The following is a 57671-nucleotide window of genomic DNA, read 5'->3' as shown; positions in this document are numbered from 1 at the left end:
TAAAGTCGCTTCTACAGGAATATTGTATGTCTTCATAAAAAAACTCCTTTGATGAATTTAGATTACAGTTGTGAGCCTACATCCGTTGCAATACTAAAATTATTTCTTTTTAGTACCTATAACACTTTAAAGTGTGTACTATTTATTGTGCTAAATATCGGTCATAATAACCGATGTAAGAGAGAAATAAGCAGAATGGCACTTGAAAATGCATATGTTACTTTTTAGTACCTATAACACTTTAAAGTACGTACTTTTTATTAGGATGAATATAATCCATAATAGCACTTGTAAGCAAGAAATGCGTGAAATGTGCTTTGAAGGAGCCATCATGCTATGGGGAATTTTACATGAGAATAATTTGTTGTGTTATTAAAATTAATCCAAGACTTAACAGTTGATTAATTGAACTGTAAAGTTTAAAATTACAGTAAGATTTTTAAAAGTGAGTTGTTAACGTCTGTAAAATGTGGCATGAATAATAGAGATAAATGAAACATTGCTGAATAATTAACATTATGTGAATTTGATTCTAAACTGTAATTTTTTTTAATACATTTCAATAAGCGATATTTAAAATGTACGTTTAATAACATTAAAGGAGTGAGTTAAATATGGTAATTCTATATACAACAGCAAGCTGTGCTTCATGCCGAAAAGCGAAAGCATGGCTTGAAGAGCATCAAATTGATTATATTGAAAAAAACATCGTATCAAATTCTATGACAGTTGATGAGCTTAAATCGATTCTTCGTTTAACTGAAGAGGGGGCTACTGAAATTATTTCAACTAGATCCAAAACTTTTCAGGACTTAAATATAAATATTGATGAGCTCTCGCTAAATGAATTTTATACATTAATAATTGAGCATCCACTAATGTTGCGTCGCCCGATTATGCTGGATGAAAAAAGATTGCAAATTGGTTTTAACGAAGAAGAAATTCGCAAATTTTTACCACGTAGTGTCCGAACATTTTTAAACATTGAACTGCAAAAGTTGGCTAATTAATAAGTAATAGTATGAAAGAGAAATTTTTTGAAAGGAGGAAACTGAAGGTGATAGAAGTATGCGTTACAGTTAATTATAAAGACAGAAACTATCAAACAAATGTCATTGTGAACAAAGATACGATTTGGACAAAAATTGAACAGTTGGCAGAAGAACAAGTGAAGAAACAGTGGGGTTTTTAAACTTAATTATTTAAACAAATGAAGTTATATGCTAGAGATTATAACTAAATTCAAAATTTTTCAGGTATTAAATATAAATAAGAAATTTTCTTGAAAGGAGGAAGCAGAAGATGATTGAAGTATGTGTTACAGTTAATTATAATGATAGAAATTATCAAACAAATGTTATTGTGAGTAAAGATACGATTTGGAAAAAAATTGAACAGTTGGCAGAAGAACAAGTGAAGAAACAGTGGAGTGTTTAATTTTCTTTTTAACTTAAAAAGCTAAATGAAGTTATCAGATATAGGTGGGACGGGATAGAATATAAGGGAATTAATTTTTTATGGCAAGAAGCATTCCACATGTTTTAACGTTCTAACCAATCTGTAATATTTATGGCTACAGTATGTTAATATATGAGAAACAATATTTTTAATCGTAGGAGGAAAATCATGAACAGCGACTTTACCTTGGCCATTCACAGTTTAACTTATTTAGCTTTACAGCCAGACCGGATGTCAACAAGTAATGCTATTTCAGAAAGTGCAGGTGTTCATCCAGTACGCATTCGCAAAGTACTAAGTTTGTTAAAAAAACATAAGTTTATACAATCGAAGGAGGGGACTGGTGGCGGTTTTATTTTCGCTCGCGATTTAGATGAAATTAATCTTTGGCATATTTATCAGATAACCTCTGAAGGTGCTTTGCAGCCGAAGTGTCCGGAATCAAACAATCAGTGTGTTGTAGGTTCGAACATGCGAAAAGTTCTTTTCGCTATTTTCTTAGGTGCTGAAGAACATCTAGGTGAATACTTAAAGAATTATACAATGAAAGAAGTTGTTGACCTTATCAATCAAGAGCGTTAAGCGGCTTAATTATTATATAGCCGTGAGTTCTTAATACTTAAATGTAATGAAAAATATTACAGTATAATTTGTTTTTATATCTTTTTTATCGTCACAAAAAATATTTATAGGAAGGTGAAACGGTATGATGTCAAATAATAATCATGTTTTAAAAGTAGGAGATTGGGTTCGTGGAATATCAAATGAAGGTGAATTAATAGTTGGTTATATTGTATCACTTGATGATGTAGAGGATATAGTTACAGTTAGTATTGTGAAACGTGACGGCCAGTACACAATAAACGAAGCGATTTTACTCTTTAGTAAACACGTTAACAAACTCCCTGAATCAAAGGTAATAAATAAGGAACAAATCCTTTATCTTATAGATCTTGCATTATTAACAGGGGATGAAGAATGGTTTATCGAGCTTTCTTCAAAATTAAACTCGATAAACGAGCTAGTTAATGGGGGAGTTTAATTTTTTAGCTTATGCCCTAATCAATAATATCCTCTCTTTTGTTGCATCTTAATAAAAGAGAGGATTGATGTTATGAAAATAAGATTAACAATGGTTAGCATCATATGTCTGTTTAGTTTTTTATTACCATGCATTTCTGCTCAAGCAATTGTAGAAAAGGAAAATGATATAAACAGAAATTTTGGCATAGATTTAACCGGTTATGAACTTTATTCGTTTGGAGACTTTAACCAATTAGATTATAAGATAACGCCACTTACTCAGTTGTTTTTAGGGATAGTGCAAACAGAAGGTGAGTGGATTAATGAACCACGATTATATATTAAGGGAAATAAAGGTTATTTTCATCTTTTGAAAGCGGACGGTACGAATGTTCTTTATACCGTTGAAAAGAGCGGGGATTTTTGGAGGATTATAGATGTAAAAAGAAAGAAAATCAACAGAATACCTGTACCCAAAAAACTTTTAAAAGAAGTAGTAATTGAGCTCTTATTGGAGCCGATAAGCAAAGAGGTTGAAAACTATTATAAGGAACCAAAACTTTGGTATCGAGGTTCTGAAAAAATACTTGAAATAAGAAAAGATACAACAAACTATACTTTTTATGTAACTGTTCAAATTCAAACTTTTGAGGGTGCACACAATCCGCCTTATGGAGAGGACACAATTACTTTTCGCATAAAAGGAAATGATCTAAAAACGATTCATTACAAACATAGAGATATCTCTGAAGAAGAGTCGAACAAACTAGAATTAAAATGACATTGAAGTGATTTGTTTGTGAATCCTTGATAACGATAATTATGTAAATGAGCTGTCCATATGGGGCAGTTTTTTTGTTTTTTGCTCAGTGTATTTTTTAAAAAATGTATATGAATTCAATATTGATAATATATATCCTAAAAATTGGTTTTTGTATTTTGTGAATCTCTTCTTTTTGTCTACATTAATTATTTATTAGAATATCTTTTGTGTTTAAAATAATTTTTTTTGATAAAAGGGGATATAAGTATTTTTAGAATGAGTCACCTAGAAGGACAATATATAATTGTATATTTTTACTAACTAATTCAGCTTTACGCGATAAAAACAATGGCTACATGCTAACTGTAAAATATTATCCATATAAAATTATTCTGCTTTAATATTTCTGAAAATATAAAAATATTAATTTTATAAATATACACGTTATAATGAGGGCGTCGAGAGAAATTTTATTATCTCTGGAGAAAATATAAAAAATGCGATTCTTAGTAAGAAAGGTGTGTGATTAGAGGCGAAATGTATGTAATGTGCTTCAGTGGCTTGTGTAAGCAATATCATCAGTGCTACCGAAGTTATGAAAGTAATGTATAGAATTGAGAAAGAAATGCCTCGCAAATGAAGAGAGGCCGGTTTAGCTAAAATTACTGTTAAAAGTAAAAAAGAGAAACCATTAAAGTAATACACTGTTATTAGAAATGTTGCAACGTATTTATGAAGTCTATTCTATATTGTTCTCTTAAGGGGTCTTTATATAAAGAGCGGATACTTTGAGTAAACTTTTTTGTGAACGCTAACAATTATATTAGGACGCTAACTAGCGAATGTTTCAATTTGGATTCATTATGATGAAGGACATACAATGTGGGGCAACTTGTAAGGAATTCATTTTCCGAAAAGGGAATATTTGTTAGATGCAAAGAGGGATGTAGGAATAGATACAAGGGGGAGTTATTATATGAACGGGAATACTGCAAAGAAAATAGAAGTTCAAGCTGAAAATACCGCACTAAAAAATGAGCAATATGCAGATCCGAAAAAGTGGCATAAGCAGGATACTACATGGGCACTCAGTCTATTTGGAACTGCAATTGGAGCAGGGGTGCTCTTTTTACCGATTAATGCAGGTTCAGGTGGTTTATTATCTTTACTACTAATTACATTGCTTGCATATCCAGTTATGTACTACTCACATAGGGCACTTGCTAAAATGATATACGCTTCTAATTCTGCTGATGAGGGGATCACAGGTACAATTAGAGAGTATTTCGGAAATAAAGCGAGTATCATTTTTAACATCGTATATTTCGGTTCAATTTATACAATCGTACTAATGTATTCGGTTGCGCTTACAAATACTGCAAGTAGTTTTATCGTGCATCAATTGCACATGGCAGAACCTCCAAGGGCTATTTTATCACTTGTATTAGTTCTTGGTCTTATCGCTATACTAAATTTTGGTCAAGATATTACTGTAAAGGTAATGAGTATGTTAGTGTATCCTTTCATAGTTTCTCTACTTTTTATCGCAATATCTTTAATTCCACAGTGGAATACGTCAATGCTTAGTTTTTCAGCTGTTTCAACTGCTTCAACAGGAACAGGCTATTTTGGGACGATATTGATGATTCTACCAATCATCGTATTCTCATTTAATCATTCACCTATGATTTCATCATTTGTTGTGAAACAGAGAGCTACGTATGGAATCGAAGCCACTGATGCTAAATGTGCGCAAATACAAAAGGTTTGTTATATCATGACATTCGCTGTTGTTATGTTCTTCGTTTGGAGTAGCGCATTGAGCTTGACTCCAGATGATATAAAAATGGCAAAAGAACAAAACTTATCAATCCTTTCATATCTTGCTAATGAGCTTAATTCGCCTGTAATCACTATTGCAGCTCCAATTATTGCTTTTGTGGCTATTACAAAGTCTTTCCTTGGCCATTATATAGGAGCATTCGAAGTAATGCGTGACATGATTATTAAGTTCGGTAAATCACGTGGAAAAGATATTGAAGAAAAAACAATTAAGACAATAATCCTTACTTTTGTTGTATTATCATGCTGGTTTGTTGCTTATACAAATCCGAGTATTCTTGGACTTATTGATTCTCTAAGCGGTCCTTTAGTTGCTGCTATCTTATGTCTATTACCGATGTATGCGATTCAAAAAGTACCAGTACTAGCTAAATACAAAGGGAAAATGAGTAACGTATTTGTTATTATTGTAGGTATACTTACAGTTTTAGCAAGTATTAAGTCATTATTCTAATTCACTACTGTTGGTTTTAGTATCAAAATAGTTGGATCTGAGAAAATAAGGAGCAAGTTTTGAATAGTTTTTTTCAAAACTTGCTCTTAAAATATTCTAAGGAATTAATTTTACAAATAAGTTTATTCATATTAGTCATCTAGCGTTTTGGTCATATACTCATCCAATATTATCAAGACCTAAAACAAAAAAATTTAAATATCAAGCGCCTAACGTATTATATATTCCTAATATGTTAGGCGCTTTTATTTTGGATAATAAATTTTGAACCTAAATTTGAATAGTATATTTCTCTATTTGATGCTTATTTAATATTGTAAAATTTGTATTGAAAATTCGAGGTTTTAAAAGTATCATATACATATTCAAACATTTGAAGGTGTATATGATACTTTTTGAAATTGAGGAAAAGTAACGGAGGGATTTCAATGGGAAACGAAATGCAACAATTTAAAGCAGATTTCTTTAAAGCCTTAGCACACCCTTTGCGAATAGGTATCTTAGAATTATTGTCAGAAGGTGAAAAAAGCGTAAACGAAATTCAAGATATTCTAAATAAGGAAGGTTCAGCTGTTTCTCAGCAATTAAGTGTACTACGTTCAAAAAATATTGTTGTTGGTAGGAAAGATGGAAAAAGAGTTTTATATTCTTTACGAGACCCTATTATTGTGGATTTATTGGTGGTTGCACGGAAGATTTTTAACAACCATTTAATCGATACGATTTCAATGTTAGAAGAGCTAGATGGAGCAGAAAGTGAAATGATGGCTAAGGAGGGATAGGTTGAGTATTGAGGTTAAGAAAGAAGATATCATCCAACATGGAATTGAAACATTTCGCTCATTAGGAGCTCATTACGTTTGTGAAGTTTGTATAAAAAGTGGAAATTCTTGTTGTTTTTCATGCCAACATTTACAAGATGGAGTTGGATGTCGAAAAAGAAATACTGCTTGTACAGCTTGGTTATGTGGAATTCAAGGTTTTTTATTTGATCAAATAGGATTACTGGATGAATGGAATCGTTTTTGGAGTGAAATTCCAGGACAAATGTTTCGTAGAGATATTACTCCAGATAAGGTAAGGATTAGATCGTTTATTGATACAAAGAAGCTAGATAGTCGAGCCGGAGAACGTTTAGCAGAAAGATTGAAATCCTATGTACAACAAGGTGGAGATATAGGTGAATTGGAGTGTCATTTAAGTAAAACATATAGTAAATATTAGGGTGTTTTTTATTTTTGTGAAAAGGACAATTTTCTGTATAAGGGACCGAGAAATACATTTGTAATCCAGATCTATTAAAAATAGAAAAGAAGGGTTTGTAATGAGAAAGTTATTTACAGGAAGGTTTGAAGGATATTCATTAGCACATTTTCAAAAGGATCTTCTTTCAGGAATGATTGTTGGAGTTGTTGCGATTCCACTTGCTATGTCTTTTGCTATAGCCTCTGGTGTTAAGCCAGAGTATGGGATTTATACAACCTGTATTGCTGGAATACTCATTTCACTGTTTGGTGGTTCGAAGTATCAAATTGGAGGACCTACAGGTGCTTTTGTTCCGATTCTTTTAGGAGTTGTAATTACCTATGGATACGAAAATTTACTACTCGCGGGTTTGTTAGCTGGAATTATTTTATGTCTTATGGGAATCTTCAAACTAGGCTCTTTAATTAAGTTTATTCCACGTCCTGTAACAATTGGTTTTACTTCAGGTATTGCTGTTATTATCTTTACGGGACAAATTGCTAGTTTTTTAGGTTTAACAGGTATAAAAAAGCATGAGGAATTTCTAGCAAATTTGAAGGAACTCTTCACTCATATCAGTACTACCAATTTTTATAGTGTTATAACTGCTTTGATTTGCTTTTTTGTTATACTCATAACACCAAAGATTTTACCAAAAGTACCTGGTTCATTAGTAGGTGTTGTTATTTCAACTGTAATTGCAACTGTATTTTTCTCAGGTCATGTACCTACTATTGGTACAGCATATGGCACGATTACAAATACACTTCCTCAGTTTGATATACCAGAAATCACATTAGAACGTATAAAACAGTTAATTGGTCCTGCATTTGTTATTGCGATGCTCGGTGGAATTGAGTCGCTTTTATCCGCTGTCGTGGCAGATGGTATGACAAATAGTAAACACAACAGTAACAAAGAGCTTGTCGGTCAGGGGATTGCAAATATTGTTACCCCGTTATTTGGCGGAATTCCAGCGACTGGAGCAATTGCTCGTACAGCGACTAATATTAAGAGTGGGGCTGTATCTCCGATGTCGGGTATTATTCATGGGGGATTTGTGTTATTGACACTTTTACTGTTAGCTCCATATGCTTCACATATTCCTCTTGCTAGTATGGCTCCCATTTTAATGGTGGTAGCTTGGAATATGAGCGAACAAAAACATTTTTATCACATACTCAAAATGAAGACAGGAGATTCCCTTGTATTACTAGTAACATTTTTACTTACTGTATTTACTAGTTTAACAACAGCTGTGGAGATCGGTCTTATTTTAGCTGTTATTTTGTTTACAAAACGTATGAGTAATATGCTTGTTATATCTAAAGTGCTTCCTGATCATACAAAAAAGAATGAAAAATTGTTATCGCATGTGGTAAATAAAGCTCATGATTGTCCACAAATTAGTATTTATACAATAGAAGGCCCATTATTCTTTGGGGCTGCTCAAACATTTGAACAAAATATTTTAGCGACTATTCATTATAAACCTAAAGTTTTAATTTTACGTATGGGAAAAGTTCCTTTTATTGATACCACAGGAGAGTCTTACTTTAGGAATATTGTTCAGCACTTCAAAAAACAAGGTGGCGTACTTCTTATTTCTGGAATTCAATCAGAGCTAAAAGCCAATCTAGATAAGAATGGATTGTACGCTGAGATTGGGAAAGAAAACTTTTTTGATCATACAGGGGAAGCAATTAATTGTGCTTTAGGACATCTGAATACAAAAAAATGTATAGGGTGTAAGCATTTTGCTTTTCATGAGTGTACAGGGCTTTCTCAGCAATCGCAGGAAATCAATACAATAAAGAATAAAGTAAATGCATTAGATTTTTAAAAATTTCACTTCACATACAAAGTTTGTTTGATTTAATCTACTTTTTCATCATTTTATTAAAAAATAGAGAAGAAGAAAGTTTGCTTTGGAGAATGTGGAGAAGATTTTTTACAAGGTGTGAACAAGTAGTTTTTTTATACATTCAACAAATAAGTATCAAACAGTAAGAAGAGAATATTTTCCGTATATTTAAACGGAAAAGGGAAATTAAAAATAATATTTATTTAATAGAATACACGAAAACGAGTGGAGGAAATAAAAATATGTCTAATTTACCAAATTGTCCAAAATGTAATTCAGAATACACTTACGAAGATGGGAATCTTTTTGTTTGTCCAGAATGTGCTCATGAGTGGACTTTAGAATTAGAAGCTGAAAATAGTGAAGATACAAAAGTAATTAAAGATGCAAATGGAAATATTTTAAACGATGGTGATTCTGTAACAGTAATTAAAGATCTTAAAGTAAAAGGAACTTCATCAGTTGTAAAAATTGGTACAAAAGTAAAGAGTATCCGATTAGTTGATGGAGATCATGATATTGATTGTAAAATTGATGGTTTTGGAGCTATGAAATTAAAATCTGAATTTGTTAAAAAGGTATAAATACAATTTTGTTACATCAAAATTAGTTTGAAGTTAATGAATATACACTGTTTTTCAGCTGTACCCCGTGCCCAACAACTTAAGAATTTCGAATTACCTTGAAATGATAAAATGAACTTTTGGTTATGATTCAGCAGATTTTTTTGGGGAGTACCATGAAATTTTAGCTTGCTAGCAATATAGTACAGCCGAAATATTTGAAATAGCTATAAGACTATTCTTTCGATGGTATGATGAAAGATGTGGAAAAGGAATAGGTGTCAATCAGACCTCAATATTAATCTTGACCATTAGCAACAAAAAACCACCTCTCATAAAGGTGGTTTTTCAGTATTAATATATTTTAATTAGTCACGTCTAAATGGCCCTTTTGGAGCAATTAGCTCTAAATTAGTACCATCTGGATCGGGGAAGTAGGCAACTCCTGTACCAATTCCAGATTTCTAGCCATCTTCTTGAAAGATAATTGGTTCTCCATATGGGTGCTATCTTATGCCCATCAGGCTAACAAAATGGATTGTCTCTGAAACAAAAAAATGATTTTTATTACTATAAAAAACGTAAAGTATCTGTTTTTAGAAAAAATTAATTTTTATAAATTGATGGAGATATAACTCAATTCTTTTATATATTTAGTTAAATATGATTGTCAGAATAAACTTAAAGTAATTATGATTTCTAGAAATACGAACTGATGTTTTGAATTGGTTTAAAGTTGCTAGAACAAAATAAAACCAATTGAGCAAAAAAACTTGCAAAAATAAAAAGAGAGATGTATATTGATTGATGTATCAATAATTGATATATCAATTAATATTTTGACAAGAAAGAAAAGGAACATTTTATGAAGGAAATGTTCGTAAATATCAGTGGAGAAGAACGCAAAATACTTATTCATGTTCTATTACAGATGCAAAAAAATGTAGAGAATATTAAAGAATAGAGAGTGTAGGGGGCAGAATAGTGTGGAAATAATCGCAGCTATTTTAGTCGGGATCGTAGCATTAGAACATTTGTTTATCATGATCCTTGAAATGTTTTTTATTGATTCAAAAGTAGCGAAACGTGCTTTCAAATTACCGAAGCATTTAGAAGGAGATCGAAACGTAGCCATTATGTTTGCAAACCAAGGTTTATATAATGGATTTTTAGCGGCTGGTCTCATTTGGGGACTTGTACTTGGACTCAATCCAATTGGTTATATGGTCCAATTATTTTTCGTGATTTGTGTGGTGGTAGCAGCTATTTTCGGAGGTTTCACATCTAATAAATCAATTATTGTGAAACAAGGACTTCCAGCTGTTTTAGCACTGGTTGCCCTTTTATGTATGATATAGAATCAAAGTTTCTCAATAAAAGAACTCATTTTTGAAAAGAATACGCTATTCTTTCTTTAAAATTATAGGAAAGGATGGCGTTTTTGTATGTCTATTTCTATAAGTAGTGAATTATAACTATTCCCTCAAGGGACTCAACTGCTTTTCAGCTTTTGGATATATTTTCATCCATCTTTGTTTCCTCCTATTGTTGGATAGTGTAATAATTGATAAAAATTTTGATGAAATTGAATTATAACGACTGATCAAAAAAGTTAGTGATTAAAAATATTATTCTTTAGTACATACATTTTTAAGATGTTAAATATATTTCATAATAGTCTCTGTAAGATAGGGATAAATAGAATAGTACTTTAAAGTACCTATAGCACTTTAAAGTGCGTACTTTTTATAACTTTGAATATCATTCATAATAGCACCAGTAAGAAGAAAACAAGCTTTACGGTACTACTAGTTACCAACGATGTTACAGCAGTTTATTTAGAGTCAGATTGATTGAAAGGTTGTACTATATGGCCTAATAATTTCGCGAAAATGTCGGTGTGGCATAAAACAATTATGGAGGTTAAAGATATGAGTACTTCAAATTTGAATGAAATAAGTAAACAAATTTTAAAAGAGGAGGAAACGCTTCAATTTTCCTCTTTTACAAATGAAGATGCCTTGCAACTAGGTTTATTTATCGTTGAAACAGCAAAGCGAGAGGGGAAATTGATTGCTGTTGATATAACGAAAAATGGTGTGCAATTATTTCATTTCAAGATGACAGGGACAAATGCGGAAAATACGAAATGGATTGAGCGTAAAAAACGAGTCGTTTCCCTGCATGATCGTAGCTCGTATTATATGCAGATACAAAGTGAAATAACTGGAATTTCATATAATGAAAAATATCTTTTAGATACTTCGGAATATGCTGCGTTTGGTGGATGCTTTCCTATCAGGATAAAAAACGTAGGGGTTATTGGAATGATAACAGTTTCAGGATTACCACCAGAAGAAGATCACGAATTGGTAGTAAGAGCAGTTAAAAATCATTTGAAGCAATAGTAAAAGTAAATGTGATGGTTAAGTAAAAGCCAAAAATGAACATATTATTGTTCGTTTTTGGCTTTTTATTATTTTTTCTTATAGTGAGGCTAAGGGGATTCTTTTACAGGTAGTACTTAATTGTGCACTGTTCTTTGAATTGCATCGTTTTGTTCGAGTAAGCGAAATTGCTGTAATTGAACCTGCTCTAAATTAATGTGAAATTTGGTGATTAAAGTAGCTACATTTCATATTTGTGTAAATATGAAACAAGCAGGATACATGAATAGAGAATGGGTAAAATAATACCGAATGATCACTAGATTGTATCAATGATGCTATAAGAGTTTTTTTAGGTAAACTGAAGCAAGAAGCAGTGGTTTAGATTCAGAATGACTAGCAATTGGTGTTATGGTGTTCGATGGTTCAAAAATGAACTCATTTCAACTCATATTCTCTTCGCAATGTATCATTTTGAAGAATATTAAAACTTAGGAGGAAATGAATTATGACAAAAGATTTCTATACTGTACTGAAAGAAAGACGTACTTACTACGGAATTAATAAAGAGGTACAAGTATCAGATGAAAAAATTAAAGAAATCGTGGAGTTTGCTGTGAAATATACTCCATCAGCTTTCAATTCTCAAACTGCGCGATTAGTTGTATTATTTGGTGAAGCTCATAATAAATTATGGGATATTACAACTGAAACATTAAGAAAAGTAGTTGGAGATGGAGATTTCTCAGGAACGCAACAAAAAATGGATTCTTTTAAAGCTGGTTATGGAACAGTACTATTCTTTGAAGATGAGGCTATCGTTAAATCGCTTCAAGAAAAATTTGCTGCATATGCTGAAAACTTCCCAATTTGGTCACACCAAGCATCAGGTATGCACCAATTAGTCGTGTGGACAGGTTTAGAAGCAGAGGGATTAGGGGCATCTTTACAACATTATAATCCATTAATTGATGATGAAGTAAAAACAGAATGGAATGTTCCTGCTAATTGGAAACTGATTGCGCAAATGCCATTTGGTAATCCAACGGCTGCACCAGGAGAAAAAGAATTCCAACCACTTGAAGAGCGTGTGAAGTTTCATAAATAATAAACATTATTCATAAGGAATGAGTAAAAAGATTCTAGTTATGAATTCAATCACAAGTGTAACGATATACATTAAAAAAACACGAAGACATTTAAGTCTTCGTGTTTTTTTGATTCATTTTTGAAAGTGATAAAGGAGTATAATGGTTTTTAGTTAATTAGAATAAAAATAATCTTATAACTGTATGTAAGAATGTGTGATTTTACAACCTTTTCTATGATAGAAAAGGATACTACGTTAGTAAATGTAAAGGGTTAGAAATTATGGTTTATGGGTTACTTTTTTGTTCCTATGGAACTTTAAAGTGCGTAATTTTCTTTATCGTTAATATATATCATAATGGTATTTATTAGTTGGTTTTAGCGTTACTCTGTTGTTGATGTGATTTTTTAACATTACAATGATTAGAATCAGAATTATCGAGTAGATCTAAATGATGATAATTTCGATTTTTAATTCAGTACAGAGTACAATAGCTAAATAATTTTCGTTTATCCCGCTATTTGCCGGGCAGTAAGACCCCCACTGATTAAAGTTTCACTTTATACTCTTTCGAAAAAAGGGTGGATCTGCTTATTTTCTGTTAAAGATAAGAGAAGTGAACCACAATATAAACGTAATTATTTATTCCAACGTAAGTCAATCATGTAGCACATGAATTTGGAGGGATCTATATGCATATGCAATTAAAAGGAAAAACAGCACTGGTTACTGGATCTACGGCAGGGATTGGAAAAGCAATTGCCACTTCATTAGTAGCGGAAGGAGCTACTGTACTTATTAATGGACGCCGTGAAGAAAATGTTAATCAAACGATAAACGAAATTCGAGCGCAGTATCCTGATGCTATCCTTCAACCCGTAGTAGCTGATTTAGGGACAGAACAAGGGTGCCAAAATGTGATTAAAAAGTACCCTGAAGTAGACATTCTTATTAACAACTTAGGAATTTTTGAACCTGTAGAATATTTTGATATTCCTGATGAAGATTGGTTTAAATTGTTTGAAGTCAATATTATGAGTGGTGTTCGACTTACTCGCTCGTACTTGAAAAAAATGATTGAAAGAAAAGAAGGAAGGGTTATCTTTATTGCTAGCGAAGCAGCTATTATGCCATCTCAAGAAATGGCTCACTATAGTGCGACTAAAACGATGCAACTCTCACTTTCTCGCAGTTTAGCTGAGCTGACGACAGGAACGAATGTGACTGTTAATACCATAATGCCTGGTTCGACTTTAACGGAAGGAGTGGAGACTATGTTAAATAGTCTTTATCCTAATGAGCAATTGACAATAGAAGAAGCTGAGAAGCGATTTATGAAAGAGAATCGACCAACCTCTATTATTCAAAGACTTATTCGACCAGAAGAAATTGCCAATCTTGTCACTTTCTTAAGCAGCCCACTTTCTTCAGCAATTAATGGTTCCGCGTTGCGAATAGACGGGGGATTAGTACGTAGTGTGTTTTAAAAAATTAAAAACAACATAATATTCTGTTGAAGGTAAAGATGGTAAGGCAAATGAGTTGTATTTTATCTATTAATGGAAATATACAAAAAGTAAATTGCGACATGCAAACAGCCGAATTTTCTACTATAAGAAAAATTCGGCTGTTATTTTTTACTTGTTGTAAAGGATGGAAAGCTTTTAAGGTTGTGGCACGCCTCTTAAGACAAAGATAAGGCGAAGCAATCCCGCTGTTATTTGTATTATTTAGTGAAAGTTACCAAACGTTTTTCAACACTATTTTCCCAATTGCTTTATTTGACTCCAAATATTCATGTGCTTGTGCAACTTCATCAAACGTAAAAGTTTTAGAATCTAGCAATGGTCGAAGGTGTCCTTCTTCTACTATTTGCGTTAGTTTAGTTAAAATTTCCCCGCAAGCGTCACGTTTATCTGTATGTAATATTTTTAACGCCATAAAAGTAACGTACAGAGAGAGTCCTTTTGCGTGTAAAGGAGAGAGGTCATGGGTTGAACGAGCTGCAATTGTTACGACAGTTCCGTTGACCGCAGCAGCTTCAAAAGAATGATCAAGATTCTTGCCGCCTACTGTATCAAATATAACTTCAAATCCGTTTCCGTTCGTATGTTTTTGTACATATTCTTGAACAGATTCTTCTTTATAATTAATAGCTATGTCGGCTCCTAGACGATGGGCGATGTCTATTTTGCTTTGCTGAGAAGCGGTTGTAAAAACTTTAGCGCCTGCCCATTTAGCTAGTTGAATGGCTACGTGTCCTACGCCACCAGTAGCTCCATGAATGAGAACATTTTGACCAGGTTTAATATTTGCACGATCAAATAAAGATTCCCAAGCTGTAATTGCAACTAATGGTAGAGCAGCTGCTTCTTCCATTGTTAAATTTTTAGGTTTGTGAGCAATTAATCGTGCATCAGCAAGCATAAATTCTGCAAGTGCACCTCCAGTTTCTTTAAAACCTCCGGCACATCCGTATACTTCATCCCCTGATTTGAATTTCGAAACACCTTCTCCTACTTCAATAACAATACCAGCTACATCGCCGTGTAATATAGCTGGAAACTCAGGAGCGACTGCTGAAACAGCGCCACTACGCATTTTTGTATCGATTGGATTTACACTTGTTGCTTTTACATCGATTAGAACATGACCTGGTAAAAGTTTTGGTTTTGAAACTTCTTCTAATTGAAATACAGATGAATCCCCAAAAGAATGGATAATTTGTGCTTTCATAGTTTATACCTCCTGTTTGTGGTTATAGCATAGCAAAGTACGAAAAATAAGTATAATATTTTGAATTTGGTTAGTGAGAATTTTATATAAAGAAGTGGAAAGTGCATGAAATGAAATAATGTAACGTACTTCTAAAAACTACTGTAAAGCTTTTTGAAGAAAGGGTAGATGTTATTTTTGCAGCATGATTTATTATTACTCACTTAGTATAGGTACTTAAAAGTGCCTACATCACTTTAAAGTACGTACTGTTATTCATGTTATGGCCGATTTATAATAACACTCGTAGCACAAAGAAAGTTATAACGATTACAATCGGCAACGATGTGGTGTTACAGCATTGTCTATGAAATTTGAAAAGAAATATTAAGAGTAAAGAAAAGTATAGATTTATATGAATGAAGGAAAGTGAGTGAAACACATGGAAAAGTTTGCGAATCATTTTGGATATAATCGTATGTTTGCGAAAGATCAACTTACATTAGGAGTTCACATTCCGATTGAAAATTATCAGTTTCATGCTCCAACGATGGAAAAACAAGTAGAGTTAGTACAAAAAGCGGAACAATACGGTTTTACAGGTGTATGGCTTCGCGATGTATTACTGCAAGACCCTGATTTTGGTGATCCTGCAACAGGTCAAATTTACGATATGATGATTTATTTGACGTATTTAGCAAGCAAAACAGAGAAAATCGCATTTGGAACGTCGGCAACTGTATTGTCACTTCGTCATCCATTGCGTGTGGCGAAAGAAATTGCTACATTGGATCAACTATTTCCAGAAAGAATTATGCTTGGCGTTTCATCCGGTGACAGACGTGCTGATTTCAAGGCGTTAGGTGTTAGTCATGAAACACGAGGTGAAAAGTTTAGAGAAGCGTTTGCTTACTTGGAAGAAATTTTGTATAAAAACTTCCCGTCTATCCAGTCGACACTAGGAGAAGTTCATGGTGCGAATTTAGTTCCAAAACCGTCTAAGCATATTCCAACCTTTATTACAGGTTTTAGTCAGCAAAATATGGACTGGTTCGCTGAACATGGAGATGGATGGATGTATTATCCACGTAGTCCAGTACATCAAGCGGGAGCAATTGGACAATGGAGAGAACTAGTAGAGGATTATCATCCAGATGTATTCAAACCATTTATACAACCGATGCATTTAGATTTATCTGAAGATCCAAATGAACGTCCTACACCGATCCGTTTAGGTTACCGTACAGGGCGTAAGGCACTAATTGAATTACTTGATATATATAAAAGTATTGGTGTGAATCATTTATTCCTTGCTCTATTTGATGGTCAACGTCCAGCTGACGAAGTATTGGATGAGCTAGGAGAAGAAGTACTACCTCATTTCCCAGCATTGTAAAGGAGTGTAAAGAATGAAAGCAATAGGACTTATGCAATATGGAGATAAAAGTGTACTACAAGAGATTGAAATGCAGAAACCGCTATTGGGAGACAACGATATACTGATTGAAGTATATGCAGCTGGTGTAAATCCTGTGGATTGGAAAATACGTGAGGGTTTACTTCAAGACGTAATTTCCTATGACTTCCCGCTCGTTTTAGGATGGGATGTTGCAGGTGTAGTTGCTGCTATAGGAAAAAACGTAACAGCATTTAAAGTGGGGGATGAAGTATATAGTCGTCCAGATATTGAACGAAATGGTACTTATGCAGAGTACGTGGCTGTAGATGAGAAGTATGTAGCGAAAAAACCGAGAAATCTATCTTTTGAGGAAGCAGCATCAATCCCTCTAGTAGGTTTGACAAGTTGGCAAAGTTTAGTGAAATTCGCTAATGTTCAAAAGGGTAATAAGGTTTTAATTCATGCTGGATCTGGCGGGATTGGTACGTTTGCTATTCAGCTAGCAAAAAGCTTCGGTGCACATGTTGCAACTACGACTAGTACGAAAAACATACAGTTTGTAAAGGATTTAGGCGCTGATACTGTCATTGATTACAAAACAGAAGATTTTTCTTTGCTTTTGCATAATTACAATATTGTATTTGATGTGTTAGGCGAGGATGTACTAAAGGAGAGTTATAAAGTACTTGCACCAAATGGAAAGTTAGCGTCTATCTATGGTTCGAAAGGTATGGAAATTCCGCAAACTGAAATAGCAAGAGAGAAACATATTCAGAGTGACCATATATTTACTGAACCTAACGGATATGAACTTTCTCTTATTACAGAATTAATTGAGGACGGGAAGATTAAACCTGTTGTAACACATGTGTTGCCTTTACATGTAGAAGGCGTAAAAAAAGCACACCACATAAGTGAGTCAGAACGTGCTCTTGGCAAAATTGTATTGAAGAAACATTAGTAAAGTATGAGGTTTTAGAGACAATATTTTGCTAAGTAGCGAATGAGCTTATATATTCTATTCTAGCAATTGTTTTAAAAGGGAGAGAACAAATGGATTCAATGACATTTCTTTTATCCCGCATTAACGGGCAGTAAGACCCCCGCCTCAAACTTCAGCGGAAGCAAAGAAGTTAGGTGGGGGATCAACTGCCCGTAAAAGCCCGATTGGTTCAACTAATAATCAGTGGGGATGAACAACACCCCCACTGATTAAAGTTTCACTTTATTCGGAGCGACAGGGGATTTAGCGAAACGCAAAATTTACCCTGCTTTATATAAACTATTTAGTAATCAAAATATACCACAATCTATTTCGATTATCGGTATTGGCAGAAGGGCAATGTCAGATGTGGAATTTCAAACAAAGGTGGAACAATCCCTTGCTACATTTTCTAGAATATCTTCTGATGACGAATCAGGAGTAGAAGAATTTATTAGCACATTTCGTTATTGTCAATTAGATACAGCGAATATAGTGGGCTATCAAGATTTACTGAGCCTTGTAAAAAAGCGTGAAACAGAATTAAATATTTCTGAAAACCGTATGTTTTATCTATCTGTTGTACCAGAAGTATTTGATGTGATTGCTTTAAATATTAAAGAGAGTGGATTGTGGACTACAAAAGGATTAAACCGTCTTATTATAGAGAAGCCTTTTGATTATAATGTAACGTCTGCTCGCGAGTTTAACCGAAAATTAATTGAAGATTTTGATGAAACTGATATTTATTATATCAATCATTATCTTTGAAAATGAATGGTAACTAGGAATACACTTAGAAAAGTATTACAAAATAAATAGTATTTAATTCAAGACATTTTTATTGACGATAATAATTTATGTGGTTAATATACTAGACATAGGATTACTTAATTACTAAAAGTAATTAGATATAAAATATTTCGTTAAGTTCTATAAATAAGTAAGTTGCAGTAGAAATGCTTTGAATTGCCACTATTAATATTGGGGACAATGAGAGAGCGAAAGGTATAAAAAGAATTGGAATTAGATAACTCTTTGTTTTTTATAAAAACAAGAAGTATAAGAGTATGAGCTTCTGTACAATTCATTTTTAGTATATTGAAGAGGATTATACAACAAGAGGGGGACTGAACTTGGAATCAATGACCTTTGTTTTATTTGGAGCGACAGGGGACTTAGCGAAACGCAAAATTTACCCCGCGCTATATAACTTATATAGAGATCAAAAGCTTCCAAAGCAAATATCTGTTATCGGGCTTGGAAGACGTCAAGTATCTCATGAAGATTTTCAAGAAAGAATAAAAGAATCAATAGAGACGTTTTCTCGTCAGAGGGAAGAAGGTACTCCGGAACTGGAAGGTTTTTTAGATAATTTTCGCTATTGTCCATTAGATGTGAGTAAGCCGGAAGACTATGAGAGATTATTACAAGTCGTTCGTGAAAGGGAAGAAGAACTACATATAAAAGGTAATAGAATGTTCTATCTTTCAGTTGCTCCTGAATTTTTCGAGACGATTGCTTTAAATATTAAGGAAAGCGGACTTGATAAAACGGATGGATGGAAACGCCTGATGATTGAGAAACCGTTTGGGCACGACCTTACATCTGCTCGTGAGCTGAATGATAAGCTTAGTCGCACGTTTGAAGAAGACGAGATATACCGTATCGATCATTATTTAGGTAAACCGATGATTCAAAATCTTGAAGCGCTAGAATTTGCAAATCCTGTTCTCCAGTCGATTTGGAATAAAGAACATATAGCGAATGTACAAATTACAGCTAGTGAAACAGTTGGGGTTGAAGAAAGGGCTGGATATTATGACCAGGCAGGAGCCATTCGAGATATGGTTCAAAATCATATGTTACAAATATTAATGATGACTGCTATGAATCTGCCGGAAAAGGTTAATGCGTGTGAAATTCGAGAGGAAAAACGAAAAGTAATGGAGACGCTTCGTAAAGTGAAAAAAGAAGACGTTCAAAACCATATCGTTCGCGGTCAATACGCTTCAGGAGAGATAAAAGGCGGGCAAGTTGTAGCATATAAAGAGGAACCAGGAGTAAATCCTTCTTCTAACATAGACACATTTGTTGCTGCTCGCTTGTGGATCGATAATCCGTTTTGGACTGGCGTTCCATTTTATATACGAACAGGAAAACGAATGAAAGAAAAGTCTACTCGTATTGTAATCGAATTTAAAAATACGTTAAAACAGCAATATCAAGATAATAATCCAAATGCAGAACCTAACTTATTAATAATTGAAATTAGCCCAGGTGAGAACGTTTCATTACAGTTAAATAGTAAAAATCCATTGAAAAATGGAGAAATTGAACCGATGCGTATTAACTTTACTTGTGAGCAAGCGGATGTGGGAGTACCTGAAGCGTATGAAAGACTCATTCATGATGCTGTGAGTGGAGACGCTACATTCTTTGCACATTGGAGAGAAGTTGAATTGTCATGGGAATGGGTACAACCAATTCTTGAAGCGTTCGAGGAAAACTTATTACCGCTTCATGAATATGAGTCTGGTTCATATGGTCCAGAAGCGTCTAATGAACTGTTGCAAGAAAGTGGATTTAAATGGTGGTTAGATCAAGAGACGGAAAAATAAGTACTTTCTTTCATGAAAGCATTTAGGGGGACGATTACTTTGACACAAAACATAAATCAATTAGCAGTGAATACACTTCGTACGTTATCGATTGATGCTATTAATGCGGCAAACTCAGGTCATCCAGGTCTTCCGATGGGAGCAGCACCAATGGTTTATGCATTATGGGCGAATCATTTAAATTACAATCCTAATCACCCAGAATGGTTTAACCGTGATCGTTTCGTTTTATCGGCGGGACATGGATCTAGTTTGTTATATAGCCTACTTCATTTAGCTGGATATGACGTTTCAATTGATGACTTGAAAAACTTCAGAAAGTTAAATAGTAAAACACCAGGACATCCTGAGTTTGGTCATACTCCTGGAGTTGAAGCGACTACAGGCCCGTTAGGACAAGGGATTGCGAATGCTGTCGGAATGGCAATGGCAGAAGCGCATTTAGCAGCGAAGTTCAATAAGGATGGTCACTCTATTATAGATCACAATACGTACGCTTTAGTCGGAGATGGTGACTTAATGGAGGGTGTCGCTTATGAAGCGATGTCAATGGCAGGACATATGAAACTTGGCAAGTTAATTGTACTGTATGATTCAAATGAAATTTCACTTGATGGTGAATTAGGCATTGCTTTCTCTGAAGATATTCAGAAAAGGGCAGAATCTGTACATTGGCAATATGTAAGAGTTGAAGATGGAAACGATGTCGATGCTATTACAAAAGCTATTCAATCAGCGAAAGAAAATACGGATCAACCTACTCTTATAGAAATTAGAACTATTATAGGTTATGGAAGTCCAAAAGTTGCTGGAACGAACAAAGCACATGGTAATCCGCTTGGAGTAGAAGAGGCAACAGCGACAAAACAAGTGTATGGTTGGGGTTATGAGGAAGATTTCTTTGTACCTGAAGAAGTAAAAGCTCATTTTAATGAACTGAAACAAAAAGGTATTGAAAAAGAAAATGACTGGAATGAGCAGTTCAATTCATACAGAGAGTCGAACCTTGCACTAGCAGATGAATTAGAAAAAGCGATTACAGGTGATGTTTTAATTGAAGCGAAAGACATTCTATCCTTTGATATTGAAAAAACGATTTCCACTCGTGTTGCAAGTGGGGAAGCTATTAATCATTATGTGAAATCGATTCCTTCTATTTTCGGTGGAAGTGCAGATCTTTCTCATTCCACTATGACAGATATAAAAGGTGAAGCAGTATATGCAGTAGAATCATATGCTGGACGAAATATATACTTCGGTGTACGTGAACATGCAATGGGCGCGGCAGCGAATGGACTGGCTCTCCACGGAGGAGTAAAACCTTTCGTAAGTACATTCTTTGTATTTAATGATTACCTTCGTCCATCGATTCGACTGGCTGCACTGCAAAAGTTACCTGTTACTTACGTATTTACACATGATTCGATTGCTGTAGGAGAAGATGGTCCAACGCATGAACCAATTGAACAATTGGCAGCGCTTCGAGCAATTCCTGGTTTAACAGTTATCCGTCCGTCAGATGCAAATGAAACAGCAAGTGCTTGGGCGTATGCTTTACAGCAAACGGATGGTCCAGTCGTTTTAGTACTGAGCCGTCAAAATTTACCGGTGTTTAATGAAACGAAAGCGAACATAGAGAATCTCTCTAAAGGAGCTTACGTATTAACACAAACAAATGAAAATCCGGATGTAATTTTAATTGCGACAGGTTCTGAAGTATCCTTAGCTGCTAGTGCAAAAGCGAAATTAGAAGAAGATCAAGTTTCTGTTCGTATCGTTGCAATGCCAAGCTGGGAGTTATTCGATCGTCAATCGAATGAATATAAAGAATCCGTTCTTCCGTCTTCTGTAACGAAACGAGTATCTCTTGAGATGGGTGTATCTCTCGGGTGGGAGCGTTATGTAGGACAAGAAGGAAAAGTACTATCAATTGAAACATTTGGAGCTTCAGGCACTGGAGCTGAAGTCATGAATCTATTTGGATTTACGACAGAAAATGTTGTTCAAATTACAAAAAATGTGTTGAATTCTTAAGCTATGACTGTGAATACCTTTCTGTACATACTAACATATCAGTGCTGAAAGGTATTCCAGATTGTAGTGATATGAATTTTTAATAAAAGATAATTTGAGGAGGAATTATATTATGCAAGTAGGATTAATTGGGTTAGGTAAAATGGGATTAAATTTAGGGAAAAATTTAATGGATCATAAACATGAAGTAGCAGCATTTGATTTAAATACGAGCGCAGTAGAAGAAATGAAAGAGTACGGGGCAACGGGTACATCTAGTTTAAGTGAACTTGTTCAGTCATTACAATCACCAAGAATTCTTTGGGTAATGGTACCACACGCTGTTGTTGATTCTGTTATTGATGAGGTTACACCACTTTTATCAAAAGGAGATATTTTAATTGAAGCTGGTAATTCACATTATAAAGAGTCTATCCGCCGATATGAGCAATTAAAGAAAGATGGCATTCACTTTATGGATGCAGGAACTTCTGGCGGAATGGAAGGCGCTCGTAATGGTGCTTGTTACATGATCGGAGGAGATCAAGAAGCTTGGGACATCGTTGAACCTATCTTCCGCGATACTGCTGTAGAAAATGGATTCTTATATGCTGGAAAAGCTGGTAGTGGTCACTTCTTAAAAATGGTTCATAACGGAATTGAATACGGTATGATGGCTGCTATTGGTGAAGGATTTGAGATTCTAGAGAAAAGTGAATTTGACTACGATTATGAAAAAGTATCAAGAGTATGGAACAACGGTTCAGTCATTCGTTCTTGGTTAATGGAATTAACAGAAAATGCATTTTCTAAAGATGCAAAACTGGATGAAATTAAGGGTGTTATGCATTCTTCTGGTGAAGGAAAATGGACAGTAGAAACAGCATTAGACCTTCAAACAGCAACTCCTGTTATCGCAATGTCTCTATTAATGCGCTACCGCTCATTAGACAATGATACATTTACAGGAAAAGTTGTAGCAGCTCTGCGCAATGAATTTGGCGGACATGCAGTAGAAAAGAAATAAAGTGAAACTTTAATAAGTAGGGGCTTTATTCCATACCAATCGGGCTTTTACGGGATAAGCATATTAAACATGTAAATCATCAACGTTTAAAAACTGGAGGGAATTGATCATGAAATTTTTTATTGATACTGCAAATCTTGAGGACATAAAAAAAGCATATAAACTCGGAGTTTTAGCTGGTGTTACAACGAATCCTTCTTTAGTAGCAAAAGAGGGTGTTAAGTTTGAAGACCGTATCGCAGAAATTTGTCAGGCAGTACCTAAAGTTGAGTCTGTTTCGGCAGAAGTAACGCCAGATGCTGTTACAGCTGAAGAAATGATTGCTCAAGCAGAAGAATTAATTAAAATTAACGGTGGCGATAAAAATGTCACGATAAAACTTCCAATGACGCTAGCAGGATTAGAAGCTTGTCGCTATCTTACTGAAAAAGGTGTGAAAACGAACGTTACACTTATTTTCACTGTGAACCAAGCACTTTTAGCTGCTCGAGCAGGTGCAACATACGTTTCTCCATTTTTAGGACGCTTAGATGATATTTCTGAAGATGGTGTACTATTAGTTGCTAAAATTGCTGAATTATTCGATGTTCATCAATTAGATACACAAATTATTGCGGCTTCTGTCAGACATCCAGATCATGTAACTCGTGTAGCGATGGCAGGTGCTCACATTGCAACAATCCCTTATAAAGTAATCGAGCAACTTGCTATGCACCCATTAACAGACCAAGGTATTGAGAAATTTGCTGCGGATTGGGCGAAAGCTCCTAAATTATAATGCATGAAAGTGAAGGTGCTTTCCGAAAATTGCTTTTCATGAGAGGACAAATCCTAAGTAACTTCATCGTTTAAACTGGATCCTGATTTTGTAGTCTTACTACGTGAAAAAAGCAGAGATGAAAGTGTCATTCACTTTTAAAAAAGGAAAAATTGATCGCGCGAAGCGTTTATCACAATAACATTATAATTATGAAAGAGAAATCCCCTTATTAGAGAGATGAGTTATAGTGTATCTCTAATAAGGGAGATTCTTTTTATATAAATCATTATGATGTGAAGATGCTTTTAAACGTATAGCAATATGAAAAGGTATCTTTTACTCAAGTAAGAACTATATAGGTTCTTTTAATTATATAGTAATTATGAAAGGGTTTACATAAAGGGGGATTGAGTATGAATATGTACCTTTTAATTATTACATTATTATCAATTGTAATTGTTATTTTAGGGGTATCGTGGTGGAGATGGCATGCGTTTATTAGTTTAACGGTTGCAAGTTTGTTTTTAGCAATTATGTCTGGAATGCCAATGGATAAAATAGTGAGTGCTTATGAAACGGGAGTCGGAAGTGTTCTCGGGCATTTAGTAGGTATTTTAGTATTAGGTACAATTTTAGGGAAAATGATGGCAGAGTCAGGTGCTGGAATGCAAGTGGCAGAGTTCTTTATTAAATCCTTTGGGATAAAAAACTTACCATGGGCTATGTTAATTGCAGGTTTTATTATTGGAATTCCGGTGTTTTTTGAAGTAGGTATTTTAATATTACTGCCGTTAGTAATTTCAATTCATAAAACAACGAAACAAAATATTTTATTGATAGCATTACCAGCAATTGCTGGGCTATCTGTCGTACACGGCCTTGTTCCTCCGCATCCAGGGGCAATTGTAGCAATTGGTATTTATAAAGCGAATCTTGGGAAGGTACTATTGTATTCACTCATTATTACATTTTTTGCAGCGATTATTGCAGGTCCTATATTTGCGAAATGGATTCACAAACGTGTAATTCCTGAAAATGAGCCAGAATTGATTCGTGTAAATACAAAATCAACGAAATTACCAGGAATAGGAGTTTCATTTTTAGTTATTTTGTTACCTGTTATGTTAATGGTTTTAGCTGCAGCAGCTCCTTATGTGCCTCTTTCTACTACTTTGATGAAGACTGTCACATTAATCGGTAGTCCTATCATTGCACTATTGATTGCATGTTTTGCAGCGTTTTATTTTCTTGGATTTCGCCAAGGTATCGATAAAAAGGCTATTAAGAAGGTAACAGAAGATAGCTTATTACCAATCGGTTCAATTGTTGCGATTATTGGTGCTGGCGGGGGATTTAAGCAAATTCTTATCGATAGTGGCGTAGGGAATGCTATTGCTCAAATGTCTGAGCATTTAGCTCTATCCCCAATTGTATTAGCATTTATAGTAGCAGGATTAATTCGAATTGCGACAGGGTCAGCGACAGTCGCTTTAACAACAGCAGCGGGTATCGTTTCGCCAATCGTTGAAAATACAACAGGTGTGAACTTAGAGTTACTCGTTATTGCAACAGGTGCAGGAGCATTAATGTTTTCACACGTAAACGATGCTGGTTTTTGGATGGTAAAAGAATACCTAGGGTTAACAGTGAAAGAAACATTTAAAACATGGACGGTATTAGAAACGTTACTTTCATTTATCGCTTTTGGAGGAGTTTTACTACTCGATATGTTTGTTTAAAATAAGGATATTTTTATATGAATGTAGAGAGATAACTTTAGCACATAACGTTATGAATAGATAAAATAAATGTATTTTTATGGTTCTTATATTATTAGGATACTGTAGGGATTTTTTGTTAGGAGGAAGAAATGGTGAGCTCAAAATATATGATTGGTGTAGACATTGGGACAACTAGTACAAAATCAGTTCTATTTTCTACTGATGGATCTGTTATTGCTAGTCATGGAATTGAATATCCTTTATATTCTCCTACGCCTGAAACAGCGGAACAAGACCCAGAAGAAATTTTTCGTGCAGTAATAAATACGATTAAAGAAACTGTACGATTAAGTAGTGTACAGCCAAGTGATATTCTTTGTGTCTCTTTTAGTTCGGCAATGCATAGTCTCATTGCTGTAGATGAAAAGGGGAATCCATTAACGGGATGTATTACTTGGGCAGATAATAGAAGTGCAAGCTGGGCGGAGAAAATAAAGAATGATATGAATGGTCATGAAATTTACCTTCGTACTGGCACACCAATTCATCCTATGTCACCGCTTTCGAAATTAGTTTGGCTACAGAATGAGCAGGCAGAATTGTTTGCAAAAAGTTATAAATTCATTTCTATTAAAGAATATGTTTTTTACAAGTTATATAAAGAGTATGTAATTGATTATTCTATAGCGTCAGCAACAGGGATGTTTAATTTGAAATCTTTAAAATGGGATGAAGAGGCTTTACATGTTGCGGGAATTACAGATGAAAAGCTTTCTAAACTTGTTCCAACAACGCACAGTTTAACAGGATTAGATGAAGAGCTTGCCAAAGAGATGAATGTACTTGTTTCTACGCCTTTTGTAGTAGGAGCGAGTGATGGAGTACTATCTAATTTAGGTGTAAATGCAATAGATCCTGGCGTTGTGGCTGTTACAATTGGTACAAGCGGTGCGATACGTGCTGTAACAAATCGTCCTGTAACAGATCCAAAAGGTAGAATTTTTTGTTATGCGTTAACTGAAGACCATTGGGTAATCGGTGGACCAGTTAATAATGGCGGTATGATTTTCAGATGGGCTCGTGACCAATTGGGTACTTCAGAGATTGAACTTGCGAAGCGTTTAGGGAAAGATCCATATGAAGTACTTACTGAAATAGCAGCAAAAGTGAATCCTGGATCTGACGGTTTATTGTTTCACCCGTATTTAGCAGGGGAAAGAGCTCCTTTATGGAATGCAAATGCACGAGGATCTTTCTTTGGACTCGGATTGCATCATAAGAAAGAACATCTTATCCGTGCTGTTTTAGAAGGAGTAATTTATAATTTATATACGGTTCTTCTCGCTTTAAAAGAGTTAATTGGCGAACCGAAAAAAATTCAAGCGACAGGCGGCTTTGCAAGGTCGGAACTTTGGAGACAGATGATGGCGGACATCTTCCATCAAGACGTATATGTTCCGGAAAGTTTCGAAAGCTCTTGCTTAGGAGCTGCAATCCTAGGTTTATATAGTTTAGGTGAAATAGATACATTATCTGTAGTTTCTGAAATGGTAGGTGCAGATTTCCATCATGAGCCAAACATGGAAAGTGTGGAAAAATATAAAGATTTAACGCCAATCTATATCCGTCTGTCCCGTCAATTGGAAGAAGAATATGAAAGTATAGCAGCGTATCAAAAAAAGTGGGTTTAAAAGCTATTTACCAAGAAAATATGGTAACGTATAAAGAGGTACTCCGATTTTTTAGGATACTCTTTCAACATAAAATATTTTAAGAAGCATGATGAACGAAAAATATAGGGAGAGAGGGTTATGAAAATGAAGGATAACAAAGAGTTTATTGGATATGTTGGAACTTACACGAAAGAAAATAGCGAAGGAATATATAAGTTTACTTTAGACACAGAAGCAAAAAAAATTAGTAATGTAACACTTGCCGCTAAGCTGGATAACCCTACATATGTAACGATTAACCGAAAGAATGAATATCTCTATTCTGTTGTTAAGGAAGGCGAATCTGGCGGTGTAGCTGCGTATTCCATTGATAGTCATACTGGAGAACTAATAGCGAAAAATAGACAAGTAGTAGAAGGTGCTTCTCCTTGTCATATTAGTGTTGATAGTGGAAATCATACAGTAGTTACAGCGAATTACCATAAAGGAACGATTGAGTCTTTTGAAATAAATGAAGAAAATGGAACTGTAAATCCTGCTTCATCTATTATGGCACATGAAGGTTCAGGTCCGAATAAAGAAAGACAAGAAAAACCACATGCACATTACGCGGGGTACACTCCTGATGAAAAATATGTAGTGGGCGTTGATTTAGGGATAGATAAAATAATTACGTATGAAGTAAAAGATAGTACATTAACAGAAGTGAATCGTTTATCTGTAAATCCAGGAAGTGGTCCAAGACATATTACTTTTCATCCGAATGGAAAGTATGCGTATGTGATGACGGAGCTTAGTTCAGAGATTATTGTGTTAACATATAATCCTGCAGAAGGATCCTTTACAGAATTACAGTATATTTCTACTGTTCCAGAAGAGTTTGATGAAAATAATCAAGGAAGTGCGATTCATATTTCTTCTGACGGCCGTTTTGTATATGCAGGTAATCGTGGTCATAATAGTATCGCTGTTTATAGCGTAGATCAAAATTCAGGTCAGCTTACATTTGTTGAACACACATCTACAGAAGGAAATTGGCCAAGAGACTTTGTATTAGATCCTACTGAAAAGTTCCTTGTTGCTACAAATGAAAAGTCACATAATCTTGTGTTATTTTCAAGAGATGAATCTACAGGTAAGTTAACACTTTTACAATCTGATGTTGCTGTGCCAGAGCCTGTTTGTGTGAAGTTTGTAAATGTTTAAGTTGTGTTCGATATAATTTCATAAACTTAGAAAATAATAAAAAGCAAAGCGATATCGCTTTGCTTTTTATTATTTCTTTTTCGGTCTACGTACTAATTCGCCGCCGCAGTTTGGACAAACGTTATGTCTTTCTTCTGTACATGGTGCGCAAAATGTACATTCATATACACAAATGTATGCTTCAGAATCTTGTTCGAGCGATTGATCGCAAATTTGACAGTTTGTTTTCATTTCTAGTGCCATAATAAGTCTCCTTTTTAGTTAGAAAATTTATAATTTAATTATAATTCATTAAATAGAAATAGTCCTTTTCAATTGAAAGGAAATCGAATAATAAATTTATGAATTGAAACGAAAGATGCTGGTTTATTTTAAAATTGATTATTTATTACAGTTGGAATATTATGAAATAGTCAAAAGACAACAGGGGGTATAGATTTTGACTAATCATAACGATCATTTAAAAGCAAAATGCGAAAAATGCTTCGGTCTATGTTGCGTTGCATTACCGTTTGCAGCATCGGTAGATTTTGCAGTGAATAAAGATGGTGGTAAACCATGTTCCAACTTACAATCAGATTTTAAATGTAGTATACATAAAAATCTTAGAGGAAAAGGTTATAAAGGTTGTACAGTATTTGAATGTTTCGGTGCTGGGCAGAAGATTTCTCAGGGTACGTTTAAAGGGATTGATTGGAGGAAAGATGCAAAGCATGCAAGAAAAATGTACGATGCTTTTCCGGTTATGCATCAACTTCATGAAATGCTTTGGTATTTGAATGAAGCGATTCTTTTAAAGGCAATACAGCCAATTCATAAAGAGCTGGAGACCGCAATTGAGGAGACAGAGCGACTTTCGAATTTAAATCCAGATGAGTTAATGAAAATAAATGTTCCAATGCATAGGGCAGAGGTGAACATTCTTCTTTTAGAAACGAGCGAATTAGTATGGAAGGAAATGAATACTGCGCGTAAGAAACGAATCATTCACCGCGGAGCAGACCTTATGGGAGCGAATCTGAAAAAGAAAAATTTACAAGGTGCAAATTTAAGAGGAGCTTACTTAATTGCGGCTAACTTAAATGGTGCAGATTTAAGAGGAGCAGATCTCATCGGAGCAGATTTGCGAGATGCAGATATTCGCGGGGCTGATTTTACTAATAGTATTTTTCTGACGCAAGTTCAAGTTAATGCTGCTAGAGGGGACAAACATACGAAATTACCGAAATTATTGTCTCGTCCATCGCATTGGAGTGCGTAAAGAGTGAGGAGTATTTAGTGTGGATATATTTCAGTATTTAGAAGAGATGCAAGAGGATGTCTTTTCGTTAGCAGTAGAGCAAATAGAAGCGAAGTATTATGATATTTGTTGCATGTTGGCGTCTACAGAATATGCAGAACGAATTAAAGTAATTGATGTAGAGTCATATAAGGTAAGTATTCGAGTAGGTTTGGATGCAGCTGTAGAAATGGCTACTAATGAAGAAGCAAAAGCGATTTATTTTGAGTATGACCTTGATAACGAGTGGACTAGTCAGTTTTATATTTGTGAGGAGTATGCTCCACTTGAAGAAGAGGATGATGATTGGGCTTCTGAATGGACATATGATGTTGAGGGACCGGAGTCTATAGAATTAGCGGATATGTATAATGAAAATGGCTTTGACACAAGTGAAAAAGCAATCGGTATCACTTTATATTTAATTGCTAAAACGATGTGTAGTTTTATAAGTGTACGTAGTGAAGTGCAAAATAATATACCGATTTGTATTGGTTTTCACGATCAAGATCCAATAATGCGAACAGGCAGAGACTAAGAATCTCTGCCTGCTTTTTATTTCTTTTCAAAAGTAGTAATTAAAACGCTACATATAATAAGAATACCACCAATAAAAAAGTTACTATTTAATGTTTCATTTAAGAGCAACCAACCAAGTAACGATCCAACGATAGGTTGGAAGAAGAAAAATAAGGAACCTATGCTTGCATCCAGTAATTCTAATCCTTTATTCCAAAGGAAAAAGGCACCTGCTGTTGAGACGATTCCTAAGTATAATACGCCTAATATTACGTACGTATTTACTGTTCCGATAGAGGCCGCTTGTAGCTCCCATATCATAAAAGGTGTAATAAAAAAGAGTGAAAAGAAAATTGCGTACGTTGTAATAACTAAGGATGAAAATTGGATTGAAGCGATTTTTACATAAATAGATAGTAAAGCCCACGTAATAGCGGCTCCAACTAAAATGATTGTTCCGATAAAATAGGAGCCAATTTCAATATCCCATCCGATTACGATAATGACACCGATTGTCGCTATTATAGTAGATAAAAGTCTACGAGCAGTTAGTTTTTCTTTCAAAATGAGCGCTGCAAATATAACCATAAATGCAGGTGTAGCTGATGTAACTAACGAGCCTGTATGAGCGTCGGATAATTTTGTTCCGATAAATTGGCATGTGATCGAAATGAAATAGCCGATAAATCCAATCCAAGCGAATAGGAGCCAATCTTTTTTGCGAATGGTTACTTTTTTCTTTTGTTTTTTCTCAGCTAGTTTCAAAATGCCATATAAAACAACAAAAGCGATAATAAAGCGTAGCCAAACGAGTGTTAGTGGTGGGATAAAATCGAGTACGTATTTGCTAACAACATACATACCGCCCCATATACTTGCTGCTAGTGATAAGTATATAGCTCCTAAAATTGTTTGTTTCATTTGAAATACCTCCGTCTATTTTTAGGGTAATATGAGCTCCCTAAGACGAGGCATAGTGTATGTGCTAAATGAATGCCCGTCTTAGTTTATAGACGGCCTACAGGTTGATCGTTTTCGAATGAAGTGTTGTAGTACATGAGTGCATTCCTCCTTCATAATTTTATAATGATATTATAACTTAATTTTCAGTTTATTGGAGGTTCTTATGAAATATATCGTTATAAAATCACATGTTAGCAATTATCCTAATCCAATTCGCTTAGAAGAGAGGGGTGTAGTGAAAATGATAGAGAGTTACGTTGGTCCAGAAGACTGGGAAAACTGGATGTTTTATCACGAAGAGAAGTATAACTGGAAAGGATGGGTTTGGTGAGAAGGAACAGATGATGAGAAGGGCTGGACACCAAAGGAAAACTTACAAAAATATTAATAATAATATTTGATCAATAATTAGGAAACATATTTTTGCTTATGAGTATATTGGTTGTAGGATAAAAAGTAGATTAATAGAGAAAGAGGAGGAGATTATTATAACTACAACCGTTATTTCGCATTTTTACAATGAAGAGTATTTATTGCCATGGTGGCTTATGCATCATACAAAACTTTTTGATCATGGTATTTTAATTAATAAAGGTTCAACAGATCGTTCCGTTGAGATTTGTAAAAAATTCGCACCGCATTGGGAGGTGCGAGATTCTGTAAATCCAGAGTTTGATGCATATGCGACAGATCATGAAGTGATGAGAATAGAACAAGAAGTACAAGGATGGAAAATGATTTTAAATACGACTGAGTTTCTTTGTGTGCAAGATAAAAATCAGTTTTGGAAATCGCTAAATGAATTGGGGGGGAGGATGTATTGGCTGGAAGGGCTTATTATGGTTGATGATCCTAACTATAATTATCCGGGACTTAACTTTGGAATACCTTTAATGAAACAGCGATTTCATGGTTATTTACCAGAGGAGTGGAGACTATGGAGAAGGGGCAGATTTATTCATAATCATGAGCATGGAAGTTATACGGTTGGAAGACATTTATCTGCGCATGAATCGATGATTTATCCACCTCTTGCCTGTATATTATGGTTTGGGTTTAGTCCGTGGAACGATGCGATGAGAAAGAGAAAGTTACAAATTGGTCCGACTCTTTCTGAAGCTAGTAAGCATGGGGGAATGGGTACGCATCATATTGTTACGCCGGAAAGATTAGAAGAATGGTATAAGGAATTAGCGAGAGGAACGAAGGATTTACGTTTTAATGATGCATATCGTTATGTTTTTGTATAAATGATTTCCACCATAAAATTGTTTCTTCAATTCCTGTATTTAAATCGTATGTTGGTTTCCAGTTTACTTCAGTTTTTAAACGTTCTACACTAACGCCGACGAATAAAGGTTCATCCTTAGAGAAAGGAATCGCGTCTAGTTTAATTAAATGTTCTTTTCCTATTTTTTTAGAGATGATAGAAGCTAGTTCTTTAATTTGTACAGATTGACCTGAAGCGATATTAATGGTGCCTGTAACGCCATGTTCTAATATTGTTACGAGAGCGTCAGCGACGTCACTCACATGGAGGAAATCTCTCGATTGTTTTCCATGTGTACATAGTGCTTCCTCATTTTTTAATAAGGAAGTGATAATGTTAGAAACGAGCCGATTCCCTTGTTCGTAAGGTCCATACATATGAAAAATGCGGCCCCAACACATGCTGAGGCCTGTTTGTTGTGCATACGTTGCTAACCAGGAGTGCAGTGCGTTTTTACATAATGAATACGGGGTTTTATAAGAAAGAAGCGGCGAATCTTCAAATAATACGCCGTTAAACCATTCGTATTCTGCGCCAGTACCTGCAACGACAACACGCTTTCCGCCGCATGTTGTGAAGTGTTGAATCAATGAAATACTAGAATTTAGCCAATAGTAATTATTAATAGATACATAGCATGCTGGTGGCACTGCTTCCCAAGCAAGGTGGATGAGATGGCTAGGCTGAACGTCGGAAATGAATTGTTTTACTTCGTCATCGCGAAGCAAGTTTACTTTATGCCAATGGCAAGGGAGGTGAGAGGGTTTATTTTTATTATACGTGGCGTGCACTTCATATCCCTTTTGTATAAGTGAATGTACAACATATTTACCTATCCAGCCACTACCACCTGTTACAACAACTTTCTTCATGGCTCGATCACCTCAACTTCTGGAACCGTCACTAAAAATTTACCGCCCCATTCACGAATGAAAGAGCATTCTTTCATAATTTCGTCTTTCAAATTCCAAGGAAGTATGAAAATGTAATCCGGTTTTGTACGTTTAATTTCTGCTGGAGATTTTATTGGAATACGAGTTCCTGGTAAAAGGAGATTTTGTTTGTGAGGATTTTTATCTACTGTATAAGCTAGAAATTCTTTACCTATCCCGCAATAATTCAAAAGGGTGTTTCCTTTAGCTGGAGCACCGTAACCGATAATTTGTTTGTTTAAAGCTTTCGCTTCAATAAAAAACTTTAAAATATTTATTTTCAATTGTTCGATGCGTTTAGAAAAAAGGAGATAGCAATCTAAAGTATCTAACCCGTGGTCGACTTCTTTTTGAATTAATTTTGTAACATTGGAATGGATAGTTGATTGGGCACTTAGATGGTTTACAAAAATACGTATTGAACCACCATGCGTTGAAAGTTCTTCTACATCAACAATTTGTAAATGATGATGAGCTAAAATTTTTTGTAGGCTTATAAGTGAGAAATAGGAGAAGTGCTCATGGTAGATCGTATCAAATTGGTTAAAGGATATAAGGTTTAATAAGTGCGGGAATTCAATCGTTATCGTGCCATCACGTTTTAATAGTGTTTTTAAACCAGCGACAAAATCATGCAAGTTCGGAACATGTGCTAATACGTTATTTGCGACGATTAAATCAGCTTGTGGCAATTTTTTTGCTAAGTCATTACTGAAAAAATTTACTTCAGTAGGAATTCCTTTTTGGACAGCAATTTCTGCTACGTTTTTTGCGGGTTCAATTCCTAATGTCTCGATATTTTCTTTTTGAAAGTATTGTAATAAGTACCCATCGTTACTTGCAATTTCAATTACTTTTGAATGTTTCGTTAAGTTGAAACGCTTAATCGCCATTTCTACGTATTGTTTAGCGTGTAGTAGCCAACTTGAGGAGTAAGAGCTGAAGTATAAATAGTTATGGAAAATATTTTGCGGGGATTCAAATTCATCTAGCTGTACGAGTAAACAAGAGTGACAAATAAATGTGTGCAGCGGATAAAAAGGTTCCATTTTATATGAAGTTTCAGGAGCTACAAATGAATTAGCAAGAGGGGAAACGCCCAAATCTAAAAAAGTGTTGGTTAGTAATGAGTGGCAAAAACGGCATTTTTTCTGTTCCATTTTATAGCCCCCTTATAAATTTTTGAATGCATCGATTTGTTGTCGCGTGAAAGATTCTATATTTTCACCGGATGCATATTTTTTATACCAATCAACAGTCCAAGCGATAGAATCATCTGTTGATAACTTAGGAGTCCAGTCGAGTTTGTTTACTGCTTTTGTACTGTCCAGTGTTAAGATAGGTGATTCATAAGGAGTATTTGTAGAGGGGAAAAGGATTGTTAGTTGTTTATTCCATAATTTTATTACAGATTGAATGACATCATAAACTGTTCTGTTAGGTTCGTTCAACGGGCCGAAATTCCACGCTGTTGCATATTCGGCGTCTTGCCAAAGATTTTCAGCTAAAAGAATATAGCCGTGTAAAGGGTCTAATACGTGTTGCCACGGGCGAATAGCGTTTTTGTTTCTAATAGTTAATGTACCATCTTGTAAATATGCACGAATGATATCTGGGAATAATCGGTCTTCTGCCCAATCACCACCGCCGATGACGTTACCTGCTCTTACTGAGGCGAGTTTCTGAGTATTAGTGCGGAAGAATGATTTTTGATAGGATGTTGCCACTATTTCAGTGCAAGCCTTACTAGCACTATAAGGGTCGAAACCTCCTAGCCGGTCACTTTCCACGAATGCCCGGTTACCGCTTCCGTCATTTTCATAACATTTATCACTTGTAACATTAATGATGCCACGTATACTTTCTATATGTTTTGCCGCTTCTAATACGTGAACAGTACCTAAAACATTCGTTTTGAATGTATCGATAGGATTTTTGTATGAAGCGGTTACGATTGGCTGAGCTGCTAAATGAAATATTATGTCAGGTTTATGCTGTTTCATGGCATGAAATAAAGAATGGTAATCTGTAATATCGCCTTTCATTGTCGTGCACTCTTTTGCTACGTTACCTTGTTCAAAAAGGTTAGGAATGGATGGGGGATGAGAAGAAAAGCCTACTACTTCTGCACCTAAAGAAGTTAAGAAAAGGGTGAGCCATGAGCCTTTAAATCCAGTATGTCCCGTAATAAATACTTTTTTCTTATTCCAAAAAGATGATGAAGCCATATTACCAAACCTTCCATGGAGCGTTATTACTTTCCCATAGCTCGACTAATTTATTTTTATCGCGCAATGTATCCATCGGATGCCAAAAACCAGAATGTTGATATGCGGCCAATTCATTTTTGTTTACTAACTGAACTAAAGTGTCTGTTTCAAAAACAGACTTATCTCCACTAATGTAATTGAAAACTTCAGGATTTAAAACGAAAAATCCACCGTTAACCCATCCGCCATCACCTAATGGTTTTTCTTGAAAAGATGTTACAGACTGTTTATCTAATATGAGAGAACCAAATCTACCAGGAGGTTGTACGGCAGTAACAGTAGCCATTTTCCCATGTTTTTTATGGAATGTAATAAGTTCTTTTATATTTACATTACTTAATCCATCACCATAAGTGAGGCAGAAAGGTTCGTCTCCGACATAATTTTGAATCTTTTTCACTCGGCCACCCGTTTCGGTATTTACACCAGTATCGATTAGTGTAACTTTCCATGGCTCTACACGATGAGAATGGCTAGTAATTGTATTATCGTTTAACTGTATTGTGAAATCAGACATGTGTAAGTTGTAATTTAGAAAGAACTCTTTAATTGCATATCCTTTATAGCCTAAGCAAATAATAAACTCAGTAATCCCGTAATGACTATACAAACTCATAATGTGCCATAGAATGGGTTTTGTTCCAATTTCAATCATAGGTTTCGGTTTTAAATGTGTTTCTTCCCCAATTCTTGTACCGTACCCACCAGCAAGAATAACAGCTTTCATTTTTTCCTCCTAAAATAAAAATTTATTATTTATACAGTATTCATGTTTTATGCAAATGAGATTGTTTTTGATTAAGCGAATGAAAATGTTTGAGGTGATGACGATGCAGAAAATATTACGGTTTGAATTTTGGGAATAATTCTTGATATTCAGGGTTATGACGGAGGTCTTGTGTTAGGTTACTAAGCTCTAAAAAACGTATGTCCAGTACTTCAGGAGATTGACCGTAATGTGTTTGAAGCCCCATTTGAATACCCCTTTTTGAAAGGGTAGGTGTAATTTGTAATTTTCTTGCTTTTGATTGTTCATTCCAAGGGCTAAAATAGAATTTTAAAATAAATGAAGGATAGTCATAAATTATATATCCGTGCCGCGAATGATGTCTACCAGGTAAATATGCACCGTCTAGATGATTGTGAATAAATCTCCAAGCACATCCTAGATTTGGGTTATAAGGGAAGACACCGTGGTATCGCTGTTCTACTAAGGGGATAGAATATCTAGGCTTTGAATAATTATAATTATGATTATCTATCATTAAAATCATTCTAATCGCATACATGTTTTGGCCTAGTGTATGAAGAGATGAAAAAAATTCTTCAGTATTATTACAACAAAAGAATTCAGTAGTATTTAAAACGATTTTCCAACCTGAAACTTCTCTTTCAATTTCCATCACTTCAATATCAGTATTAGTTGGATCAAACTCAAGAAATCTTGAATTTCGTACTTCCCAGTGGGGTGCTAATAGTTTACAAATCTCTACGGAACGATCTGTAGACCCTCTATTAATTAAAATGCCGTGATCGAATATTTTCGTGTGATGCATAAGCCACCATGGAAGTAGGTATTCTTCATTATAAAAATGAGAAATGATTGTCTTTTTCATGTTAATTCCCTCCTATACAAGCAATCGTTATTAGTAGGATATGCTTTTAAATAAGAAAGGTTAAAAAGGGCAGACAATGTAGTGATTAGGTAATAGTTTAGTGATTTTATTGCATAAGTGTAGATTACTCGTATTGAATAATCATAGGATGAGATTGAAATTTTGTATAAATTGTGAATAATAAACCGTCACGTTTGACTGTACAGTTTATGTGTTGTATGATGTAAGTAATATAAACAAGGGGGGAAGATCGTTGGGAAGGTGTATCGAATCGGACAGTTGGCTCTCATGGCTCACGTGTCGAAACGAACGATTGATTATTATACGAATCTAGGTATCTTAAAAGCGGAGCGATCTCAATCTAATTATCGCTATTACGACGAAACAGCATTTGAGACATTACAATTTATTGAGAAGTGCAAAGAAATGCATATGCCGCTTTGTGAGATTAAAGAGAAAATCGAGGAGAAGAAGAAGCTGCTCGGTATCAATGAACACGTTTCGAAACAAGTGAATGAAGTGACAGACCATATTCATCGATTAGAAGTGGAGCTTACTGAGTTAAAACCGCTTTTAGATGAATTGACTGATTCACAACGTGAAAAAATATCGAAATCTTTATCAGGTCAAACGACAGCTTTAATACAGACACTTGCTCTATTATTATAGAATAAGTGAAATCCGACCTCTTTAATTTTTGTATCGGGCTATGTTTTCTAACAAACAAATAAGAAAACATTATAGTATACAGGAGGTGGACACCTTAGTTTTTTAACTAAGGGGATTCATTGGAAATATTTAATTTAGTCATGGTTGCGATTTTAATCGCATTTACTGGATTTTTCGTAGCAGCAGAGTTTGCGATTGTAAAGATACGTTCAAGTCGTATCGACCAGCTTGTTGCGGAAGGAAAACGCGGTGCTTTAGCAGCGAAAAAGGTAACAACAAATTTAGATGAATATTTATCTGCTTGTCAATTAGGTATTACAGTTACAGCTATGGGATTAGGTTGGTTAGGTGAACCGACAATTGAAAAGTTATTACACCCGTTATTTGAGAAATGGAACTTAAATCCTTCCATTTCATCAGTATTAACATTTGGTCTTGCTTTTATGATTATGACGTATTTACACGTTGTAGTAGGAGAATTAGCTCCAAAAACGATGGCAATTCAAAAGGCTGAAAGGGTAACGTTATTATTGGCAGGCCCATTAATGATGTTCTATAAAGTAATGTATCCATTTATTTGGGTATTGAACGGTTCAGCTCGTGTGATAACTGGTTTATTTGGTTTAAAGCCAGCTTCAGAACATGAAGTAGCTCATACAGAAGAAGAATTACGTCTTATCCTTTCAGATAGCTATGAAAGTGGCGAAATTAATCAAGCTGAATACAAGTATGTAAATAACATTTTTGAATTTGATAATCGTATTGCAAAAGAGATTATGGTACCGCGAACAGAAATCGTTGGTTTCTACCTGGAAGATTCAGTAGAAGAACACATGAAAGTAATCCAAAATGAGCGATACACACGTTATCCGATTTTTGGAGAAGATAAAGATGATATTATCGGTATGGTCAACGTAAAAGATTTCTTTATTCGATATATGACCGAGGATCAAAAAGATTTATCATCTATTCGCTCGTATATGCGTCCGATTATTGAAGTGATGGAAACGACTCCAATTCACGATTTATTACTTCAAATGCAGAAGAAGCGAATTCCGATGGCTGTTTTATATGATGAGTACGGAGGAACAGCCGGAATTGTAACGCTTGAAGATATCTTGGAGGAAATCGTCGGCGAAATTCGTGACGAATATGATGAAGATGAAGCACCGCCAATTCAACATGTGAACGAGCAACATATCATTGTTGATGGAAAAGTGCTTATCTCAGAAGTGAAAGATTTATTTGGATTACACATCGAAGAAGATGATGTGGATACAATCGGTGGATGGATTATGATGCAAAATCATGAAATCGAAGAAGGACAACACGTTGAGGCAGAAGGTTATGAATTTAAAGTGTTAGAAAAAGACGCTTACCAAATTAAACGTGTTGAAATTCGTAAGATGGAACAAGAACAAGAAGAAGAGAAAGCAGCAACTGTGTAAGTTGCTGCTTTTCTTCTAAAGTACAAAAATGAGAACTTAGGAGCGGATATTTTGATTCAAGAAGCCTTACGTGTATATCGATTACAATTGTATGTGATCTTTAGTGGTTTACTACTTATGTGGACGATTACTCCGTTTGGAAAACAAGTGACAGGGTTCGGTATTGGATTAGCAGTAAGCGCCTATTGTCTTTGGTTATTAGCTCGCAGAGTGGAGAAACTCGGGAAAAGTATCGTAATGAAGGAAAAGGCTCCTGGATTAGGAGTTTTAAACCGATTTGCAGCTGCTATTTTAGGAGCTATCATCATGTATGAAATTGAGCATGAAATGGAAATGTGGGCATTCGGTACAGGTATTTTAGGTGGTCACTTTTTAATGATTGCAAATTTAGCTTATGCAAATATGCAATTAGTGAAAGAAGAAGAGAAGCAAAGGGAACATGCTTCGAAAAATATAGAGCTATGATGAAAGGGACCTAATCGGGTTCCTTTTTTAGTTTAGCGATAATATACAAGTAATCAAATTAACGACAAATATAATACGCTTCTTTTTTTCGTTTTTCAATAGTATGAAAAATAATAAAAAAATTTTAAAAAACCCATCGATTTCTAAAGGTTATGTATGTTATTATGACAAAAGACTTTTTGAAAGAGGTGGATACCAATGTTACAAGCGCTACTTATTTTTGTGCTTCAAATTATTTACGTTCCAATTTTAACAATCCGTACGATTTTGCTTGTAAAGAATCAAACAAGATCCGCTGCTGGTGTTGGATTGTTAGAAGGAGCTATTTACATTGTCAGTTTAGGTATTGTGTTTCAAGATTTATCAAATTGGATGAACGTCGTTGCCTATGTCATTGGCTTTAGTGCGGGACTGTTATTAGGCGGTTATATAGAGAATAAATTAGCAATTGGTTATATTACGTATCAAGTTAGTTTACTAGACCGTTGTAATGAATTAGTAGATGAGTTACGTCACTCTGGATTTGGCGTTACAGTATTTGAAGGCGAAGGTATTAATTCTATACGTTATCGCTTAGATATCGTCGCAAAGCGTTCTAGAGAGAAAGAGCTTTTAGAAATCATTAATGAAATTGCACCGAAAGCGTTTATGTCTTCGTATGAAATTCGTTCGTTTAAAGGTGGATATTTAACGAAGGCGATGAAGAAAAGAGCGTTAATGAAGAAGAAAGATGAACATGCATCGTAAAAAAGAGGAGTAGTGCTGCATTAAAAGCGCAGTATAAGTCTAAATGTAAAAGAGAGGAATCTATTTTGATGTAGATTCCTCTCTTTTTTTATGAAAAATATTCATCTGTTAATTCAAAAAAACTAAATCGTATAATTATGTTTTTTACTCATTCTCAAATTAATGATTAGCCATATAATTTGAAAAAATACCGGTATGATAAACGTGATTAATAAAACGATAAGTGATATTGATTTAATTTCAGGTGTTTGAATAACACCAGCACCATCAACATCTCGTAGCCAAATAATAGCGGCCCATATTCCAAAAACGATAATCCAAAATATGTTACCAATCCACCAAGAAATCCATCGTTTTTTCATGTTAGCACCCCTACATTTATCTACTGTTAAAAGTATATTTTCTTTTGTTACATTTATAATGAAACAACTTTAAAATCAGTTTTTAACTGTATATCTAACTTGTTTGAAGGTTACTATTTCTCCATCATCATCATCGTCTTTCGTTTGTAAAAGTTGAACTTTTGGTTTGTAGTCCGTCCTATGAGCGTGTTCGATATCTTTAATGTTAAGTTTGTAGGCTTCACCATTTTTTAGTTTTTGTTCCAACACTTTTTTATTAGCAACATAAATAAAAGTTACTTTATTTTCATCAATGCCTTTAGTTTTAATTTCTAATTCATTGTCTTTTGCTGTGATCGTTGGTGTTAATAATTCCATACTGCCTTTCCCGCTTTCTAAAGAATTCTCTGCTATAGTTGAGCATCCTGATAATATGATTCCAGTGAATAGAAGAACAAGTAATTTCTTTTTCATGACATACCCTCCGATTCTATGTGATTTTTGATTTTGGTATTGTTAGACTGCTAGTGTTTTATGTAAACGTTTAGTGAGCATCCCTTTCGATTGTACCATAATATGTAAAATGATACAGGCTGTATATCCAATTTAAGGGAGATTGAAAGTTTACTTATTATTGTAAATTCGTGTGTTTTAGCTGCTATTTCAATCGAAATGTAGACGAGAAAAAGAAATTTTTTTATAGAAATTATAATTTTTACATTTTACTATAATGATAGGGAATAGATGAATTCATTTACTTCGGAGGTAGTTATTTGAACATTAATGAGAAGGCAATTGAAATGTTTGAACAAAATAAATATGAGGAAGCAATGGAACTGTTTCAACAAGCAGTACATGAATCTAGAGACGTACAATCTCTCAATAATCTTGCCTGGATGTACTTTTATGAGGAAGAGAATGATGATAAAGCTCTTGAATTAATAAGAGAAGTTGTTAAGTTGAATCCTTCTTCATACTTTCCTTATAACATCTTAGGGGACATTTACATGAAACAAGAAAAATGGACAGAAGCGAAAGAAGCATTACAAAAGTCTATTTCGATTCAACCATCAGATGAAGCATATCATAATGTAGCTGTAGCGCATTATAACCTTGGAGAGTTGGAAAAAGCTTCAGAATTTTTCTTGCGAGTTGCAGGGGATTCGGACTATATCATGTATAGCTATGTAAAATGTTTAATTGATTTAGAACGAACGACAGAAGCAAAAGAGAAGTTAGATACTTTTAACAGGGAATCTGATAATTTTTTAGGGGAAATTAATGTAGCAGATTTATATGTTGAGTTGAATTGCTATAAAGAAGCAATTGAATGGTTCGAAAAGGGATATAAAGAATGCTGGAAAAGTCCTAATTGGATTGGTAGGTTTGTGTATGCTCTATATAAAACGAATAATTTCTCCCATATAAATGAAGTTATACGGGAATCTATCGAAGCGAAAACAGCAGAAATAGAAGATGTTCAGAATGAAGAAGTAGAAGAAAACTGGACAGAAAATGATAAGAAAGAGTTAATTGAGGAATATACAGAAGAGAATAATTGTTATAAAACAATGGTAGAACGTATCAAATCTGGATACGTTCCAGGATTAGAGTTTGAAACTGATTATATAGGGGCTTGCTATTTATTTGGTTGTAAAAGACATAATCACCTTGAATATGAAAAATAAAAAGATTCGACTGTCACATATGATGGTCGAATCTTTTTATTAATAGAAGAGCCTGAACCATCGAGCTCGTTTGATGAAGAACTAACTGAGCTGTCTACGAAATATTATTCTTTATATAAAGCTAGGATGGTGCCAACTACTTTTATTATGAAAGCTAGAAAGTAAACTGTTTTTATAAAAGAAGCCTATCATTTCAAACAAATGATAGGCTTCTTTATTTTAATAAAATTGAGGTTAAATGTGTACTTTTGTTATAAAAATGCATTTCATATAAAAAGTGTAATTATTTTTGGGGAGGGGGATTGTTGTGCGTCATCATAGAAATTGCAAAAAATTCGGAGTGGCACTGCCTCTTCCACTTATAGGAGCAACTGGTCCGACAGGTAATAGTGGTCCAATCGGTCCAACTGGAGGGCATGAAGGTCCTGTTGGTCCTACAGGGGTGACTGGACCGACGGGAGCAACTGGGCCCCAAGGTCCTCAAGGTATCAGGGGGATACAAGGTCCCCGAGGGACAACAGGAGCACAAGGAATACAAGGAGCTATTGGTGATACAGGAGAGCAAGGTATAACTGGCCCAACTGGTCTCCAAGGTGCTCAAGGATTAATTGGAAACCAAGGTTTAATTGGTGATATTGGAGTACAAGGATTAGAAGGAATACAAGGAGCTACGGGTCCTGCTGGTAGTCAAGGTATACAAGGCACACAAGGAATACAAGGGGAAATAGGTGAGCGAGGACAAACGGGAGCACAAGGAATGCAGGGAGAGAGAGGCATAACTGGAGTCTCGGGTGTAACTGGTCCACAAGGTCCTCAAGGTGTTCAAGGAATACAAGGAGAGCAAGGGGCTATTGGTATACAAGGAGAAGACGGCCTCCAAGGGATACAAGGAATTACTGGAGAGGAAGGGCCACAAGGAGCTCAAGGAATACAAGGTGAAGTGGGTCCAACTGGTTCTACTGGAATACAAGGTGCTCAAGGGATAAGTGGAATAAAGGGGATAACAGGTGCAATAGGTTTACAAGGCCCACAAGGTGTGCAAGGAATACAAGGTATAACGGGAGCAACAGGCTTTCAAGGGATAAAGGGAATAAGAGGTATAACGGGAGCGACGGGTAGTATTGGTATTCAAGGCTTAGAAGGACCACCGGGCGGTCCGACGGGAACAACCGGTCCAATTGGTCCATCTAGTGGAGTGACTGGTCCATCAGGTCCACCAGGTCCACCAGGAGGTCCAACAGGTCCAACGGGAGCGACTGGTTCAACAGGTGTAAGCGGAGAGATAGGACCAATTGGAGCGCAAGGAGTGCAAGGTATAACCGGTCCAACAGGTCATCAAGGTGTAAGGGGAGCGCAAGGTTCCCAAGGTGTAGTTGGAGCAGTTGGAGTACAAGGTGCACAAGGTCCTCAAGGTAACCAAGGTATAACAGGTCCAACAGGTGCAGAAGGTTCTCAAGGAATACAAGGTCCGCTGGGAGTAACTGGTCCAACAGGTGCAGAAGGTCCTAAAGGTATTCAAGGTATTCAAGGTGTAATAGGTCCAACAGGAGCACAAGGAATGGTGGGAATACAAGGCGTATCCGGTCCAGTTGGTGTTACAGGAGCGGAAGGAACTCAAGGTGCACAAGGAATCCGAGGAGTAACCGGTCCTGCAGGAGCACAAGGTATACAAGGAGTTCAAGGAATTCAAGGGGAGACAGGAGCAGCTGGAACACAAGGTCCTCAAGGGGTTCAAGGAATACAAGGGACTACCGGATTGACAGGTACACAAGGTGCCCAAGGTTCTCAAGGAGTGCAAGGAATAATAGGACCGACTGGAGCTATTGGTTTGCAAGGTCCTCAAGGAATACAAGGAATAACGGGTCCAACAGGAGCTCAAGGAGTGCAAGGAATACAAGGTGTGCAAGGAATTATCGGTCCAACAGGAGCACAAGGAATTAGAGGCCCCCAAGGAAATACAGGGGAAATTGGTATAACAGGACTTCAAGGAGTCCAAGGGGCACAAGGTAGTCAAGGGCCCCAAGGTCCACAAGGAAATGTTGGAATTACAGGTGCAACGGGTGAAACTGGGGCTACTGGAGCAACCGGGGCAACTGGACCACAAGGAGTGCAAGGAGAGCAAGGGATTACGGGAATACAAGGAATAACGGGAACGACAGGCAATACAGGTGCAACGGGTCCGCAAGGAATACAAGGTATACAAGGAGTTCAAGGTTTGCAAGGCCCAACTGGAGCAAGTGGAGTGACAGGTGCTAGTGGTAGTATAGGACCAGTTGGAGCGCAAGGTAGTCAGGGGCAAAACGGAGCGGTTGGACCTACAGGTGCAACTGGTAGCGTAGGAGCAATAGGCTTCTCGGGAATAGTAGGAGCGACTGGAGCGACTGGTTTACCTAGTGGGGGCGGTTATTTCTTTTCCACTGCAACGAGTGCAATTGCAGCGAATGCGCTAATACCAATCAATTCTGGTTCTACAATTTTTGGATCAGGAATTAGTTTAACAAGTGCAACAACTGTAACGTTGAGTACGCCGGGAATATATTTAGTAAGTTATTATTTTCAAGGTGATCCAACTAGTGGGAATGAAACGATTTCAGTAAGGCTGACGTTAAACGGAACACAAGTCGCAGGGAGTTTTATTTTTTATGTTACAGCAGGTTTTTTATTGGAACCAGCGATTTCTAATACGATGATAATTCAAGTTACTTCTTCAAATTCCACCTTGTCATTACAAAATGGTCCATTAGCTATTGGGCATGTAACGACATTAGCAGGAGTAATAACAGCTAGCTTAAACATATTACAAATAGTTTGATGCGTTACAAACGGGAGGAGATGCTTGTGAAGAATCAAGATAAGTGTAGTAAGTTTCAAGCACCTATTCCTTTTCCACCGCCAGGTATTACGGGGCCCACTGGACCAACCGGTCCAACCGGTGCTTTAGGTGGACCGACTGGACCACAAGGAATACAAGGCGTACAAGGTCCAATCGGTCCAACTGGTCCTCAAGGAATACAAGGAGTGCAAGGGGTGCAGGGAGAAAATGGTCCAACAGGCCCAACGGGTTTAACTGGACCACAAGGTTCTCAAGGTAATCAAGGACCTATGGGAGAACGAGGGCCACAGGGAATACAAGGTGTTCAAGGAATTCAAGGTGAAAGAGGTCCGACTGGTCCAACTGGTATTCAAGGGATACAAGGAATTCCTGGCCCAATAGGTCCAACAGGCCCAACAGGAATACAAGGTATACAAGGAATACAAGGTGAAATCGGGTTAACAGGTCCAACAGGAATACAAGGTATACAAGGAGTACAAGGTGAAATCGGTCCAACGGGACCAACTGGAAATACGGGTATACAAGGTGTTCAAGGGAATTTAGGGAGTAGTGGTTTACAAGGGGTAATAGGTATACAAGGTATTCAGGGACCAATTGGCCCGACAGGTCCAACAGGATCTCAAGGAATTCAAGGAGAACAAGGTCCAATGGGACCAACAGGGGTAACTGGGGTCCAAGGTTTACAAGGTCCACAAGGTGAGATGGGGCAGGTCGGTCCAACAGGATCTCAAGGAATTCAAGGAGTGCAAGGTGAAATCGGTCCAACAGGCCCAACTGGTTTACAAGGTGATCCCGGTCCAACAGGCCCGACAGGAGCAACTGGGATAACTGGTCCGACTGGTTCTGCAACAGGTCCGACGGGAGCAACAGGTCCAACGGGGCCACCGGGAGGCCCGACAGGTCCAACAGGTCCAGCAGGATCACCAGGAGGCCCAACAGGTCCGACGGGAGCAACAGGGGCAACAGGGGCGACCGGAGCAACGGGAGCGACTGGAATTCAAGGAGTGCAAGGAGTACAGGGACCAACTGGAGCAACAGGTTTAACAGGTTTGCAAGGAGTGCAGGGACCAATTGGGGCAACTGGTCCAACGGGTGATCAAGGTATTCAAGGACCTCAAGGTGTAATGGGAGTAACAGGCCCAACCGGTCTACAAGGTTTACAAGGGATACAGGGACCGGTAGGGGCAACCGGCCCAACCGGTCCGCAAGGTGTGCAAGGGGTACAGGGGCCAATCGGTCCAACCGGCCCACAAGGAATTCAAGGCATACAAGGTGAGCAAGGCGTAAGGGGAGCAACGGGTCCAACTGGTTTACAGGGGTTACAAGGGATTCAAGGCATACAGGGACCAACTGGACCCCAAGGAATCCAAGGAGTACAAGGGCTGAGCGGCATAACAGGCCCAACCGGTCCACAAGGAATTCAAGGCATACAGGGACCTCAAGGAAATATAGGTCCAACCGGTTCGACTGGAATTCAAGGAGTGCAAGGTCCAGAGGGGCCAACTGGTCCAACAGGGGCAACAGGACCACAAGGAATTCAAGGCATACAAGGTCTACAAGGCCCAACCGGTCCACAAGGCATTCAAGGAATCCAAGGAATCCAAGGGCCTATAGGTCCAACCGGCCCAACTGGACCGCAAGGAATTCAAGGGGTAACCGGTTCGACGGGACCAACCGGAGCAACTGGAGCAACAGGTCCAACTGGAGTAACGGGTCCTCAAGGTCCCCAAGGAATTCAAGGACCACAAGGAGTAACAGGGCAGACGGGAGCAACTGGAGAGACAGGAGCAACGGGCTCACAAGGTCCACAAGGAATCCAAGGTCCACAGGGGATAACGGGTCCGACTGGAGCAACCGGCCCGACTGGAGCAACTGGTCCACAAGGTCCACAGGGAATCCAAGGTCCACAAGGTGTAACGGGTCAGGCGGGAGCAACAGGTCAGACGGGAGTGACTGGTGCAACTGGACCGACCGGAATACAAGGCATACAAGGAATAACTGGAGCAACAGGGGGAACGGGGGAAACGGGTCCAACAGGTGCCACGGGTCCAACTGGCTTGACAGGAGCAACCGGATCATCTGCTATATCGACAGGTGGCGGATATTTCTTTTCTACATCAACAAGTACAATTGCTGCAAATGCCAACATTCCAATTAATTCAGGGTCCACTGTATATGGCACTGGTGTATCTTTAACTAGTGCTACGACAGTCACAGTAGCGACGCCAGGAATATATTTAGTAAGCTACTATTTTCAAGGGGATGCAAATGGGGGGAATGAGACAGTATCTGTTAGATTGCTATTAAATGGAACGCAACTAACAGGGAGTTTTATACAAAACGTAACGACATCAACTGTAGTAATCGAACCAGCCATTTCAAATACACTTCTTGTGAATGTGACGAGTGCCAATTCAACATTAATATTACAAAATGGCCCGTTAGGTGTAGGGCATGTGACTACTATAGCAGGTGCGATTACAGCAAGCTTAAATGTAGTGAGAATTTTATAAAGAATATAAAAAACACAAGGAATGTCTTTGTAAGACACACCTTGTGTTTTTTAATATTAAATAAACATTTTCTTCATCTTTTCGGTTGAAAAATATGCTGAAAGAAGTATTTGTGATGTAAGTTATCTACAACTTTATTTGCTTGATATGTGCGTTGTTTTTCAATTCGGAGTCTTTGCTCCATCATTTTTATTGCGTGATCAGATAAACGTAACATAATACATTCTCCTTTTCTATAAATATAGGTGACTATTTGATATCGATCCCATATTTATAATTAAGGAGGCAAAATGTGTAACATAGGCAAAAAGCACCTTCCTCTCCCATTACGCTTACGAGGTTAGCTGTCGGACTCGGGAAGTGAGAGTTTCCCTACTTAAAAAAGATTCGCCCCAAGTAGCATAGCTACAAAAATGGTTCCCCCGCTCCAAAATTTGGACTCAGCAAAAGGTTTTATAAAGTAAAAAATAACATAAAGGAGCGAACAAGTCAAATTATTTTGTGTATTCTGTCTTTTTTAATTGCGTAAGAATCATACCGTCAGGAAGTATTGTATCTGATACTGTAATGAATCCGTGTTTTTTATATAAAGTAATAGCAGGGGTATTCGCTTTACCCGTTTGTACAATATATGTCATAGAAGAAGGGAACATGTTAAATATATAAATTAGGAGTTTCGTTGCGATTCCTTTTTGGAAAAAATCGGGCGATACAACTAACCTGTGGATATCGATTAATTTTTCTTCTTGTACAAAAGAAATAAAACCGACAAGTTTATTTTCAGAAAAATATCCATAGAATGTTTCAACACAACTTTGAATATCGTTTACAGTATCATATAAACGAGGTATGGCAGTACTATTTAAATAGTCTGCTTCAACTTTATAAGCTGGAATTTGAACCTGTAAAATGGATGTTGCTACTTCAAAAGAAGTGGAATTTAACTTAAGAATCATAGATAATGAAGCCTCCTTTAAATATGGTATATGAATATAATTGCTTTATGGGTGAGTTTGACAATATTTTTCTTTTTTGCATATAATATATGTATCTCCATATGTAAAATAGTAGTAAATATATTTCTATAGTGAAATATGATTAGCAATGATAAATACATATGTTTGTATTGAATCATACAAACTATAATAGAAATGGAGGACTAAAAATGGGATGGATTATCACATTAATAGTTGGTGCTATTATAGGTGCAATTGCTAGTTCTATAACGGGTAAAAATTTCCCAGGTGGTATGTTCGGAAATATTATCGCAGGTTTATTAGGTGCTTCGTTAGGTGGTAGATTATTTGGATCCTTTGGGCCATCATTTGGTGGGATTCATGTCGTGCCGGCATTATTAGGTGCAATCGTGTTAATTATTATTGTATCATTTGTAGTGAAAGCTGCAAGGAAATAGAGATATAGATTATGATGAAGAGCCCTGAATAAGGGCTTTTCATCATTCGAAGAGGTGGTTTCATTGGAGAAAATAAATATAAGAAAAAGAGATAAGTTAAGAAAGTTTTTTAGAGAACAAAATTATTTGGCGGTATTACTTGGATTTGCGTTATTGTTCATTAATATTTTATTGCTAACAAAAATATCATTTGTTTTTACACCGTTTATCGTATTTTTAAAAACAATTTTCTTCCCAGTACTATTAGCAGGCGTGCTATTTTATATTTTGCATCCATTCGTTTCGCTTTTAGAAAAGAAAGGTGTTTCAAGAATCGTATCGATAGCTTCCATATATTTAATCGTACTAGGGTTATTTGTATTTTTAGTTGTAACGGTTATCCCTATTATTAAAGATCAAATTGATGCATTAATTGATAACTTACCGTATTTTGGCCATGAGATTGAACAAGCAGCACGTAGATTCGGGGAAAGTAATTTACTCGGTAAAATTCAGGAGAATTTAAATATTAATGTTGCGAATATGGTAAAAGACTACACAGTTGATTTTACAAAGTCATTATCATCAGTAACTGGGAATGTAACTGGATTTTTGAGTACTGTTACAGAGGTTGTTTTAACATTTGTAATGGTTCCATTTATATTGTTCTATCTTTTAAAAGATGGTGAGCAATTGCCGAATCACTTTTTAAAGTTTATTTCAGAGCAAAGACAACCAGCAGCAATGAGAATATTAGATGATATGCATTATGCGATTAGTTCGTACATTAGAGGGCAAATTATAGTTAGCTTGTTTATCGGTATTATGCTATTAATCGGTTACCTTATTATCGGTATTAAATATGCAGTACTACTCGCTATTTTAGCGATGATTGTAAATATCGTTCCGTACGTAGGACCAATTATCGCAATTACACCAGCGTTAATTATTGCGTTTATTGATTCGCCAGGGATGGTTTTAAAGGTAATTATTGTAATGATGGTTGTACAATTAGCAGAAGGTAAATTTATTTCTCCGCAAGTTATGGGTAAGAAGTTAGATATTCACCCAATTACAATCATATTTATCATTTTAACTGCCGGAAACTTATTCGGGATTATGGGCATTATTTTAGCCATTCCAGGATATGCGATATTAAAAGTGTTAGTTACACACGGTTATAGATTTGTTAAGTTGAATACATGAAAAAAAGAGCTAAAACAGTGGGAACTGTTTTAGCTCTTTTTTATTAACAATTCATTTGCATATTGGCGCGCCCATTGATCCGCTTCCAATATAGCATCAAGTGAAGGATCTTTTACATTATGATGAGCTTCAACTGTTTTGTAAATTGTTTTTTCAATATCGAAAAAGGCAATTTCATTTTTTAAGTATAGTGCATTCGCAATTTCATTTGCTGCATTTAATACAGCGGGAGTAGTACCACCGATTTTGCCACATTCATATGCGTATTGTAGACAAGGGAACTTCTCTAAATCTGGTTTTTCAAAATGTAAACTACCGATTTCTAATAAATTTAATTTTTCATAGGAAGAAGGTAGCCGAGTAGGATAGTGAAACGCATATTGAATCGGCATTCTCATATCAGGAGCACCGAGCTGTGCCATAACTGATCCATCAATAAATTCTACTAAAGAATGAATGATACTTTCTTTATGAATCATTACATCAATTTTTTCATACGGAATATCAAATAGCCATCTCGCTTCCATTACTTCAAAGCCTTTATTCATTAATGTGGCAGAATCAATCGTTAGTTTTGCACCCATTAACCAGTTTGGATGTTTTAAAGCGTCCTTAGCTTGTAATGTTTGCATTTCTTCACGTGTTTTATCACGAAAAGCACCACCGGAAGCTGTTACAATTAACTTCTCAATCTCTTTATTATTTTCGCCGTTTAAACATTGGAAAATAGCTGAATGCTCACTATCTACTGGAATTAAGCGACATCCGTTTTGTTGCGCTAGTTCAGTTACGATATGTCCAGCTGCAACCAAAGTTTCTTTATTAGCAATAGCGATATCTTTCTTCGCTTTTAATGCCTCAATTGTTGGGAGTAATCCTGAAACACCTACAACAGAGCTTAATACAAGATTTGAATCAGGGTGAGTAGCTACTGCAATTAAGCCATCAGTCCCGTGTGTGATTTTTGTATTTGCTGAAATACGCGTACGAAGCTTGTCTGCTAAGTCTTTTGTCGCAACGCTTACAATACGAGGTTGAAACGTTTTGATTTGTTGCTCAAGAAGATCGATATTATAATTTGCGGTTAAACCGACGATTTTAAAATGTTCAGGATGAGCTGAAACGACATCTAATGCAGATGTGCCGATGGATCCTGTTGAACCTAAAATTGATATATATTTTACCATGAAAAAACCTCCAAAGTTGTTTCGAATATTTCTGCAAACCTATATAACATTAGACAATTGAAGTGGAAATTCCTGCTATATAAAATAGAAAATTAGGGTTTGTTTGGAAGTGAAATGTGATAAACTGTAAAAAATAACGAAAAAGCAATGAAAGAGAAGAGTACATATTCGAAACTTTTTAGAGAGCTGATGTGTGGTGGAAATCAGTAAGGGATGAATATGGAATGGGCTCTGGAGCTGCTAACTGAAATGAGTAGGTAAAGACGGTTACTTCACGTTATTGAAGTATGAAGTGAGCTAATGATAGCTAATTAAGGTGGTACCGCGGGAGCCTCTCGTCCTTTTTAAGGATGAGAGGCTCTTTTTATTTTGAGAAAGGAGGAGTTAGTGTGAGTGAAAAAATAATGTTAACAGGAATTAAGCCGACAGGTTATCCGCATTTAGGAAATTATATTGGTGCGATTAAACCTGCATTACAAATGTCAAAGAATAATGAAGGAAAAGCATTGTACTTTATAGCTGATTATCATGCATTAAATGCTGTGCATGATTCAGAAAAGTTCAGCAGTTATACGAAAGAGGTAGCAGCTACTTGGTTATCACTTGGACTTGGTGAAGATGTTGTTTTTTATCGGCAAACAGAAGTACCGGAAATTCTAGAATTAGCTTGGATTTTAGCTTGCCTAACTCCGAAAGGTCTTATGAACCGTGCTCATGCGTATAAAGCGAAGGTGGAGCAAAATAAAGAAGCAGGGTTAGAGGTCGATGCGGGAGTGAACATGGGGTTATATACGTACCCGATCTTAATGGCAGCCGACATATTACTATTTCAAGCTACACATGTACCTGTCGGAAAAGACCAAATTCAACATATTGAAATCGCGCGTGATATTGCGACGTATTTTAATCATACATTTGGCACGACATTTACACTACCGGAGTATGTCATACAAGAAGAAGGAGCTATTTTACCTGGTCTTGATGGAAGGAAGATGAGTAAAAGTTACGGAAATGTAATCCCATTATTTGCAGAGCAAGAAAAACTTCGAAAGTTAATATTTAAAATCAAAACAGACTCTTCACTTCCAAATGAACCGAAAGAATTAGAAACATTATTTATGATATATAAAGAGTTTGCGACAGAAGACGAAGTACAGTCATTACGTGAAAAATATGAGACTGGAATCGGATGGGGCGATGTGAAAAAAGAGTTGTTTCGCGTTGTAGATCGTGAGTTAGCTGGACCTCGTGAAAAGTACGCAATGTATATGAATGAGCCGGATTTATTATATGAAGCATTAGAAAACGGTGCTGAGAAGGCACGCGCTATTGCGAAGGTAAATTTAGCGGAAATTAAAAAACGGATTGGATTTGAGAGGGAACGTTAAGCGTTCCCTTATTTTTTTAGATAATCTGTAATAATCTTCTCGATAACAGGAGGAAGATTATTAGGTAATTCATCAAGTGAAAAGAAGCGTAGTTCTTTCGATTCCGTATGGTCGCATACAAGCTCACCGTGGAATTCTCGGCAAATATAAACAACGAGTACACCGTGTACTTGATCGCCATTTGGATAGATTTGAAAGAAATCTGGCCCTGAGTATGTACGGAATAGTTCTGGATTTTTAATAATAAGTCCAGTTTCTTCATATACTTCTCGCTTTAAAGCGTCTTCTAATGTTTCTTTATATTCTAAAGCGCCGCCAATAATGCCCCAGCGGTTAAAGTCTGTACGGAGCTGCAGTAATACTTCACCTTTTTCATTTACTATAATGGCGTGCGAACCTATTAAAATAAGTGGATGATTTCCTACTAAATTTCTCATGTCTTCAATATAACCCATGTTTTGACTCCTTGTTTTTAATAGTAATTAGGAAGTTCTTTTAACATTCTTTCTGTTTTACGTGCTGTAAAGGCTAAGTTATGATCATCTTTCGTTCTGAAAAATAATGTGCGTAAAAAGGTTTTAATGTTGGCACATAAAATACAATACTCATTAAGCGAAAGGCGTTTTCTAATTTGAGGAAGCCTTTTTATTTTTTTATGAATAATAGAAATTAACTCGTTTTGAGGAAAATCATGATACAGCATTGCTAGTAATGGAGTAACAATGCGTTCATCTTCGTTATTATGAAAAAGGTCAGATGGAATAAAGATTTTATTTAATAAACAATGAATTAATTCTTCGTACCACTCAAAGGTCGTATACGTATTATGAACAATTTCGGTAAAAGCATCAGATATGTGAGCAAGACAATGAGCCCATCCTTTATTTTCGATATAGCCCCGAAAATCCGTTTCTAAGTTTGTGTATGTAATGAGTTTATTTTTTATTTCTTCGATATCCTCCTCTGTACAAAAGTAGTGCGAATTAGCGAATTGGAGTATTAACGCAATTAACGAAACAGTGTAAGAACGTGTGAAAACCCCATCTGTATGTGGGGAGTAAATGTCACAATATAAATACTCATCACTTAAACAAGTTTGCAGAAGTAATTTCAGCTGATCGTCCATAAGGAATTCATGATGAATGAAATGCGCAAAACATTTATATATAAGTTGGTAACGAACGTAGCTATCAGTCGTTCCGATATACTGAAGCATGTTCAAAGTTAACTCATTTACGTCTATATGTTGCAGTTGCGTATAGTCATTTTGTTGTATAAGCTCTAACTGTTGTTGCAATGCTGTAATATCCACTGGAGAACCTCCTCCGCACTTTAAAGATGCGATCTTTTCTAGTATTCTATATATTCAAGGACAATCCTGCTCATGCAAGGAGAACGATTAGAAATTCGAGTATGATATAGATGAGGGAAGAATATGACGACGATAGAACAGTTAAAAAAACATTTTAAAATAAGAAGAAGTGCTTCTTCTATTATGATAAAAGAAAATAATGCAGAGGTTTTTACAGAAGAGCAATTAGAAGAGATGGTGCAATATTACGTTGCTGAAGCTGAAAAAGATGGATTAGAAAAACTACATTTTGAAATCTCTTCAAAAAGTCCAAATTATGATGTGTATAAAAAATGTTTTGAAACGTATTCATTTGAATATGTTACGGAAAACATGATTGTATTTAAAGATATATACGAAGTAGAAGATGTAGAAAGTGAAATTGATTTTAAGCTTATTGAAGAAGTTGGAGAAGAGGCTTTTTATTCACTGTGGAATGAAGCGACGGGAGAACCAGTCGCTCATGATCAATTTGTGCATATGATGCTACAAGAAATTGGTGAGCAATGGAAAGAACATTGCTTAACAGCGGATGTCGATGAAAAGCCGATAGGAATTGTAATCCCGCATATTGAAAGAGGTGCGTTAGAAGAAGGGAAACTTATGTACTTCGCAGTTACTCCAAATATGCGTAATAAGGGATATGAAGCTGCGTTATTTGCAGGTGCGATGTTTGTCTTAAAGGAAATAGGTGCATCTTATTATATTGGTGAGACAAATATACAAAATGAGTGGATGAAGGATGTTTTTGAAAAGAATGGATGTCAGCTGCTGAGTTGTACTGAGCGGTATGTGAGGGAGTTTTAAGATATACCCTGGGACACATCTAGTGGGAACCCGTGTACAAATTTTGAACAAGTAAAAGAACTTTTCGCCTGTTTGTAAGATAAAAAGAAAAATGAGAACGACAAAGTAGTTATTCCTATAATAAAATAGAGTAAGATTTGACTATAAGAGAAAGCGTTGGTGAAAGAATGGAGCAGCAAAGAAATTGGCTACAAGCAACTGTAGAGAGAAATGAAGATAATACGTTACAAATAAAGTGGGGAAATAATATAGAGGAAGTTCGCATTTACTGGAGTACTTCGCCAGATCATATTGAAGAAAATGGAGAATTACTTGCAACTGTAAATGGAGAATTATCATATACAATTGAAAACCCGAGTGAAAATGAACGTCCATATTTTAGATTAGTAGGAAGTAATGGACAAGCAGTAACAGTAGCTGAGCGTAGACTGCCATTACAAGGCGCGTTTAACTTCCGTGATATGGGAGGATATGAAACGACAGAAGGCCGTAAAGTGAAATGGGGCAAATTATACCGTTCTGAAGAATTAGCAGGACTAACAGAATGGGATATTGCGTATTTACAAAAGTCTGGCTTAAAGTTAATTTGTGATTACCGTACAGACTTTGAAGTGAAGCATAAGCCGAATCCAGAAATTACAGGTGCTCGTCAAGTGTGCTTACCAGTTATGCAAGACTTAGCGAAAGACTTAAATATAAATGAGTTTTTCCAAGTTGGTGACCTTTCTATGTTAGGAAAACCAGGTGAGTATCTTGTGAAAATGAATCAAGATTTCGTAAGTGGCAACGAGGCATTCGTGAGCTTCTTAAACTTAGCGCAAAACCCGGAAAACTTACCGTTAGTAAACCACTGCACAGCTGGAAAAGATCGTACTGGATTTGGTTCAGCGCTTTTATTACTTTTACTAGGTGTACCGGAAAAAACAGTAATGGAAGATTACTTATTAAGTAACGGATTCCGTGAAAAGCTAAATGAAAAAATGATGGCTTTTTTAGGTGCGAAATTACAAAATGATGAGAGCAGAGCAATATTAGGTGCAATGTTTGAAGCGCGCGCCGAATATTTACAAGCTGCGATTGATGGAATCCAAAAGCAATACGGATCAGTTGAAGCATACGCCGAAAAAGCTCTTGGCTTTACGAAAGATTCGTTAGAAGAAATGAAAGTGTTATTGCTGGAAGATTAATAATGAGAAGGAGGCTGATTTGGATTAGCCTCCTTTTACTATTGTTGCTATAATTTTGTTAATGAGGATGTTGTGCACCGAGGAGAAAATGGATGAAAAGAACTTAAGAATCGGGGGATAAAATGATTCATACACGTGTAAAAGCAGAGGGGTTAAGAGAAAAGCTGGCAACAATACTAAGTCAAGAGTATAAGGAACTAGCTATTCAAGATTTAAAGGTGATTGGAACGGGAGTACAAAATATTGTTTTTCAAGGAGATTCAGAAAAGGGGTCTTTGGCATTTCGAGTACCGTGGGAAAGGGAAGTGGAAAATATAAATGAAGACTTATTTAACAGTCGGATTTCGTTGCAAAAGGAAGCGGAGCTGTCTAAGTATTGTCATTCAAAAGGTATTCCAGTACCAAGGATACACGGATTGCATCTTTCAACCGAACTTGATTTTTTAATTTCGGATTGTGTGTATGCTGATCATATGCCAATTTCCGCATGCAAAATAGGGGAGTTAGTGAGCAAGCTTCATAGTATGCCAATTGATGGTTTGTATTACAAACAAAATATTAGAGAGCCCATTAGTAAGTATATAGCAGAACGAATTGTGAAACGGATAGAAGGGTTTAATACAATCACGAACTGTAAAATTAATCTTCCGGATACAAAAACAATTGAATATATTCTTAGTACAGCAGATCATGTAAAATGTTTATTACATATGGACATTCGACCAGCCAATTTAATCGGGTATAATGGAGAAGTTAAAGCAATAGTTGATTGGGATAACGCTTTAATTGGTCA

58 protein-coding genes, 2 pseudogenes, 1 riboswitch and 1 other annotated feature (2 of these 62 running past the window's edge) are annotated in these 57671 nt (G+C 36.0%); of the genes and pseudogenes, 43 read left to right on the top strand and 17 right to left on the bottom strand.

The genetic code is table 11. The annotated features are described in order from the left end of the window. Positions 1-36, bottom strand: partial view of a winged helix-turn-helix transcriptional regulator gene (locus ACW0JX_RS16355; RefSeq protein WP_000860831.1) — the beginning only. The gene continues 309 nt to the left of window position 1, outside the view; 36 of the gene's 345 nt are visible here — the first part of the coding sequence; the start codon lies at positions 34-36; its stop codon lies off the left edge, out of view. Positions 37-614: 578 nt separating this feature from the next. On the opposite strand from ACW0JX_RS16355, the gene spxA reads away from it, so the two are divergent. The 11 genes from spxA to ACW0JX_RS16300 all read left to right on the top strand — a co-directional run bounded on the left by spxA (position 615) and on the right by ACW0JX_RS16300 (position 9233). Beyond that, the gene (spxA, locus tag ACW0JX_RS16350; RefSeq protein ID WP_000236189.1) at positions 615-1010 is read left to right on the top strand and encodes a transcriptional regulator SpxA; all 396 of its coding nucleotides are present in this window, start codon (positions 615-617) and stop codon (positions 1008-1010) included. A 47-nt stretch (positions 1011-1057) separates the two neighbouring features. After that, positions 1058-1192 (top strand): BA3454 family stress response protein, encoded by a 135-nt coding sequence (locus tag ACW0JX_RS16345; protein ID WP_000573515.1) that lies wholly within the window; start codon positions 1058-1060, stop codon positions 1190-1192. A gap of 110 nt (positions 1193-1302) precedes the next feature. Beyond that, positions 1303-1437 (top strand): BA3454 family stress response protein, encoded by a 135-nt coding sequence (locus ACW0JX_RS16340; protein WP_098127966.1) that lies wholly within the window; start codon positions 1303-1305, stop codon positions 1435-1437. Between the two features lie 189 nt (positions 1438-1626). Further along, positions 1627-2040 carry an Rrf2-family transcriptional regulator SaiR gene (gene saiR / locus ACW0JX_RS16335; RefSeq protein ID WP_001083465.1) on the top strand — a complete coding sequence of 138 codons (414 nt, stop codon included), beginning with the start codon at positions 1627-1629 and terminating at the stop codon, positions 2038-2040. Positions 2041-2164: 124 nt separating this feature from the next. Next, entirely contained in the window at positions 2165-2500 is a 336-nt protein-coding gene (locus ACW0JX_RS16330; protein ID WP_000987464.1) for an IDEAL domain-containing protein, read from the top strand. Between the two features lie 72 nt (positions 2501-2572). Then, positions 2573-3262 (top strand): DUF3888 domain-containing protein, encoded by a 690-nt coding sequence (locus ACW0JX_RS16325; RefSeq protein WP_446025783.1) that lies wholly within the window; start codon positions 2573-2575, stop codon positions 3260-3262. Between the two features lie 958 nt (positions 3263-4220). After that, positions 4221-5540, top strand: coding sequence for an aromatic amino acid transport family protein (locus ACW0JX_RS16320; RefSeq protein ID WP_459244932.1), 1320 nt, complete (start codon positions 4221-4223; stop codon positions 5538-5540). 428 nt (positions 5541-5968) lie between these two features. Beyond that, complete coding sequence (locus ACW0JX_RS16315; RefSeq protein ID WP_000526189.1) at positions 5969-6322, top strand: ArsR/SmtB family transcription factor; 354 nt, start codon at positions 5969-5971, stop codon at positions 6320-6322. A 1-nt stretch (position 6323) separates the two neighbouring features. Beyond that, positions 6324-6764, top strand: a complete 441-nt coding sequence (locus ACW0JX_RS16310; RefSeq protein ID WP_000021461.1) for a hypothetical protein — start codon at positions 6324-6326, stop codon at positions 6762-6764. A 100-nt stretch (positions 6765-6864) separates the two neighbouring features. Next, positions 6865-8628 carry a SulP family inorganic anion transporter gene (locus tag ACW0JX_RS16305; protein ID WP_029442866.1) on the top strand — a complete coding sequence of 588 codons (1764 nt, stop codon included), beginning with the start codon at positions 6865-6867 and terminating at the stop codon, positions 8626-8628. Positions 8629-8891: 263 nt separating this feature from the next. Next, positions 8892-9233: a zinc ribbon domain-containing protein YjdM gene (locus tag ACW0JX_RS16300; protein ID WP_000067658.1), complete on the top strand. Its 342-nt coding sequence runs from the start codon at positions 8892-8894 to the stop codon at positions 9231-9233. A 347-nt stretch (positions 9234-9580) separates the two neighbouring features. On the opposite strand, the pseudogene ACW0JX_RS16295 reads toward ACW0JX_RS16300, so the two are convergent. Further along, a pseudogene (locus ACW0JX_RS16295) lies at positions 9581-9715 on the bottom strand (VOC family protein); the annotation flags it as partial. A 483-nt stretch (positions 9716-10198) separates the two neighbouring features. Here ACW0JX_RS16295 and ACW0JX_RS16290 point away from each other — a divergent pair. From ACW0JX_RS16290 to ACW0JX_RS16275, 4 genes are all read left to right on the top strand, one after another. After that, complete coding sequence (locus tag ACW0JX_RS16290; protein ID WP_000402473.1) at positions 10199-10570, top strand: DUF1304 domain-containing protein; 372 nt, start codon at positions 10199-10201, stop codon at positions 10568-10570. A 534-nt stretch (positions 10571-11104) separates the two neighbouring features. Continuing rightward, positions 11105-11620, top strand: a complete 516-nt coding sequence (locus ACW0JX_RS16285; protein WP_135277567.1) for a heme-degrading domain-containing protein — start codon at positions 11105-11107, stop codon at positions 11618-11620. A 487-nt stretch (positions 11621-12107) separates the two neighbouring features. Beyond that, complete coding sequence (locus ACW0JX_RS16280) at positions 12108-12707, top strand: nitroreductase family protein (RefSeq protein WP_459244931.1); 600 nt, start codon at positions 12108-12110, stop codon at positions 12705-12707. A gap of 674 nt (positions 12708-13381) precedes the next feature. Beyond that, positions 13382-14176, top strand: a complete 795-nt coding sequence (locus ACW0JX_RS16275; RefSeq protein ID WP_089171480.1) for an SDR family NAD(P)-dependent oxidoreductase — start codon at positions 13382-13384, stop codon at positions 14174-14176. 253 nt (positions 14177-14429) lie between these two features. On the opposite strand, the gene ACW0JX_RS16270 is transcribed toward ACW0JX_RS16275, so the two are convergent. Then, a complete protein-coding gene (locus ACW0JX_RS16270) occupies positions 14430-15425 on the bottom strand; it encodes a zinc-dependent alcohol dehydrogenase family protein (protein WP_459244930.1) in 996 nt (331 codons plus the stop codon). Positions 15426-15846: 421 nt separating this feature from the next. Here ACW0JX_RS16270 and ACW0JX_RS16265 point away from each other — a divergent pair, with 421 nt between their 5' ends. The 10 genes from ACW0JX_RS16265 to ACW0JX_RS16220 all read left to right on the top strand — a co-directional run bounded on the left by ACW0JX_RS16265 (position 15847) and on the right by ACW0JX_RS16220 (position 28806). Then, complete coding sequence (locus ACW0JX_RS16265; protein WP_000410326.1) at positions 15847-16800, top strand: LLM class oxidoreductase; 954 nt, start codon at positions 15847-15849, stop codon at positions 16798-16800. A 13-nt stretch (positions 16801-16813) separates the two neighbouring features. After that, positions 16814-17764: an NADP-dependent oxidoreductase gene (locus ACW0JX_RS16260; RefSeq protein ID WP_459244929.1), complete on the top strand. Its 951-nt coding sequence runs from the start codon at positions 16814-16816 to the stop codon at positions 17762-17764. Positions 17765-18064: 300 nt separating this feature from the next. After that, positions 18065-18556, top strand: a complete 492-nt coding sequence (locus tag ACW0JX_RS16255) for a glucose-6-phosphate dehydrogenase (protein ID WP_080017631.1) — start codon at positions 18065-18067, stop codon at positions 18554-18556. Between the two features lie 365 nt (positions 18557-18921). After that, positions 18922-20406: a glucose-6-phosphate dehydrogenase gene (gene zwf, locus ACW0JX_RS16250; RefSeq protein ID WP_098852087.1), complete on the top strand. Its 1485-nt coding sequence runs from the start codon at positions 18922-18924 to the stop codon at positions 20404-20406. 39 nt (positions 20407-20445) lie between these two features. Further along, the gene (tkt, locus tag ACW0JX_RS16245; protein ID WP_459244928.1) at positions 20446-22440 is read left to right on the top strand and encodes a transketolase; all 1995 of its coding nucleotides are present in this window, start codon (positions 20446-20448) and stop codon (positions 22438-22440) included. A 112-nt stretch (positions 22441-22552) separates the two neighbouring features. Further along, positions 22553-23446 carry a phosphogluconate dehydrogenase (NAD(+)-dependent, decarboxylating) gene (gene gnd / locus ACW0JX_RS16240; RefSeq protein ID WP_053563941.1) on the top strand — a complete coding sequence of 298 codons (894 nt, stop codon included), beginning with the start codon at positions 22553-22555 and terminating at the stop codon, positions 23444-23446. A 109-nt stretch (positions 23447-23555) separates the two neighbouring features. Then, the gene (gene fsa / locus ACW0JX_RS16235) at positions 23556-24224 is read left to right on the top strand and encodes a fructose-6-phosphate aldolase (protein ID WP_000667692.1); all 669 of its coding nucleotides are present in this window, start codon (positions 23556-23558) and stop codon (positions 24222-24224) included. A gap of 395 nt (positions 24225-24619) precedes the next feature. Beyond that, positions 24620-25945 (top strand): gluconate permease GntP, encoded by a 1326-nt coding sequence (gene gntP / locus ACW0JX_RS16230; RefSeq protein WP_001057601.1) that lies wholly within the window; start codon positions 24620-24622, stop codon positions 25943-25945. A gap of 131 nt (positions 25946-26076) precedes the next feature. Next, positions 26077-27618, top strand: a complete 1542-nt coding sequence (gene gntK / locus ACW0JX_RS16225; protein WP_149216484.1) for a gluconokinase — start codon at positions 26077-26079, stop codon at positions 27616-27618. A 120-nt stretch (positions 27619-27738) separates the two neighbouring features. Beyond that, complete coding sequence (locus ACW0JX_RS16220) at positions 27739-28806, top strand: lactonase family protein (protein ID WP_459244927.1); 1068 nt, start codon at positions 27739-27741, stop codon at positions 28804-28806. Positions 28807-28875: 69 nt separating this feature from the next. On the opposite strand, the gene ACW0JX_RS16215 is transcribed toward ACW0JX_RS16220, so the two are convergent. Beyond that, positions 28876-29049: a DUF1272 domain-containing protein gene (locus ACW0JX_RS16215; protein WP_001162788.1), complete on the bottom strand. Its 174-nt coding sequence runs from the start codon at positions 29047-29049 to the stop codon at positions 28876-28878. Positions 29050-29245: 196 nt separating this feature from the next. On the opposite strand from ACW0JX_RS16215, the gene ACW0JX_RS16210 reads away from it, so the two are divergent. Together ACW0JX_RS16210 and ACW0JX_RS16205 are read left to right on the top strand one after the other, a co-directional pair. Next, entirely contained in the window at positions 29246-30067 is an 822-nt protein-coding gene (locus ACW0JX_RS16210; protein ID WP_459244926.1) for a pentapeptide repeat-containing protein, read from the top strand. 19 nt (positions 30068-30086) lie between these two features. Beyond that, the gene (locus ACW0JX_RS16205) at positions 30087-30623 is read left to right on the top strand and encodes a hypothetical protein (protein WP_459244925.1); all 537 of its coding nucleotides are present in this window, start codon (positions 30087-30089) and stop codon (positions 30621-30623) included. A 17-nt stretch (positions 30624-30640) separates the two neighbouring features. Here ACW0JX_RS16205 and ACW0JX_RS16200 read toward each other — a convergent pair whose 3' ends face one another. Next, positions 30641-31525 (bottom strand): DMT family transporter, encoded by an 885-nt coding sequence (locus ACW0JX_RS16200; RefSeq protein ID WP_000814762.1) that lies wholly within the window; start codon positions 31523-31525, stop codon positions 30641-30643. A gap of 205 nt (positions 31526-31730) precedes the next feature. On the opposite strand from ACW0JX_RS16200, the gene ACW0JX_RS16195 reads away from it, so the two are divergent. Both ACW0JX_RS16195 and ACW0JX_RS16190 read left to right on the top strand, forming a co-directional pair. Next, a complete protein-coding gene (locus ACW0JX_RS16195) occupies positions 31731-31898 on the top strand; it encodes an SH3 domain-containing protein (RefSeq protein WP_000875292.1) in 168 nt (55 codons plus the stop codon). A 118-nt stretch (positions 31899-32016) separates the two neighbouring features. Next, positions 32017-32817, top strand: coding sequence for a glycosyltransferase family 2 protein (locus ACW0JX_RS16190; RefSeq protein WP_089171474.1), 801 nt, complete (start codon positions 32017-32019; stop codon positions 32815-32817). Here ACW0JX_RS16190 and ACW0JX_RS16185 read toward each other — a convergent pair. The 5 genes from ACW0JX_RS16185 to ACW0JX_RS16165 form a co-directional block, all read right to left on the bottom strand. Next, positions 32786-33709 (bottom strand): NAD-dependent epimerase/dehydratase family protein, encoded by a 924-nt coding sequence (locus ACW0JX_RS16185; RefSeq protein WP_141241010.1) that lies wholly within the window; start codon positions 33707-33709, stop codon positions 32786-32788. The genes ACW0JX_RS16190 and ACW0JX_RS16185 overlap by 32 nt on opposite strands. Beyond that, on the bottom strand, positions 33706-34929 hold the full coding sequence (locus ACW0JX_RS16180) for a methyltransferase domain-containing protein (protein WP_446025780.1): 1224 nt from the start codon (positions 34927-34929) through the stop codon (positions 33706-33708). Before ACW0JX_RS16180 ends, ACW0JX_RS16185 begins: the two co-directional genes overlap by 4 nt. Before the next feature lie 12 nt (positions 34930-34941). After that, positions 34942-35997, bottom strand: coding sequence for a CDP-glucose 4,6-dehydratase (rfbG, locus tag ACW0JX_RS16175; RefSeq protein WP_446025779.1), 1056 nt, complete (start codon positions 35995-35997; stop codon positions 34942-34944). 1 nt (position 35998) lies between these two features. Beyond that, positions 35999-36766 (bottom strand): glucose-1-phosphate cytidylyltransferase, encoded by a 768-nt coding sequence (gene rfbF / locus ACW0JX_RS16170; protein ID WP_000648807.1) that lies wholly within the window; start codon positions 36764-36766, stop codon positions 35999-36001. A 115-nt stretch (positions 36767-36881) separates the two neighbouring features. After that, positions 36882-37655, bottom strand: a complete 774-nt coding sequence (locus ACW0JX_RS16165; protein ID WP_000750972.1) for a glycosyltransferase family 2 protein — start codon at positions 37653-37655, stop codon at positions 36882-36884. 261 nt (positions 37656-37916) lie between these two features. On the opposite strand from ACW0JX_RS16165, the gene ACW0JX_RS16160 reads away from it, so the two are divergent. The 4 genes from ACW0JX_RS16160 to ACW0JX_RS16145 all read left to right on the top strand — a co-directional run bounded on the left by ACW0JX_RS16160 (position 37917) and on the right by ACW0JX_RS16145 (position 40984). Then, positions 37917-38324: a MerR family transcriptional regulator gene (locus tag ACW0JX_RS16160; RefSeq protein ID WP_000285639.1), complete on the top strand. Its 408-nt coding sequence runs from the start codon at positions 37917-37919 to the stop codon at positions 38322-38324. A gap of 119 nt (positions 38325-38443) precedes the next feature. Beyond that, positions 38444-39772, top strand: coding sequence for a hemolysin family protein (locus ACW0JX_RS16155; protein ID WP_000402258.1), 1329 nt, complete (start codon positions 38444-38446; stop codon positions 39770-39772). A 51-nt stretch (positions 39773-39823) separates the two neighbouring features. After that, complete coding sequence (locus ACW0JX_RS16150) at positions 39824-40237, top strand: ATP synthase subunit I (protein WP_000613876.1); 414 nt, start codon at positions 39824-39826, stop codon at positions 40235-40237. Between the two features lie 198 nt (positions 40238-40435). Next, positions 40436-40984: a DUF2179 domain-containing protein gene (locus ACW0JX_RS16145; protein WP_459244924.1), complete on the top strand. Its 549-nt coding sequence runs from the start codon at positions 40436-40438 to the stop codon at positions 40982-40984. A 122-nt stretch (positions 40985-41106) separates the two neighbouring features. Here ACW0JX_RS16145 and ACW0JX_RS16140 read toward each other — a convergent pair whose 3' ends face one another. Together ACW0JX_RS16140 and ACW0JX_RS16135 are read right to left on the bottom strand one after the other, a co-directional pair. After that, positions 41107-41346: a DUF3923 family protein gene (locus ACW0JX_RS16140; protein WP_000747681.1), complete on the bottom strand. Its 240-nt coding sequence runs from the start codon at positions 41344-41346 to the stop codon at positions 41107-41109. 75 nt (positions 41347-41421) lie between these two features. Then, positions 41422-41799, bottom strand: a complete 378-nt coding sequence (locus tag ACW0JX_RS16135; protein WP_459244923.1) for a hypothetical protein — start codon at positions 41797-41799, stop codon at positions 41422-41424. A 299-nt stretch (positions 41800-42098) separates the two neighbouring features. Here ACW0JX_RS16135 and ACW0JX_RS16130 point away from each other — a divergent pair, with 299 nt between their 5' ends. The 4 genes and pseudogenes from ACW0JX_RS16130 to ACW0JX_RS16115 all read left to right on the top strand — a co-directional run bounded on the left by ACW0JX_RS16130 (position 42099) and on the right by ACW0JX_RS16115 (position 48359). After that, positions 42099-43013: a tetratricopeptide repeat protein gene (locus tag ACW0JX_RS16130; RefSeq protein WP_098126970.1), complete on the top strand. Its 915-nt coding sequence runs from the start codon at positions 42099-42101 to the stop codon at positions 43011-43013. Between the two features lie 42 nt (positions 43014-43055). Beyond that, positions 43056-43178: pseudogene (locus tag ACW0JX_RS16125) on the top strand (ubiquinone biosynthesis protein UbiE); the annotation flags it as partial. 142 nt (positions 43179-43320) lie between these two features. Further along, a complete protein-coding gene (locus ACW0JX_RS16120; RefSeq protein WP_142947138.1) occupies positions 43321-45825 on the top strand; it encodes a collagen-like protein in 2505 nt (834 codons plus the stop codon). 20 nt (positions 45826-45845) lie between these two features. Then, positions 45846-48359, top strand: a complete 2514-nt coding sequence (locus ACW0JX_RS16115; protein WP_459244922.1) for a BC_3345 family exosporium-associated protein — start codon at positions 45846-45848, stop codon at positions 48357-48359. 73 nt (positions 48360-48432) lie between these two features. On the opposite strand, the gene ACW0JX_RS16110 is transcribed toward ACW0JX_RS16115, so the two are convergent. Beyond that, positions 48433-48576, bottom strand: coding sequence for a hypothetical protein (locus ACW0JX_RS16110; protein ID WP_000945243.1), 144 nt, complete (start codon positions 48574-48576; stop codon positions 48433-48435). A gap of 96 nt (positions 48577-48672) precedes the next feature. Continuing rightward, positions 48673-48815, bottom strand: a riboswitch (cyclic di-AMP (ydaO/yuaA leader). 38 nt (positions 48816-48853) lie between these two features. Next, positions 48854-49315 carry a GNAT family N-acetyltransferase gene (locus ACW0JX_RS16105; protein ID WP_000601232.1) on the bottom strand — a complete coding sequence of 154 codons (462 nt, stop codon included), beginning with the start codon at positions 49313-49315 and terminating at the stop codon, positions 48854-48856. A gap of 209 nt (positions 49316-49524) precedes the next feature. Here ACW0JX_RS16105 and ACW0JX_RS16100 point away from each other — a divergent pair, with 209 nt between their 5' ends. Both ACW0JX_RS16100 and ACW0JX_RS16095 read left to right on the top strand, forming a co-directional pair. Continuing rightward, entirely contained in the window at positions 49525-49773 is a 249-nt protein-coding gene (locus tag ACW0JX_RS16100; protein WP_069355969.1) for a GlsB/YeaQ/YmgE family stress response membrane protein, read from the top strand. Positions 49774-49836: 63 nt separating this feature from the next. Continuing rightward, positions 49837-50958, top strand: a complete 1122-nt coding sequence (locus ACW0JX_RS16095; protein ID WP_053563951.1) for an AI-2E family transporter — start codon at positions 49837-49839, stop codon at positions 50956-50958. A gap of 29 nt (positions 50959-50987) precedes the next feature. Here ACW0JX_RS16095 and ACW0JX_RS16090 read toward each other — a convergent pair whose 3' ends face one another. Then, on the bottom strand, positions 50988-52145 hold the full coding sequence (locus ACW0JX_RS16090; protein WP_000241788.1) for a 1-deoxy-D-xylulose-5-phosphate reductoisomerase: 1158 nt from the start codon (positions 52143-52145) through the stop codon (positions 50988-50990). Positions 52146-52283: 138 nt separating this feature from the next. Then, positions 52284-52491 (top strand) — a binding site (T-box leader). 43 nt (positions 52492-52534) lie between these two features. Between ACW0JX_RS16090 and ACW0JX_RS16085 the strand changes: the two genes are divergently transcribed. Beyond that, on the top strand, positions 52535-53533 hold the full coding sequence (locus ACW0JX_RS16085; protein WP_089171467.1) for a tryptophan--tRNA ligase: 999 nt from the start codon (positions 52535-52537) through the stop codon (positions 53531-53533). Between the two features lie 8 nt (positions 53534-53541). On the opposite strand, the gene ACW0JX_RS16080 is transcribed toward ACW0JX_RS16085, so the two are convergent. Both ACW0JX_RS16080 and ACW0JX_RS16075 read right to left on the bottom strand, forming a co-directional pair. Beyond that, positions 53542-53988: an NUDIX hydrolase gene (locus tag ACW0JX_RS16080; protein WP_459244921.1), complete on the bottom strand. Its 447-nt coding sequence runs from the start codon at positions 53986-53988 to the stop codon at positions 53542-53544. Between the two features lie 17 nt (positions 53989-54005). Further along, entirely contained in the window at positions 54006-54845 is an 840-nt protein-coding gene (locus ACW0JX_RS16075) for a DUF2785 domain-containing protein (RefSeq protein ID WP_000355450.1), read from the bottom strand. A 123-nt stretch (positions 54846-54968) separates the two neighbouring features. Between ACW0JX_RS16075 and ACW0JX_RS16070 the strand changes: the two genes are divergently transcribed. From ACW0JX_RS16070 to ACW0JX_RS16060, 3 genes are all read left to right on the top strand, one after another. Next, entirely contained in the window at positions 54969-55691 is a 723-nt protein-coding gene (locus tag ACW0JX_RS16070; RefSeq protein WP_459244920.1) for a GNAT family N-acetyltransferase, read from the top strand. Between the two features lie 167 nt (positions 55692-55858). Further along, complete coding sequence (locus tag ACW0JX_RS16065) at positions 55859-56878, top strand: tyrosine-protein phosphatase (RefSeq protein WP_168410666.1); 1020 nt, start codon at positions 55859-55861, stop codon at positions 56876-56878. Between the two features lie 122 nt (positions 56879-57000). Then, positions 57001-57671: the 5' portion of a phosphotransferase family protein gene (locus ACW0JX_RS16060; protein ID WP_459244919.1), read on the top strand. It continues 244 nt past the right edge of the window; the window shows 671 of its 915 coding nt (coding positions 1-671); its start codon is at positions 57001-57003; the stop codon falls past the right edge of the window.

This window comes from Bacillus sp. C-3-6 (assembly GCF_054509685.1).
This window is presented reverse-complemented; position numbering and strand designations above follow the sequence as displayed.

Coding starts and splice junctions, on each gene's coding strand:
- gntK (WP_149216484.1), top strand. CDS start 26,077: ATGGTGAGCTCAAAATATATGATTGGTGTAGACATTGGGACAACTAGT.
- saiR (WP_001083465.1), top strand. CDS start 1,627: ATGAACAGCGACTTTACCTTGGCCATTCACAGTTTAACTTATTTAGCT.
- ACW0JX_RS16305 (WP_029442866.1), top strand. CDS start 6,865: ATGAGAAAGTTATTTACAGGAAGGTTTGAAGGATATTCATTAGCACAT.
- ACW0JX_RS16145 (WP_459244924.1), top strand. CDS start 40,436: ATGTTACAAGCGCTACTTATTTTTGTGCTTCAAATTATTTACGTTCCA.
- ACW0JX_RS16220 (WP_459244927.1), top strand. CDS start 27,739: ATGAAAATGAAGGATAACAAAGAGTTTATTGGATATGTTGGAACTTAC.
- ACW0JX_RS16320 (WP_459244932.1), top strand. CDS start 4,221: ATGAACGGGAATACTGCAAAGAAAATAGAAGTTCAAGCTGAAAATACC.
- ACW0JX_RS16285 (WP_135277567.1), top strand. CDS start 11,105: ATGTCGGTGTGGCATAAAACAATTATGGAGGTTAAAGATATGAGTACT.
- ACW0JX_RS16100 (WP_069355969.1), top strand. CDS start 49,525: ATGGGATGGATTATCACATTAATAGTTGGTGCTATTATAGGTGCAATT.
- gntP (WP_001057601.1), top strand. CDS start 24,620: ATGAATATGTACCTTTTAATTATTACATTATTATCAATTGTAATTGTT.
- ACW0JX_RS16330 (WP_000987464.1), top strand. CDS start 2,165: ATGATGTCAAATAATAATCATGTTTTAAAAGTAGGAGATTGGGTTCGT.
- ACW0JX_RS16260 (WP_459244929.1), top strand. CDS start 16,814: ATGAAAGCAATAGGACTTATGCAATATGGAGATAAAAGTGTACTACAA.
- ACW0JX_RS16325 (WP_446025783.1), top strand. CDS start 2,573: ATGAAAATAAGATTAACAATGGTTAGCATCATATGTCTGTTTAGTTTT.
- ACW0JX_RS16135 (WP_459244923.1), bottom strand. CDS start 41,799: ATGAAAAAGAAATTACTTGTTCTTCTATTCACTGGAATCATATTATCA.
- ACW0JX_RS16105 (WP_000601232.1), bottom strand. CDS start 49,315: ATGATTCTTAAGTTAAATTCCACTTCTTTTGAAGTAGCAACATCCATT.
- rfbG (WP_446025779.1), bottom strand. CDS start 35,997: ATGGCTTCATCATCTTTTTGGAATAAGAAAAAAGTATTTATTACGGGA.
- ACW0JX_RS16340 (WP_098127966.1), top strand. CDS start 1,303: ATGATTGAAGTATGTGTTACAGTTAATTATAATGATAGAAATTATCAA.
- ACW0JX_RS16110 (WP_000945243.1), bottom strand. CDS start 48,576: ATGTTACGTTTATCTGATCACGCAATAAAAATGATGGAGCAAAGACTC.
- ACW0JX_RS16065 (WP_168410666.1), top strand. CDS start 55,859: ATGGAGCAGCAAAGAAATTGGCTACAAGCAACTGTAGAGAGAAATGAA.
- ACW0JX_RS16215 (WP_001162788.1), bottom strand. CDS start 29,049: ATGGCACTAGAAATGAAAACAAACTGTCAAATTTGCGATCAATCGCTC.
- ACW0JX_RS16070 (WP_459244920.1), top strand. CDS start 54,969: ATGACGACGATAGAACAGTTAAAAAAACATTTTAAAATAAGAAGAAGT.
- ACW0JX_RS16195 (WP_000875292.1), top strand. CDS start 31,731: ATGAAATATATCGTTATAAAATCACATGTTAGCAATTATCCTAATCCA.
- ACW0JX_RS16280 (WP_459244931.1), top strand. CDS start 12,108: ATGACAAAAGATTTCTATACTGTACTGAAAGAAAGACGTACTTACTAC.
- ACW0JX_RS16165 (WP_000750972.1), bottom strand. CDS start 37,655: ATGAAAAAGACAATCATTTCTCATTTTTATAATGAAGAATACCTACTT.
- rfbF (WP_000648807.1), bottom strand. CDS start 36,766: ATGAAAGCTGTTATTCTTGCTGGTGGGTACGGTACAAGAATTGGGGAA.
- ACW0JX_RS16115 (WP_459244922.1), top strand. CDS start 45,846: ATGCTTGTGAAGAATCAAGATAAGTGTAGTAAGTTTCAAGCACCTATT.
- ACW0JX_RS16180 (WP_446025780.1), bottom strand. CDS start 34,929: ATGGAACAGAAAAAATGCCGTTTTTGCCACTCATTACTAACCAACACT.
- ACW0JX_RS16315 (WP_000526189.1), top strand. CDS start 5,969: ATGGGAAACGAAATGCAACAATTTAAAGCAGATTTCTTTAAAGCCTTA.
- fsa (WP_000667692.1), top strand. CDS start 23,556: ATGAAATTTTTTATTGATACTGCAAATCTTGAGGACATAAAAAAAGCA.
- ACW0JX_RS16140 (WP_000747681.1), bottom strand. CDS start 41,346: ATGAAAAAACGATGGATTTCTTGGTGGATTGGTAACATATTTTGGATT.
- spxA (WP_000236189.1), top strand. CDS start 615: ATGGTAATTCTATATACAACAGCAAGCTGTGCTTCATGCCGAAAAGCG.
- ACW0JX_RS16300 (WP_000067658.1), top strand. CDS start 8,892: ATGTCTAATTTACCAAATTGTCCAAAATGTAATTCAGAATACACTTAC.
- ACW0JX_RS16270 (WP_459244930.1), bottom strand. CDS start 15,425: ATGAAAGCACAAATTATCCATTCTTTTGGGGATTCATCTGTATTTCAA.
- ACW0JX_RS16200 (WP_000814762.1), bottom strand. CDS start 31,525: ATGAAACAAACAATTTTAGGAGCTATATACTTATCACTAGCAGCAAGT.
- ACW0JX_RS16090 (WP_000241788.1), bottom strand. CDS start 52,145: ATGGTAAAATATATATCAATTTTAGGTTCAACAGGATCCATCGGCACA.
- ACW0JX_RS16080 (WP_459244921.1), bottom strand. CDS start 53,988: ATGGGTTATATTGAAGACATGAGAAATTTAGTAGGAAATCATCCACTT.
- ACW0JX_RS16185 (WP_141241010.1), bottom strand. CDS start 33,709: ATGAAGAAAGTTGTTGTAACAGGTGGTAGTGGCTGGATAGGTAAATAT.
- ACW0JX_RS16275 (WP_089171480.1), top strand. CDS start 13,382: ATGCATATGCAATTAAAAGGAAAAACAGCACTGGTTACTGGATCTACG.
- ACW0JX_RS16265 (WP_000410326.1), top strand. CDS start 15,847: ATGGAAAAGTTTGCGAATCATTTTGGATATAATCGTATGTTTGCGAAA.
- gnd (WP_053563941.1), top strand. CDS start 22,553: ATGCAAGTAGGATTAATTGGGTTAGGTAAAATGGGATTAAATTTAGGG.